Genomic DNA, 42,363 nt, shown 5'->3' with positions numbered 1-42,363 from the left:
GGGGGGTGGGGGGGGCGCGCGCGGGGCGGCCCGGGGGGGGGGGCCCGGGGGGCCCCGGGCGGGGGGCGCCCCCCGGGGGGGGGGGGGGCCGTGCGGGGCGGGGGCGGCCCCGGGCCCCCCCCCCGCCGTACTCGTCCTCCGGTCGCTTCCGTCAGCCCGCCGCCGCGGTCAGCGGACGCGGCGGGCACTGTTCCCAGGTGGGCAGCAGACCGGCCGCCGCCGCCTCGGCCAGGGTGGGCGCCGCGGCGTCCTTGTCCGAGCGGATCGGCGGCTCCTTCAGGTCCCACGGCAGGGCGAGGGCCGGGTCGAGCGCGTCGACGTCGATCATCGTCCCCGGCACGTACTCCTGCGAGCACAGGTAGCTCATGCAGGTGTCGTCGGTGAGGGCGAGGAAGGCGTGCCCGACCCCGTCCGGCAGGTACACCGCCGTCCCCGTCTCGGGACTTTGCAGGGTGACGTCGTAACAGCCGAACGTCGGCGAGCCCACCCGCAGGTCGACGGCTATGTCGAGGGCCTTGCCGCGCACGCACGTGACGAACTTGTCCTGGCCGGGCGGCACCGTGGTGCCGTGGATGCCCCGCAGGGTGTTGCGCCGGGACACCGAGTAGTTGACCTGGCGCACCGTGAACTCCCAGCCGCTCTGCGCGAGCAGGGAACTGGCCCGCACGGACTCGAAGAAGAGGCCGCGGCGGTCGCTCAGCGGCTCCGGCTCGAGCCGGTAGGCGCCCGGGACCGTCATTTCCGTTATCAGCACCGAAGGCTCCTCACACGCTCAGCCGGTGGCGGCCGCGGCGCCGGCCGCCGCGGCGATCCGCTGCCGCATGGACGCGGTGTCGTTGGTGCGCGGGAACTCCTCGCGCGGGACGTCGACGCCGAGGAAGGCGCACAGCGGCTCCCAGCCCTCGCGCACGTCGTAGACCAGGACGTTGTCGGCGCCCATGACGCGCACCACCTCCTCGTTGTGCCGGTGGTACACCTCGACGGCGTGGTCCTTGTCGGAGAACCGGCCGCCGAACAGCCCGTCCCAGACCATGGTGCCGGTGATGCGGAACAGCCGGGCCTGGGCGCTGCCGGGCTCCGGCGGGTTCGCCGCGCTGCGCAGGGCGAACTGGTACAGGGTGTCGTGGGTGCTGCGGTACCAGCTGTCGGCGTCGCGCACCGTGAGCAGCACCTTGGCATCCGGGAACGCCTCGCTGATCTGCCGGTAGTAGAGCGCGCAGGGGCCGTCCACGGCGGAGCGGTAGCCGTCGAAGGCGGCCGCCCAGTCGGGGCGCTCGCCGTCGCAGACGATCCGCTCCCACTGCCGCAGCCGTTCGGCGTCGCCGACGATGTCGAACATGTGGAAGGACGGGCCCAGGCCGAGCCGGTCCAGGGCCGCCTTCAGCGAGGTCGTACCGGTCCTGCCCAGACCGGCGTTGATGAGTTTCAGCACGGTGCCGTCTTCCCTTCTCAGCGCCAGGCCGCGTCTTCCTGGCGGGTGGCGACGTTCACCCGGTTCCAGAAATTGACCAGGCCGATGTGCATGACCAGCGCGCCGAGCTGCTCGTCGGTGTAGTACCGGGAGGACTTCTCCCAGACCTCGTCCGAGGCCATGTCCTGCGGGTCGGTCATCAGCGTGACGGCCTCCGCCATCTCCAGCGCGCAGCGCTCGGCCTCGTCGAAGCAGGTCTCGGTGCGCCAGTCGGCCACCCGCTTCAGCCGCTCGTCCGTCTTCTTCGCCTGCTGGGGGTCGTCCGAGAACGTGTAGACACGGCCGTTGATCTCGCTGACGCGCAGCCGGACGAGGTCGAGGGTGGTCTGCGGCACGCCCACCTTGCCGATGACCTCGGTCAGGTCGAGCAGGGGCTGCAGGGCGCCGGGAACGACCAGGGAGGGGTTGTCCATCCGTGGGGTCATCGGGTCTTCTCCTGTGCGGTATGCGGGAATGAGTCGGTTGCTCGCGGCGGCCTCAGACCGGGATGCCCTCGATGACCGAGATCGGCGCGCTGGTGGGAACGGCCCTGGTGAGCTCGAAGCCGGCCTTCGCGAACAGCTCGCGGTACTCGGCGAGCGTGCGCTCGCGGGCGCCGAGCATCAGCATCAGCCAGAGGTCGATGGTCTTGCCGAGGTGCTTGTCGTTGTTCTCCGGGATCACGTACTCGACGACGAGCAGCTTCCCGCCGGGCGCGATCGCCTCGCGCGCGTTGCGCAGCGCGGTGACGGCGTCGGCCTCGGAGAAGTCGTGGATGATGTGCTTGAAGACGTAGGCGTCGCCGCCCGAGGGCAGCTTGCCGAGATAGCCGCCGTGCTCGATGGTGAACCGGTCGGCCACTCCGGCCGCCTCGAAGAGCGCCGGGGAGTCGACGGTGGCGATCTCGGAGTCGTACAGCACCCCCTTGACGTCCGGCGCCTGCTTCAGAATGCCCGCCAGGAGGTTGCCGCGGCCGGCGATGACGTCCACGACCGTGCCGAACCCGGAGAAGTCGTAGGCGGCCAGGATCGGGTCGGTCTCCGAGGCGGACAGTTCGCCGAACGCCTGGAAGAACACCCGCGCGTAGTCGGGGTGGGCGTGGAAGAAGTCCAGCGCGCCCATGCCGCGCAGCTTGGGCAGGTTGGCCTCGCCCGTCTCCACGGTGTCGAAGAGGTGGCCCCACTCCTCCCACAGCGTGGGGTGGTTCATCAGCAGGGCGAAGCCGCGCATCGAGTCCGGGGCGTCCTCGCGCAGCGGCTCGGACAGCGCGCTGTTCTCGTACCGGCCGTCGGGGCGGACCGCGAACACGCCGTGGCCGGCGAGCGCCCGCAGGAGGCGGTGGGTCGCCTCCGCGTGGGAGCCGACGCGCGCCGCGATGTCCTCGGCGGACAGCGGGCCGTCGGCCAGCACGTCCGCGACGCCGAGCCGGGCCGCGACCGATATCGCCTGGGTGATCACCGCGCCCTGGACGAGATGGAGCAGCGCATACGAGTCTGACTGGTCACGAACCTCGGGCAGCACGGACATGCCTTTCCTTTCGGAGTGCATTCTTCGCGGATTCCAGACAATAGGTCGGCGATTCTCGAAACCGCAACTTCCGTATTCCCGCAATGACCTTCGCGTGTTCAACCGGGGAATTTGAGCGGTTGAACAGGGGCCGTCCAGCACCACTCCAGTGAAATTCCGGCCCCGCTTGCCAAATTGTTCCGGCCCGGCTACGTCGAGGAGGACCCGTTGGAGCACGACATTCCCACCCCGGTGGATTTCTGGTTCGACCCGACCTGCCCCTGGGCGTGGCTGACGTCCCGCTGGATCCTGGAGGTCGCCCGGCAGCGGCCCCTCGACGTGCGCTGGCACCTGATGAGCCTGACGGTGCTCAACGAGGGGCGCGCCGACCTGCCCGAGCGCTGGCACCGCGACCTCGCCGCCCGGCTGGAGCCGGTGCGGGTGTGCGCCGCCGCCGAACAGGCCCACGGCGCGCAGGTGCTGGGCGCTCTGTACACCGAGCTGGGCACCCGCTTCCACCTGGAGCGCGCGCCCCGGGAGCGTGCCACGTACGCGGCGGCGCTGACCGCCGCGGGCCTCGACCCCGCCCTCGCCGACGCGGCCGGCAGCGACGCGTACGACGGCGCGGTGCGCGCCTCGCACCACGACGGCATCGGCCGGGTCGGCGCGGACGTCGGCACCCCCGTCGTCGCGGTCGGGGACGTGGCGTTCTTCGGGCCCGTGGTGACGCCCTCCCCGCGCGGGGAGGCCGCGACGCGGCTGTGGGACGGGGTGCTCGCCGTCGCCGCGACCGAGGGGTTCTTCGAGCTCAAGCGCACCCGCACCCGGCAGCCGGTCTTCACCTGAGCGGCCTCAGCGGGCCGCCGCGGCCACGGGCGCCGTCCAGTTCTCGGTCAGCCAGCGCTCCAGCGTGACCAGGCCGGGCCGCGAGCGGCGCAGTTCCTCCAGGTCGGCGCGGTACCCGTCGCGCTCGAACCAGTCGAACATGTTGGCGAGGTCCGGGCGGGCGTTGCGCAGCGGCTCGATCGGCAGCTGCTGGTAGCGCGTCGGGACGCCGGAGGCCGCCTCGAAGGCCGCGGCCATCTGCGGGCCCGTCAGGGAGTCGCCGGCGATCTCGACCACGCGGCCCAGCCAGGCGTCCGCGTTCTCGAAGGCGTCCGCGGCGAACACGCCGATGTCGTCGGTCGCGATGAGCTGCACCGGGATCCGCGGGTCCAGCCACATGGCCAGCACCAGCCCGTCCCCCGCCGGGCGCGGGGCGATGTCGAGCAGGATGTCGTGGAACATGACCGGCCGCAGCACCGTCGTCGGCAGGTCCAGGGTGCTCAGGTACCGCTCCACCCGGTGCTTGCTCTCGAAGTGCGGCACGCGGGTGTCGCGGTCCGCGCCGCCGACCGAGCTGTAGACGAAGTGCCGCACCCCGGCGCGCACCGCGGCGTCCGCCACCGCACGGCCCTGCCGCTCCTCGGCCTCGACGCCGCCGGGCTGCCGGAACGTCTGGACGCTGAACACGCCGTGGACGCCCCGCATCGCCGCCGTCAGCGACGCCTCGTCGTCCATGTCGCCGCGGACCAGGACCGCGCCCGCCTCCCGCAGCGCCTCCGCCTCCGCCTTGGCCGGGTCGCGGACCAGGGCGTGCACGGTGTGCCCGCGCCGCAGCAGTTCGCGGGCCACCGCCCCGCCCTGCCGGCCGGTCCCGCCCAGCACCAGGATCGTTCCGTCAAGCGCCACTGTGTGTCTCCATGTCTCGTGACCGCCGGGGACTGCTCCGGCGGTGCGGTTCGGATGCGGCGGGCCGTGGGGCGGCCACCGCGCGTCGGGGCCGTCCGCTACCAGGGGACGGGCCCCTCGTCCGCCAGGCACACGCCCGACGGGCCGGACTCGTCCAGCAGGGCGAGCCGGACCACGACGGCGGCCCCTTCGGCGGGGGTGCGGGGGCCGCGGTGGTGGTTGATGTCCGTGGCCACCACTCCGGGCAGGGCCGCGTTGACCTTGACCGGGGTTCCCCGCAGCTCCTTGGCGTAGGCGACGGTGACCGCGTTCAGGGCGGTCTTCGACGACTGGTAGGCGATCATGTTGACGCCCGCCAGCGGGGAGTCCGGGTCCGAGTTCAGGGTCAGCGACCCCACGTGGCTGGACAGGTTGACGATCCGGCCGGCCGGGGAGCGGCGCAGCAGCGGCAGCATCGCGTGGGTCACGGTGACCACGCCGAGGACGTTGGTCTCGTAGACCTCCCGCAGGTCGGCCGCGGTCGCCGCGCTCGGCGCGCCGGTGAAGCCGCCCGCGGTGCCGGCGTTGTTCACCAGGATGTCGAGCCGGCCGTGCCGCCGTTCGATCTCGCGGGCCGCCTCGGCCACGCCCTCCGGGTCCGTCACGTCGAGCCGCAGCGCCGTCGCGGCGATGCCGTCGGCGGCCAGCGCGTCGGCGGCCTGCTTGCCGAGCGTCTCGTCGCGGGCGCCGACGACGACGACGATCCCCCGCTCGCCGAGCTGCCGGGCCGCGGCGAACCCGATGCCCTTGTTGGCGCCGGTGACGAGGGCGATCTTCTCGTCTGTCACGTCAGCTTCCTTTCAGCGGCCGGTAATCTGCGCATTCACTCCGGGAAGATCCGGAAACCCGGGGAAACCCGAGAAGGACCGGGAAGGCCCGGGAAGAAGAAAACCCGAAGGCGCCCGACGATATTGCTGCGGCGCGGACCGCGCACTCAAGTGTTCACCGCCGCCCGTTCGTCGCCGCTGTTCACCGCCGCTGTCCACCGCCGTGTTCAATTGCGCCGACTCCACGGTCGAACACCGCACCGCGCCCGCGGAATTCGGAATCGTTGCGGCCCGAGATCGCCCTGAGTAGCTTCACCATGGCCAACCATTGCCACAGCGCAGAGGGCCTCAAAGAATGAAGACAACTGACGTCATCGTGGTCGGTGCGGGGCCGGTCGGCCTGATGCTGGCCGGAGAACTGCGCCTGGGCGGGGCCGACGTGGCCGTCTACGACAGGCTGCCCGCCCCGACCGAGGAGTCCCGGGCACTCGGCTTCAACCGGCGCACCGCCGAGTCGCTGGACCAGCGAGGGCTGCTGCCGCGCCTGGGCGCGTTCCGATGGGGCCCGATGGGCCACTTCGGCGGGGTCCGCTTCGACCTCGGCCTGCTCGACGAGGACCACAGCGGAGTGCTCGGCCTGTCCCAGACCCGGACGGAACAGGCTCTGGGCGCCTGGCTGGACGAACTCGGCGTGCCGGTGCGCCGCGGTCACGAGGTGAGCGCGCTGCGCGAGACGGCCGACGGCGTCGTGGTGTCCCTGACCGGTCCCGACGGCCACCGCGACGAGGCGGCCCGGTACGTGGTGGGCTGCGACGGCGCGGACAGCACCGTGCGCGCGCTGGCCGGCATCCCCGCCACGGGCTGGGAGCCCACCCGCGGCATGTACACCGCGGAGATCACCGGCGTCACCCCCCGCCCCCGGCCGATCGGCGAACGGCTGCCCGGCGGCCGCATGGTGGTGTGCACCCCGCTGGGCGAGGGCCGCTGCCGGGTCGTCGTCCACGACCCGGACCTGCCCGCCCGCCCGGAGCCGGGCGCGCTGACGTTCGCCGAGGTCGCCGACGCGTGGCGGCGGCTGACGGGCGAGTCGATCCACGGCGCCCGGTGCCTGTGGCTGTGGGCCGCGGGCAACTCCTCGGCGCTGGCCCAGGAGTACCGGCGCGGCCGGGTGCTGCTGGCCGGCGACGCCGCCCACGAGATCCCCCCGCTGGCCGCCTGGGGGCTGAGCGCCGGACTTCAGGACGCGGTGAACCTCGGCTGGAAGCTGGCGGCGACGGTGCGGGGCGAGGCCCCCGAGGGCCTGCTGGACACCTACCACGCCGAACGCCACCCCGTCGGGCGGCAGTTGATCCGCAACGCCCGCGCGGCCGCCAAGCTCTACCTCGGCGACGAGGCCATGGACCCGGTGCGCGAGGTCGTGGGCGAGCTGCTGGCCCACAAGGACGCGGCCGAACAGGTCGCCGGGGTCGTGAGCGGCCTGGGCATCCGCTACGACCTGGCCAAGGGCGACCACCCCCTGCTCGGCCGGCGCATGCCGCCCGAAACGGCGCTCACCCTCGCCGACGGCGGCGGCGTCCGCGTCGCCGAACTCCTGCGCACCGGACGCGGCCTGCTGCTGACCACCCACGACGCCGACGCCTCCGTGGCCCGTGCCGCCGACGGGCACGCCGGCCGGGTCGACGTCGTCACCGGCGCCTGGGCCGGCGCGCCCCGCACCCCGCTCGACGCCGTCCTCGTGCGCCCCGACGGCTACGTCGCCTGGACCTCCCCCGGCACCGCCGACGACCTCGCCGAGGCGCTCGAGCGCTGGTTCGGCGCGGGCCGCGCCCCGCAGTCCGCCGGCCGGGGAACGCCGGCGGCTCCCTTTGTGAAGGAGTGAACGCATGGCCAGGGATGTGATCGTCGTCGGGGCCGGCCCCGTCGGACTGATGACGGCGGGCGAACTCAGGCTCCGCGGCGTGGACGTCGTCGTCTACGAGCGGCTGCCCGCCCCGACGCGCCAGTCGCGCGGCGCGAGCTTCACCAGGCGCACCGCCGAGTGCTTCGACCAGCGCGGCCTGCTCGGCCGGCTCGGCGCCACCGAACCCGCCGACAGCCACTTCGGCGGGCTGCCCATCGACCTCGGCATGCTGGACGAGGACCACTACGGGCACCGCGGGGTCTCCCAGTTCCGCACCGAGCGGATGCTGGAGGAGTGGGTGGGCGAACTCGGCGTGCCCGTCCTGCGCGGCCGGGAGGTGACCGCGCTGCGGCAGGACGACGACGAGGTCGTGGTGGACGTCGACGGCCCCGACGGGCCGGCCGAGGACCGCGCCGCGTACCTCGTCGGCTGCGACGGCGGCCGCAGCACCGTGCGCCGACTGGCCGGGATCGCCTTCCCCGGCACGGACGGCCGGCGCGGATTCCTCACGGCCGACGTCACCGGCATCGACACCCGCAGACGGCGCATCGGCGAGGACCTGCCCGGCGGCAGCATGGTGATGGCGATGGACCTGGAGAACGGCGTCACCCGGGTCGTCGTCCACGAGGCGGGCACACCGCCGCCGGCCGACCGCGACGCGATCGCCTTCGCCGACCTCGCCGACGCCTGGCAGCGGCTCACCGGCGAGTCCATCCACCACGGGCGGTGCCGCTGGATCAGCTGCTTCACCGACGCCTCGCGGGCCGCCGCCGAGTACCGGCGCGGCCGGGTGTTCCTGGCGGGCGACGCCGCGCACGTGCAGCCCCCGGCGATGGCCCAGGGGCTGAGCGTGGGCGTGCAGGACGCGGTGAACCTCGGCTGGAAGCTGGCGGCGACGGTGCGGGGCGAGGCCCCCGAGGGCCTGCTGGACACCTACCACGCCGAACGCCACCCCGTCGGAGAGCAGTTGGCGCGCAACGCCCGCGCGGCGATCGAACTGCGGCTGACCGGCGAGGACATGGACCCGGTGCGCGAGGTCGTCGCCGAACTGCTGGCCCACAAGGACGCCGCCGAGTACGCGGCGGGCATGCTGAGCAACCTGGGCATCCGCTACGACCTGGCCAAGGGCGACCACCCCCTGCTCGGCCGGCGCATGCCGCCCGAAACGGCGCTCACCCTCGCCGGCGGCGGCGGCGTCCGCGTCGCCGAACTCCTGCGCACCGGACGCGGCCTGCTGCTGACCACCCACGACGCCGACGCCTCCGTGGCCCGTGCCGCCGACGGGCACGCCGGCCGGGTCGACGTCGTCACCGGCGCCTGGGCGGGCGCGCCCCGCACCCCGCTCGACGCCGTCCTCGTGCGCCCCGACGGCTACGTCGCCTGGACCTCCCCCGGCACCGCCGACGACCTCGCCGAGGCGCTCGAGCGCTGGTTCGGCGGCGGCCACCGGCTCTCCAGCAGCCCTCGACCGACGGGCCAAGAGCCCCGGCCAGACTGCCAGGACCTGTCTTGACGCCGGGCGCCGGCGCCGAGACGGCCTCTCACGACACTAACCACGAAGGATCTGGTGGAATGGCTGGCACCGAACAGGATCAGGTGAGTGGAAAGCCCCATGTGGTCGTCATCGGGGGTGGCATCGCGGGACTGGCGGCGGCGTTCCAGCTCCGCGACGAGCCGGTGCGGGTGACGGTCCTGGAGGCGTCCTCCCGGCTCGGCGGGAAGCTGTCGGTCTCCGAGGTGGCGGGCGTCCCCGTCGACGAGGGGGCCGAGTCGCTGTACGCCAACCGGCGCCGGACGACCGGCCTCATCGCGGACGCGGGACTCGGCGAGAAGATCATGTCGGCCGGCGTCACCGCGTCGGCGATCTGGACCGGGGGAGCGGTACGGCACCAGCCGGCCCGTCAGTTCATGGGCGTCCCCTGCGACATGGACGACCTCGCCAGGTCCGGCGTGGTCTCCGCGGCGGGCGTCGAGCGGGCCCGGCAGGACCTGGTGCTCCCCTCCTTCGACCGCGAGGGCGACGTCTCGGTCGCGGACCACGTCGGCGGACGCTTCGGCCAGGAGGTCGTGGACCGCCTGGTCGAGCCGTTCCTCGCCGGCGTGTTCGCCGGCCGCGCGACGGACCTGTCCTTCGAGGCCACCCTCACGCCGCTGGCGAAGGCCGCCCGCTCGCACGTCTCGCTGGCGGACGCGGCGGCCTCGCTGACGCCCGTGCTCGCCGAGGGGGAGAAGCCGCCGCCCGTGCGGGTGGCGACCCTCGACGGCGGGTTCGGCTCGCTGCCCGCCGTGCTCGTGCGCCAGGTGCTCGCCGCGGCGCCCGACGCGACGGTGCGCACCGACGCCCCGGTGCGCGAACTGGCCCGCCGCGCCGACGGCTGGCGGGTGAACGTGGGCGCGGCCGACGCCCCGGAGCACATCGACGCCGACGCCGTCGTCATAGCCGTCCCGGCAGGACCCGCCGGCAGCCTGCTCGCCCAGATCCCGGGAACCGCCCCGGCCGTCTCGGCGTTCGCCGAGGTGCCCTACTCGAGCGTCGCGGTCGTCACCCTCGCCTACCCGCGCGCCGCGTTCCCGGGCGGCCTCTCGGGCCGCGGGTACGCCGCCTACCGGGTGCCCGCGAGCGAGGGCAAGGCCGTCAAGGAGGTCACGTTCACCACCGTGAAGTGGCCGCACCTGGCCGGCGAGGTGGAGATCGTGCGCTGCTCCATCGGCCGGTTCGGCGAGGAGGATCTGCTGCGGCGCGACGACGCCGACCTGGTGGCCCTGGCCACCGCGGAACTGGCCGAGGCCACGGGTGTGCGGGGAGCCCCGGTGGCCCGCCGCGTCAGCCGCTGGCAGGACGCCCTGCCGCAGTACACCGTCGGCCACTTCGACCGGGTGCGGCGCATCCGCGAGACGGTCGCCGCCCAGCCCGGCCTCGCCGTGTGCGGCGCCCTGTACGACGGCGTGGGCGTCGGCGTGTGCATGGCCTCCGCACGGCAGGCCACCGAGCAGGTCCTGGCCCATGTGCGGCAGAACGCCGCCGCCCGCCCGGCGGCGGTCGGGGCCTGAACCGGCCCCCGCGCGACACAGCAGCGGCCGTGCCCGACGCCGGGCACGGCCGCTGCTGTGTGCGCCGCCGCGGTCAGCGGTCCAGTACCGCGGCGAACGCCCGGGCCAGGACCTGCTCCGGGTCCCCGGCGCCGTCCGCGCTGCGCCAGGCGACGTGCTGGTCGGGACGGACCAGGAGCGCGCCGGCGTCGCCGATCTCCCGGACGGCCTCCCAGCCGCCGTCGACGTCCGCGTAGTCGCCGCCCTCGCCGATGCGGACCGTGGTGACACGCACCGAGAACTTCTCCGCCACCCGGGCGGCCGCCTCGCACCAGGGTGCGCCCTGCGGGCCGGTGATCAGCGTGAAGTCGGTCCTGCCGGTGAGGTCGAGCGTCGACAGACGCCGGTCGCCGGAGGTGATCCAGGCGTGCGGCAGGCGGTGCCCGGGGCGGGACGTCGGCCGGTGCTCGTTGCGCATGGGGACGCGGGCCGGCGGCTCACTGCCGTCCGCGACGAGCGCGCCGTCCTCGTAGTGGAAGCCCACCTCCATGTCGAGGGACTGGCAGCCCCCGCGGTGGGTGTGGAAGATCTCCAGGGCGCGCTGCCGCACGGTGTCGCCGAGCGGCGAGGGGTCGAAGTACGCCTCCAGCCGCTGCCTGCGGCGTCCCGCCGGGATGTTGTGGCCGGCGCCGACGGCGTCGATGACCGCCTGGTGGTGGACGGCGGCGGAGACCGCCCAGTCGACGTTCTCCCGTCCCACGGGCCGGCGCTCGGACTCGTAGGTGTCGATCAGGCCGGCGCTCGCGCGGCCGCTCAGCACCGCGGCCAGCTTCCAGGCGATGTTGTGCGCGTCCTGGATGCCGGTGTTCAGGCCGAGGCCGACGGCGGGGGGCTGGCGGTGCGCGGCGTCGCCGGCGATCAGCACACGGCCGACCCGGTAGCGGTCGGCGAGGTGCGCGTGCACGATCCAGTCCGTCACCTTGTGGACCGTCACCTCCAGGTCCGGGATGCGCAGCAGCTCCCGGATCCTCGGCACGACGCTCTCGTCGTCCCAGCGTCCGGGCGGGCCGGGGGCGAAGTGCAGCCCCCACTGCTCGCACTCCTTGCCCCAGCGCGGCCCCATCTCGATGAGGTTGCAGGACAGGTCGGGGTCCTCCGGGCTGAGGAAGTGCGTGATGAGCGTGCCCTCCTCCCACCACTCGGACAGATCCGCGGAGAAGTAGACGGTGGTGGTGTTGACCAGTCCGGGCGGGCCCTGCATCTCGATGCCGACCCCGGCCCCGACCATGCGGCCGCCGTCGGCGCCGATGAGGTACTGCGCCGTGACGGTGGTGGTCTCCCCGCTCTCCAGGTCGCGCACCTCGGCGACGACGTGGTCGCCCTCGTCGGAGAACGACAGCAGCTCGTGGTGGAACAGGATCCGCCCGGGATTGCGCTCCTCGGCGTGCCTGCGCAGGATCGGCTCCAGCCACATCTGCGGCAGCTTGGCGGGCAGCAGGGGCCCGGCCGCCGCGTACGTCTCGCGCAGTTCGCCGCCGCCGAAGGCGTCCATCTCGTGGATCAGGCGCCGCTCCAGCGGCCCGTCGCCGGCGAGCGTGGTCTGCCAGCGCACCTTGCCGAACTTCTCCAGCGGCGCCGCCTCGGCGAGCACGTCGTCGGCGACGCCGTGCTGCCGGAAGATCTCCATCGTGCGCTGGTTGAGGTAGTGGGCCTTCGGAACCCTCGACGTGTCCGCGTGCCGTTCCACCAGCAGATGATCGACGCCCTGGTCGGACAGGAAGACGGAGGCGGACAAGCCGCATCCGCCACCGCCCACGATCAGAACCGGAACCTCGATGGCTCCCATATTCGCCCCTTAAGGATCGACCGATGCCTTGCCAGTGGCAGCCTGGCAAAGCCGTCTTCAACTCCGGTCAAGCACGACTGGACCGCAGCCCCGCCGGCCGGTCGCACGGGTGACCGGCCGGCGGGCGGGACGGGCGTTCGGGGGCGCGGCGGCCCGGGCGCCACCGGTCAGCCGAGCCAGACCCCGTCGCGCATCAGGGTGCGCCCGGACAGCTCGTTCGCCTCCCGCCAGGCCTGCACGCGGCGGGGCCGGACGCGGAAGTACTGGTAGGGCTCGTCGAGCTTGCGCGGGTCGAACCCGGTCTTGGCCGCGAAGGCGTCGCCCAGCTCATCGCCCAGTTCGCTCGCGTCCACCGGCTCCGCGACGCCGTCGACGAGGACGACGTCGCGCGTCGGGCCGAGGCCGAGCCGCACCCGGCCGTCCGCCAGCAGGTTGCGGCCGGTGACCGAGTCGCGGGGCGTGGAGACGAGGATCGCGGTCCCGTCCCAGAGGTAGGACAGCGGGATCAGGTGGACGCCCTGCGAGGCGCCCGCGCCCGCCGTGGCCACCCACAGATCGACGTCGCTCTCCAGTCTCGCCCGAGTGTCCCGCAACCGTTCCTCAAGCCCGCGCGCGGGTGGCTTCGTCGTCATGCTTCCTCCGTCGTTGTCGTCGGGGCGGATCGTCGTCGGTGGACCGCGCCGGCCGGGGCCCGGACACGGCGGCCGCCACGGCCGCCACCGCCCGGACGGCCGCGCGCACTCCGATCATGTCGTGCTCCCGGTGGGTCGCGAAGCGCACGTGCGCGTTCGGCAGCGGCAGGACGAGCACCCCGTGCCCGGCCAGGCGCTCGGCGCACTCCGCGGCGGCGACCCCCGGCAGCCGCGCCATGACCATGTTGGTCGGCCGCGGCGGGCGCATCACCTCCACACCGGGCACCTCGGCGAGCAGTGCGGCGAGCGCGGCGGCCCGTTCGTGGTCGGCGGCCAGGTCGGGCAGCCGGTCGAGCGCCGCCAGGGCGGGAGCCGCGAGGACCCCCGCCTGGTGCAGCGAGCCGCCCAGCCACCCCCTCAGCTCACGGGCGCGGGCCACGTACGCGCGCGACCCGCACAGCAGGGCGCCGGCGGGGGCGCCGAGCCCCTTGGAGACGGAGAACGCGACGCTGTCCGCCGGCCCGGCCAGCCGCGCGGGCGGCACACCGAGCGCCACGGCCGCGTTCGCGAGCCGGGCGCCGTCCAGATGGAGGTGCGCGTCGTGCCGGTGGGCCGAGGCGGCCAGCGCGCCCACTGCGCCGGCGTCCAGCGCGTTGCCCGAGCACATCATGCTGGTGTTCTCGACGCAGACCACCGTGGGCCGGTCCGCCCGGACGGCGAGCAGCGCGGCCACGGCGTCGGGGTCGGGCAGCCCGTCCGGGCGCTGAGGCACCGTCAGCAGCTCGACGCCGCCGAACCGGCGCAGCCCGTCCGGCTCCAGGAACGCCATGTGGCTGTCCACGCCCGCGATCACCCGGGGGGCGGGGGAACCCGCCGGGCCGTACGCGGCGAGCGGGGCGAGCAGGTTGGCCATGGTGCCGGTGGGCGTGAACAGCGCGGCCTCGGTGCCGAGCAGCGCGGCGACGCGCTCCTCCAGGCGGGCGACCGTCGGGTCGTCGCCGTACACGTCGTCGCCGACCTCGGCCGCGGCCATCGCCCGGCGCATCCGCGCGTCCGGCACGGTCCGGGTGTCGCTGCGGAAATCGAGGTGCGGGGGCCCGGTGCGCGTCACGGCGCTACCGCCCCGGCCGGTGGGCCACCCAGACGGCACGCGCCCGGGTGTAGCCCTCCGCCGCGTGCAGGCCCAGCTCCCGGCCGTACCCGGACTGGCCCAGACCGCCGACGCTGACCGTCTCCTCGGTGTCGCCCCAGGTGTTGACCCACACCATGCCGGCGCGCAGGGCCCGCGCGAAGCGCTCGGCGCGATGGGCGTCACCGGTCCACACCGACGCCGACAGCCCGTACGCGGTGTCGTGCGCGAGGGCCAGGGCCTCGTCGTCGGCGGCGAACGACGCGACGGACAGCACCGGCGCGAAGATCTCCTCCCGCCAGGCGCGGCTGTCGAAGGGCGCCCGGTCGACGATCGCCGGGTGGACGTAGAACCCGCCGTCGAGGTCGTGCCGGACCGAGGAGCGGCCGGGCGGGAGGATCACCCGCGCACCCTGCGACGCCGCCCGCTCGACCACTTCGGCCGCGCGGTCGGCGGCGGCCGCGCTGATCAGCGGGCCGAGGTCGGTGCCGGGACCGGCCGGGCGGCCGACCACGAGGGCCCCCGCCAGGTCGGCGACGCGGGTGACGAACTCCTCGTGCACGGCCCGGTCCACGATCAGCCGTGAGCCAGCCACGCACACCTGGCCGGTGTTGCCGGTGAAGCCGGTGACGACGGCCCGCGCCGCCGCGTCGAGGTCGGCGTCGCGGAAGACGACGACGGGGCTCTTGCCGCCGAGTTCGAGACAGACGGGCTTGAGGCCGTCCGCGCAGCGCCGCGCGACGTCGCGCCCGGCCGCCGTCGAGCCGGTGAAGCTGACCATGCCGACGGCCGGCTGCTCGCACAGCAGCCGGCCCGTCGCGGCGCCGCCGTAGACGGCGCCGAGCACGCCGTCGGGGAGCACGTCGCCGGCGCGGGCCACCAGGCGGCGCACCGACAGCGGCGTCTCGGGCGCCGGTTTGACGACGACCGTGTTGCCGTGGGCGAGGGCGGCGGCGATCTTCCAGACGGCCAGCAGCAGCGGGTAGTTGTTCGGGGCTATGGCCGCGCACACGCCGACCGGCACACGGTCGGTGTAGGTGCGCATGCCGGGCCCCGCCGGATGGGTCTCGCCCACCGGGTACCGGGCCGCCGCCGCGAACCAGTCGACCACCTGGGCGGCGAAGTCGACCTCGCCCAGGGCGCGCGCGGTGGGCTTGCCCGCGCTCAGCCGCTCCAGCGCGGCGAGTTCCGCGCGGTCCTCGCGCAGCAGGTCCGCCAGCTCGCGCAGCAGGCCGCAGCGCCGGGCCGGCGAGGTGTCCGCCCAGACGTCGTGGAACGTGGCCGCGGCACGGGTGACGGCGGCGGCGACGCCGGCCGCGTCGGTGTCCGGCACACGGGTGACGGTGCGTCCGGTGGCGGGATCCAGCACCGGGCGGCCCGCGGGGTCCGTGGAGTTCGTCGGGTTCGTCGGGTTCGCGGGGTTCGCACGGACGTCGCGGTCCGTGGGGGCGGGCGCGGTCATCCCAGCACCGCCGCGTTGCCGGCCAGCCGCAGCGCGCCGTCGATCGCGCCGACCAGGCCGAGGAAGGCCTGCGGGCCGAGGTCCGCGCCCGCGCTGCCGAGCAGCCTGAGGTCGTAGCCGTCGGGATGCCGCCACCAGGCGTCGCAGGCCCCGAACCGGGCGCTGGAGTACCCCAGGTGGACCGGACGGCCGTCCAGCTCGCGGATCTCGGTGTCGGCTGGGTGCTTGTCGCGCTCGGGCGGGAACACGAGGCGGCCGCCGCCGGTGCGCTGCGCCGTCAGACGCAGCTCGCCGCCCGACGGCGAGGAGTAGACGACGTCCAGCTCGCGCACGGCCGCGCCGTCGCCGAACGTCGCGGCGCTCTCCGCGCGGAAGCCGCCGGCCGTCACCGGCACCCCCTGGGCGGTGAGGAAGTCCTCGACCCGGTCCGAGGGGACCCAGTCGCCCTCGTGCTCGCGCCCGCGCCGGTGGAAGTGGAAGACGCCGGTCGGCACCGACACCATCGCGGCCGGATAGCGGGCCCAGTAGCTCAGTTCGGCGAACGGCGTGGCCAGCACCCTCGGCACGGCGTCGGGGACGGCCGGACGCAGCCCCGCGAACAGCGCGACCAGCTCCTCGTCGGTGAACTCGCCCTCCAGCACCGACAGTTCGACCGTGGTGCGGGCCAGCCGGGCGCTCGCGGCCCGATGGCCCAGGTAGTCGGTGCCGAGCCAGACCACCCGGCCCGAGCCGATCTCGGCGGGACGGGCCCGGCTGCCCCACAGGCACGGGTGGTCGGCGGCCGGGAACGCCCAGTCGTACAGGAACTGCTTCAGGCGCAGCCGCCGCCCGCCGCCGGAGATCTCCGTGCGGTAGCCGGCCGGGTTGGCGTCGCTCCACGGCGTGCGGCCCTCGGCCTCGACCCGGCCGGGGGGCGCCTCGCGGCGCAGCGTCCCCACGCTGCCGTCGCAGCCCCGGGGAAGCCGCGACGGCCGCCACAGCACGAAGTTGCACCACTCCTGGGCGCGGCTCTCCTCGATCGCCGGGGGCACCCGGTCAAGATCGGCCGCGCGGTCCAGGAACTGCCAGCGCCACAGGGGTACGGGACGGTTCACCATGACTCCTCGGATCGGTGCGAAGCTCCGCGAGGTGGCCGAGCCAGGCGGAGGTGGAAGCAAGGAACATCCACTCCCCGACGCCCAGTTCGGCCCGCAGCGCGGCCGGCATCGGCGGCAGGCCGAAGGGGGAGCCGAGCCCGTCGGCGAGATCGGCCAGCCGGCGGACGTACCCGGGGTCGGTGGGGGTGGGGAAGCCCTGCTTGGGGCGGTGGCGCACCGAGTCGGGCAGCAGGTCGGCGAGCGCCTCCTTCAGCAGCCCTTTGTGGCTGCTGCCCGGCTCGCCGGAGTCCTTCAGATGCTCCGGGCAGCGGAACGCCAGCTCGGCGAGGGCGACGTCCTGGAAGACCGGCCGGTCCTCCAGGGTGAAGGTCGCCGACGTCGCGTCGACCATGTCGTTGACGTACACCAGGAAGCGCCGCAGCAGGTGGTGCCGGCCGCGCTTGAGCGGCGAGGCCGTCTTGATCGCCCGGTACTCGTCCATGGTGCGCTCCCACACCCGGTCGGTGACGGCCGTCATGTCGACGTCGAGTTCCCCCGCCATCCAGCTCACCAGCCGCGCCCAGACGGGCCGTTCGTCGGAGTACAGCTGGTGCGTCAGGTAGTGGCGCCCGTGGATGAAGGTGGGCGCGTACGGGTCGACGACGGGGAAGTAGCGGCCGGCCTGGTAACCCCACAGCTCGTCCGCGCCGTGGCCGGAGTAGACGACCACGTTGCGGTCGCGGGAGATGGCGCCGTACAGGTGGTGCATGGCCAGCTCGGCGCCGTGCAGCAGCGGCCGCATCAGCCGGGTGGGCAGGACCGGCACCAGCTCGGCGGCCCGGTGGCGGTCCAGGTCGCACACGGTCAGCGGCACCCCGAGCCGCTCGGCGACCTCGGCGGCGTGCACCGCGTCGTCGCCCGAGCCGCCGATGCCGTCCTGGTAGCGCAGGACGTACCCCTCCACGGGCACGCCCAGCGCGGTCAGGGCCGCCACCGCCGCCGTGCTGTCGACGCCCCCGCTGAGCACCGCCGCCCGCGGGACGTCGGACACGGCCCGCTCGGCGATCGCCCGGTCGAAGGCGGCCCGGATCTCCTCGGCGCTCACCGGCCCGTCCACCGGCGTGGGCCGCCAGTAGCGGTGGGTGCTGGTGCCGGGACGGTCCACCGACAGGTATTCGGCGGGTTGCAGGGCCCGCACCCCGCGCAGCCAGGTGTGGTCGTCGGCCGCGTCCATGCGGATCCAGGAGCGCAGGACGTACTCGTCCGGGTCCACCTCCGGGGTCACCAGGCCGGTGCGCAGGAGCACCTGCGGTTCGGAGGCGAACAGGAGCCCGCCGTGGGTGAAGGCGTAGAACAGCGGTTTGACGCCGAAGTGGTCGCGGGCGAGCACCACGCGGCCCGTCCAGGTGTCGTGCCAGGCCAGGGCGAACATGCCGGACAGCGGCCGCAGCGCCGCCGCCGGATCGTCCTCGCGGCACACCTGTTGCAGGACGAACTCGGTGTCGCAGTCGGTCCGGCGCGGCCACAGCGGCGCGGCGGGCGAACGGGAGCCGTACACCTCGCCGTTGTGCACCAGGACGATCCGCCCGGTGGGGTCGGTCATCGGCTGGTCGCCCGCCTCGGAGCGGTCGCGGACCGCCAGGCGCGTCGCGCACAGCATGACGGTGCCGCACGCCGACACGTACGGGGCGCAGGCCGCCTCGCCCCGGTGCGCCATCGCGCCCGTCATCGTCCGCCCGAGCGCGTCCATCCAGTCGGCGTCCCGGCGTCCCTCGAAGCTGACGAAGCCCGCTATGCCGCACACGCGCCGGCCTCCGTCCCGTCCCACACCCGCCACAGCCGGGCCAGGCCCTCGGCGAACACGTGCTCGATGCCGTGGTGTCCGCCCTCGTGCTCGAGGTAGGAGTGCGGGACGCCGTGCCCGTCGAGGGCTGCGTGCAGGGCGCGGACGCCCCAGTGCATGCCGTAGTCGTCGCGCTCGCCGACGCTGAGGTGCAGCAGCCCCAGCCCGGAGAGCCGGCCGGCGTGCGCGGGGAGCATCCGCACCGGGTCGTGGCGCAGCCACCGCCGCCACACCTCGTCGCGGAACAGGCCGCTCACCGGGTCGCACGGCAGGGCGTCGGAGGGCGTCGTCCCGGGTGCGTCGGCGTAGCACATGCCCATCGCGACGATGCTCATCGCCACCATGAACGGCACGTCGTGCGGGCCGCTGTCGCGCCGGGCCAGCAGCGCCTCGACGCCGCCCGCGGCCCGCACGGTGTCCAGCGCGGCGGGCACCAGCGGCAGGTAGCTGTGCTCGAACCCGGCGTCGGGCGAGAAGGCGAGCACCGCGCCGAACAGGTCGGACGTCATGCCGGCGACCAGCGCGCCGTAGCCGCCGCTGGACTTGCCCGCGACCGCCCGCCCGGCCGGCTCCGCTCGCGTCGCGAACCGCCGGTCCACCTCGGCGACGATCTCCGCGAGGTGCCCGGCGTAGCGGCCGCAGGCGGCGGAGTCGATGTACTGCGAACCGCCGTAGCGGGTCGTTCCGTCGACCACGACGAGCAGGGCGGGCGGCACCCGGCCGTCCGCCATCGCCGCGCCGAGCCGGTCGGCGACCGAGCCGCCGAAGGCGAGCGCCCGGTTGGCCAGGCTCGGATGGGCGCCGTAGCCCGGCAGCCAGTAGACCACCGGGTAGCGCCGCACGCCGTCGTAGCCCGGCGGCAGGTGCACCTCGACGCGACGGCGTTGCGGGTCGCCCAGCGGGTTGCCGCGCAGCGCGGCGCTGTCGTGTTCGAAGACGACGGGCTGGTTCATGGTGTGCTCTCCTCGCGCACCGCGCGCTCCATGTGGCGGGTGTAGAACGACGGGTGGTGGAAGACGGCGGAGAGCAGCACGCCGTCGCTGGCCCACAGCCCGAAGGAGCTGCCGAACAGCAGGTCGGCGCCGAGCAGGGCCTCCAGTGTGGCGGCCGCGATCTCGGTCCACCCCTCGCCGCCGGCGAGATGGCCGCGGGCCGGTCCCGGGCCGAGCCGTACGACGCGTGCGGCCACCGGGTCGAGCAGGAAGGACGTCTCGCGGCCGTCGTCCTCGTACAGCGAGACGACGTGACGGCCGGCGCCGTGGTCCAGCGCCCGGTACCAGTAGTCGGTCGCCACCAGCCGGTCCAGCAGCTCGCGCAGCATGTCCTCGGCGTCGCGGGTCTGGCGGCCGTACCGGTCGGCGCGGGCGTCGAACGCCGGCACCGGGGTGCTGGGGTCGAGGGTGACGGCGGCGTACACCGCGTCGAAGTCGTACGCGCCGGGCGCCACCGGCCCGTCGGACAGGGCGGCCTTGCCGTGTCCGGCCTCGATCACCTGGCCCGGGCCCCACAGCAGGCCGTCGCGGCCCAGCTCGTCCAGGCGGTGCAGCGCCTGCACGGGGGTGAGGGGGAAGATCGTGCGGTTGCACCAGTCGTAGTCGCGCTCGCCGTCGCCGCTGATGCGCCAGCCGAACGAGGAGGGCACGGTGACGGCCGCGGGGATCGCGTCGACGTAGCGGTCGAAGTTGGCGATCGCGCGGGCGCGCACCGCGTCCGGGTCGGTCAGCGGGCGCCGCTCGGTGAGCACGCCGGGCGGCGAGACGCTGTGCGCGGGGACGAACACGGCGTCCAGTTCCGGCGCGTCGGCGCGGCGGAAGGCCGCCACGGTGTCCTCGTGCAGCAGCGCGTCGCCGCACAGCATGACGGCCGCGTCGTCGGTCTGCACCAGCACGCTCATCTCGGGGAAGGAGACGGCCGAGGGGAACGTCCGCAGCGTCGCCCCGCCCAGGGTGACCGTGTCGCCCGGCGTCACCGGCTGAAGGTTGTCGAAGCCCAGGCGGCGCAGCGTCCAGGCGATCGCCTGGTGGCCGAGCCCGGACGCCGTCAGCTGCGGCGGCACGGGACCGGCGGGATAGACGCAGGTGACGGAGGAGCTCTGGCGCGGGCTGTCGTCGAAGTCGACGTCGGCGCCGTCGACCAGCCGCCGCAGCGAGGGGAAGTGGTGGTGGTCGAAGTGGTGGTGACTGAGCACCACGTAGTCGATCCCGTCGTCGAGCACCTCGCGGACCAGGCGGTCCGGCAGCGCGGGATGGTGCTCCCAGAAGCGGTCCAGGCGCTGGGTCAGCCACGGGTCGAAGAGGATGCGCTCCGTGCCGGTGTCGACGAGGACCGCCGCGTGGCCCAGGGAGGTCAGGCGCATCACCGGCTCGTCTCGTACACGCAGCGGAAGCCGACCTCGTTGTGCCGGTCGGTGATCAGGTCCTTGCCCCGGTAGAACGTGGTCAGGCAGGTCGGCGGGGAGGTCCAGGTGCCGCCGCGCAGCACGTGGAAGGCCTCCTTGCGGTTCATGAAGTCCAGCGGGTGCCGGCCCTTGAAGAAGGGGTCCATGTCGTCGCCGGTGTAGAAGTTCGTCCGCGTCAGCTCCCAGACGTTGCCCGACATCTGAAGGCAGCCATAGGGGCTCGCGCCCTGAGGGAGGGCGTCGGCGGGCAGTACCGGGTGGGCGGGATTGTCGCCCTGCGAGATGGTGACCAGCAGCGCCTCCAGGGAGTCGAGGTCGGCCACCTCCTCGCCGAACGAGCGCTCCACGTAGTTCACCCGGTCCGGGTCGAAGTGCTCGCCCCACGGGTAGCGGCGGCCGTCCACGCCGCGCGCCGCCTTCTCCCACTGGACCTCGCTGGGCAGCGCGCCGCCGGCCCACTTCGCGAAGGCGTAGGCGTCGTACCAGTCGATGCCGACGACGGGCATGCCGGGCGCGTTGAAGCGCGGGTCGTGCCAGTGCACCGGGCGGTGCGAGCGCTCCAGCGGCTGGTCGGGATGGTCGAACTCGCCGGAGTCGCCGACCTCGTCGAGGAACTCGCGGTAGCGGGCGTTGGTCACGGTGGTCCGGTCGATGAGGAACGCGGGCACGTCCACGGCGCGCAGCGTGCTGTCGTCCTGCGCCATGCGGAAGGCGTCGGGCTGCACGTCGGCGCCGATGATCGCCGGGCCGCCCGGCACGAGGACCACGTCGGCGGTGCGCCGGGGGCGCTTGCGCGCGGCCTCGATCCGCGCCCGCATGTCGGAGAAGTACTCGTCCTCCAGGCGGCGCAGTTCGGCCGGGTCGCGGGTGCCGAAGACGGCGATGAGGGCCCGCTTGGTGAGCGCCGCACCGCAGCCGACGGGCTTGCGCGTCCAGTCGGGGCGGGTGAAGTTGCTGGGCCAGCCGGAGATGCGGACGAGGTCGGGGACGGCGGCGGCGATCCGGTGCTCGGCGATGACCTTCAGCGCCGTGAAGGCGACCCAGTCGACCGTGTCGTGGGTCGCGGCCGCCACCGCGGTGTCGGCGGCCGGGTCGCCCGCGTGGTGCTGCGCCAGCAGCCGCACCGCGCCGGCCCGCACCGGCCATTCGGGATGGGTGACCGCGACAGACGCCAGCAGCGGTATCCCGTCGGCGGCCCGCCCCCGGTCCTCGGCCAGCGCGACGACGCGTTCCACCGAGGCCCAGTAGCGCTCGTCGGTGGAGTCGTCGGTCACCAGCAGCTCGGCGGGAATGTCGATGACTTCTGAAACGCGATTACCTACCATCTCAGCCTCTCTCGGACGACGCGCCGCCCGTACGGAGGCATTCCATACGGGCGGCGCGTTCGCTGGTCAGCGGATCACCACTTGCTGGTCTCCTGCTCAGCGTCACGGGTCTCGATGAAGTCACGGTCGCTCATTTGTCACTCCCTCCGCCGATTATCGAGTTGTCGCGGACCGAATGGTCCGCTCGGCCCGAAAGCATACGGAGAGCGCGGAACGCGCGGCAACGGCCTTGATACGCCGACGTTGAACATGAACATTTCCGTGATATGCGCGGTTCGTTTCACGGCGATCCGAGTCGCGGAGAGGGAGAGCGAGAGCGAGAGGGAGAGAACAATGGACGACACGCATTACGGTGACGTACGCAGAAACGGATTCACGCGGCTCCCCCGACTGGCGGCGGGCGAGGCGCTCACCCGGCTTCGCGACGCGGTGGAGGACCTGAGGGAACTCGCCCGCGACCGCACGGTCTCCAGCGGCGACTTCGTCCTGGAGGCACCCGGGATCGGCGGCTGGGCGGCGTGGCAGCAGGGCGCCGAAGCCCTCCCCGGGGTCCTGAGGTCGGCCGACCGCATCCATGAGCACGTCCCCGCCTTCGAGGCCGTGCAGCGGTCGCTGGACCTGGCCGGCGTGCCGGTCGCGGGGGCCGCCGGGAGCCCGGGCACGCTGGTCAACGCGTTCCTGTGGGCCAAGCCGCCCGTGGTGGGATCGGCCAAGCCCTGGCATCAGGACATCGCCTTCGCGCCGCCCTCGTTCGGCGCCGAGGACCACGGCATCGTGACGATCTGGATCGCGCTGGACGCGGCCACCGTGCGCAACGGCTGCCTGGAGTTCATCCCCGGCTCCCATCTGCTCGGGCTGTTCCCGCACACCGGGGACCGCGAACGCCGGCCCGGCGAAGCGCCGCGCGCGGGCGCGGTGGAGCCGCACGTGGCGGACGAGCACCTGCCGCGCACGGCCGATCCGGTGGCCGTGCCCCTCGAACCCGGTTCGGCCGTCATGTTCGACGGCATGGTGCTGCACCGCTCGGCGCCCAACACGACGGCGACCGAGCCCCGCACGGCCGTCAGCTTCGTCTACCGGGTGCCGCGTCCGGCGTGGACCCGGATGGAGCCGGCCGACATCGCCCGCGTGTGACGTTCGACCGCGGCGGCTCCGCAGTCGAACGCCCGCCCCGCGCACGGCGGCTGACGTGCCGTCCGGCCCGGGCGCCGGGCGGGGGCGTCGGGGCCGGGCACGGGGCGGGGTGTCAGGAGCGCGGCGCGCCGTCCAGGCCGTAGAAGGCGGCGCCGTCGAGGTGGCGGATCGTGTTCACGTCGCGCTGCACGACCTCCTCCAGGTCGTGCAGCAGCGTCACGATCAGCGGATAGGTGAGGTCGTCGACCGTGCGTTCGATCTCCTGACCCGGCTTCACCACCGTGATCAGGCTGTGGAAGCTCTCCAGCCGCTCGATCTCGTCGAGCCCCCGGTACTCGCTGAGCACCCCCTTCACCGGCGAGACCATGCCGACGATCGCGCTGTGCCGCCGCAGCCGGTACGGGGTCCCGGCGCGGGCGTGGAACCGCTCGGGGCGCAGATAGGCGTCCACGGTCCACTCCAGCTGCGACTCGCCGATGCACAGACCCGCGCAGGCGGGGATGCCCCCGCCGGCGATCCGGGCGCCCACCTCCACCAGGCACGGCCCCTGCGGGGTCATCCTGATCTCCAGATGCGCCGGGCCGTGACGGACGCCGAGGGCGTCGAGCACCTCGAACGCGTAGGCGCGCAGCGGCTCCACGACCCGGCTCTCCGCCTCGACCAGCGACAGCGCGTCGCACAGGTCGACCACCCCGTTCGCGCTCAGCCGGCCCGTGCGCCACACGTCGCACAGATGGTGACGGCCGTCCCGGCTGACGGTGTTCACCATGTACTCGGTGCCCGGCAGGTACTCCTGCGCCACCGCCCCCTTGTTGGGCTGGGAGAACACGTCGTCGGCGTCGGCGAGGGAACGGAAGGCCGCCACCGACTCCTGCGGGGTGTCGCAGAAGAAGACGCCCTGGCTGCCCGCGCTGCGCGGCGGCTTGACGACGACACGTCCGCCCAGTTCGCCGTGCCAGGCCGCGAGTTCGTCCGCGTCGGTGGCGCGCAGCTGCCGGGCGGCGCGAAGCCCCGCGGCCCGTACCGCCTCGACCATGAGATGCTTGTCGCGCCGCGCGGCGCTCAGAGCGGTGCCGTTGCCCGGCAGACCGAGCCGCTCCGCGAGCAGGTCCGCGAACTCCACCCCGCTCTCCCCGCCCGCGATCACCGCGATCGGCGTGAACGCCCCGACGGCCTCGGCCGTGGCCTCCAGATCGCCGTCGTGGACGATATCGGCGACGAAGTCCGCGGGGACGTACGGCGACCCGCGATAAACGTACGGAACGTCACGGGTGCTCTGTACACGGACCAGGGAACATCCCTGTTCCAAAAATGTCAGAACGAGTGAACGGACCGCCGCGTAGGCGTCGACCATCACAATGCACGGGCGGCCCTCGATGGCTGCTGTCATGTGTTCAAAGTAGGCAGAGCCGTCCCTCGCGGAAAGGCGTTCAACTCTGACACCCTCCTCCTTCGGAGGAGTACCTGATGACGTCTTTTCGCACCGGCCCGCGTTCGCCGCACTGCACTCCGGTACTGCTGTTCGTCAATACGTCCGGCAGTTTCCTGGTCCTGGTGAGCCTTTCCACGCTCGTCGGATCGGCCACCGGATCGGGACTGCTCGCCGCGGCCGTGCTCAGCGCGCCGTGGCTGCCCGCGCTGCTGATGGCCGCGCCGCTCAACCGACTGCTCGACCGCCATGCCCCGGAGCGGCTCGTCCGGCTGGCCGAGGCGGTCAGCCTGGCGCTGACCGCGGCCGCGCTCCTGACACCGCAGCGCGCCCTGCTCGCGGTCGCCGGCGTCCTGCTGCTGGTGCGCGGGTTCTTCGAGGCGGTCACCCGCGCGGCCACCGCGCTCGTGCTGCGCGACACGGTGCCCGCACAGCGCCTGGACCGGGCCAACACCGTCGCCGAGATCGGCAAGCTGACCGGCGTCAGCGTGGGCGCGGCGCTGGCCGGCCCCGCCTCGGCGGTGCTGTCGCTGCGCGGGCTGATCGCGGTGAACGCGGCGACGCTGGTCCTCAGCGCGCTGCTCGCCTGGGCGCTGCCGTCCGCACCCGCGAAGGCCCCGGACGGTGCCACGGACGGTGACGGGGCCCGGGCCACCGCCCGTCCCCGCGTCGACGACCCCGCCCTGCGCAGGCTGTTCGCCCGGTTCCTGCTCGTCTCGTTCTGGCAGGGCTTCCACACCGTGGCCGTCACCGTCGTCCCCGTCCAGGTGCTGGGCGGCGGCACCCGCCTCGTGGGCGTGTTCGTCGCCGTCTCCTCGGTGGCCCTGTTCGCCGGCTCGCTCGCCGCCCTGCCGGTCCAGCGCCACCTCGCACGCGTGCCCTCCGCCGTCTGGGCGGTCCTTCCCATGCCGCCGCTGCTGGCGGCGCTGCTGGCGGGACGCACCGTGCCGACGCTCGCGCTGTACGCGCTGTTCCTGGTCCTGTTCGAGGTGGCCTACCTCCACTACAACAACCGGCTCCTGGCCACGGCCTCCGCGGCCGAACTGCCGTCCGTGGTGACCCTGCGGGCCACCCTGCTCCCGTCGGGCGTGGCGGTCTCCATCCTGGCGCTGGGCGGTCTGTGCGACCTGGTGGGGCCGCTTTCCACCGCCTCGGTGGTGGCCGTGGTCACCGTCCTCGTCACCGCCTCGACCGGCACCGCCGGACACGCCTGGAGACGACGCGTGCGGGACGCCTGACCGGGCCGGCCGGGCGGCCGGGGGCCGCAGGACCGAGCAGCGCGCCGTTCACCCGTGATCCCCGTTCCCGATCCGAAGGAGTCCCGACGTGCGCGTCCTCATCGTGCCGTTCCCCTGGAAGACCCATGTGTTCAATCTGGTGCCGCTCGCCTGGTCGTTGCAGACGGCCGGTCACGAGGTGCGCGTGGCCGTCTGGCCGGATCTGCTCGACACCGTCACCTCGGCCGGGCTGACGGCCGTGGGCGTCGGTCCGGGCGAGACGGTGGACGTCCGCGTGCAGCGCGACCGGCGCCAGACGACGGACCGCGCCGCCGCCGCCCGCAGGTCCGCGCAGCCGGGGGTGGACCCGCTGTTCGACCTGCGGCCCGACCGCGAGCGGCTGAACTGGGAGCAGGCCTGCCACGTCTTCGACGACCTGGTGCTCCCGCAGGCGCGGCGGTCCAACGACTCGATGACGGAGGACCTGGTAGCCGTGGCCCGCGCCTGGCGGCCCGACCTGGTGCTGTGGGGCGCCAAGGCGTTCGCGGGCGCGGTCGCCGCCGAGGCCGTGGGCGCGGTGCACGCCCGGGTGCTGTACTCCGTCGACGTCTACACCCGTATGCGCGAGGACTTCCTGCACGCCCTGGACCGGCAGCCGGCGGACCGGCGCGCCGACCCGCTGCGGGACTGGCTGACGGGCTGGGCGGGCCGCTACGGCGTCGGCTTCTCCGAGGACCTGGTCAACGGCCAGTTCACCGTCGCCCCGCTCCCCGAGGCCTTCCGGCCCGACGAGCGGCCCACCACCCTGCCCGTGCAGTTCGTCCCCTACAACGGCCCGGCCGTCGTGCCCGAATGGCTCGCCGCACCGCCCGCCGCGCCGCGGGTGCTCATGACGTTCGGCGACTCGGCCGACGGGCCGCCCCGGCTCCCGCTGCCCGTCGAACGCGTCCAGGAGATCCTCGACTCGGTGGCGGACCTGGAGATGGAGCTGGTGCTGGCGCTGCCGCCGGACGCGCTGCGGGAGCTGCGCGAGGTGCCGGCCAACGCCCGCGTCGTGCGCTCGGTGCCGCTGGCCGAGGTGCTGCCGACCTGCGCGGCGGTGGTGCACCACGGCGGCACCTGGTCGTTCGGCTGCGCGCTGCGCCAGGGCGTGCCCCAGCTGCTGATCGGCCGGGCCTTCGACGCCCCGCTGAAGTTCCGGTGCCTTCAGGCCGCGGGCGCGGGGTTCGCCATGACGCCCGCGCAGGTGGACGGGCCCGGGGTGCGCGCCGCGCTCCTGCGGCTGCTGCACGACCCGCAGGTCCGGGCGAACGCCGGGCGGCTGCGCGAGCAGATGCTGGCCATGCCCACGCCCAACGAGCTGGTGCGGACCCTGGAGACGCTGGTCGCCGCCCGCCGGCCCGGCGCCGTGGGCGCCCTTCGCTGACCGGCACGACAGGGACGGGCCCCGCGTGAACCGTCACGCGGGGCCCGTCCCTGTCAGGTGTGCGGGTACTCCTCAGGACGCGGGCACCGGGTCGGCCGCCGCCTGGCAGACGGCGTCCTTGCCCTTCTTCGACGCCGGACGGGTGCCGTCCCGGAAGAAGTCGCCGACGTACTTGTTCAGGCAGGTGTTGTTGTTGGCCGACAGCGCCGCACCGACGTTGTGCCCGCCCTTCTCCAGCACCAGCCGGGAGTTGGGGAACAGCGCGTGCGTCTCGACGGCGCCGGCGACGCCGTGCGCGGTGTCGAACTGGGGCTGCACCAGCAGCACGTCCACCTGGGCGTTGCCGACCTTCATCGGCTTGCGGGCCGGCTCCGGCCAGAAGGCGCACGGCGCGTCGTACCAGGCGTTGGGCCAGGTCAGGATGCGCGCGCCGGCCTTGTACTGGCGGTCGCGGTCCTTGCTCCAGCGGTTCCAGTTCTGCGGCCACGGGCCGTCGAGGCAGTTCACCGCGTTGGTCATCGCGTGCCGGTTCTGGTGCGGGAAGCCCGGCGGCGTGTAGCCGGTCCGCAGCGACGTCGGGTCCTTGCGCACCACGAAGTCGGAGAGCACCTGCGCCCGCGAGAGCCAGGTCCAGCTGCGGTAGACGACCGGCTCGAACATGTCCGCCCACTCCGCGGGGCCGATCTTGCCGTCGAGGGGCGCCGCCGCCAGCTCGTCCTGCGCCTTGTAGTAGTTCGCCTCGACCGCCGCCTCGGTCGTGCCGAGGTGGTAGACGGCGTCGTACTTGGCGACCCAGGCGAAGAAGATCTCCGCGTTGCGCTCGGACAGCACGTTCTTGCGCAGGCTGTTGCGGTACCCGACGCCGCTGGGACGCACCACGCTGTCCAGCACCATCCGCTGAAGCCGGTCCGGGAACAGGGTGGCGTAGACCGAGCCCAGGTAGGTGCCCCAGTCGGTGCCGAAGTAGGTGATCTTCTCCTGGCCCAGCGCGATCCGCATCCGGTCCAGGTCGCGCGCCGCCTCCTCGGTGCCGAGGTGCGAGAGCACGTCGCCGTACTTCTCACCGCAGCTGTCGGCGTAGGCGTGGGCGCGCTTGACCCACTCCTGCTCGGCGGCGGGAGTGGCGGGCACCGGGTCCGGCTGCGCGTGCCCGGGGTCGAGGTAGCCGACGTCGCAGACGACGGACGGCTCGCTGGCGCCGACGCCGCGCGGGTCGAAGCCGATCCAGTCGTAGGCCGCGCCGACGTCCTTGGCCAGTCCGGTGGTGCCCAGGGCGTACCGGGTGGGCAGGTCACGGCCGATGCCGCCGGGCCACTGGCCGCGGTTGAGGATCACGACGCCCTTGTACTCGCTGTCGGGGGCGGTGTGCCTGGCCCGGGTCAGCGCCAGGCTGATCTTCCTGCCCTGCGGGGCGTCGTAGTCGAGCGGCACCTGCACCGTGCCGCACTCCAGGTTCTTGAGCATGTCGCCGAGAACCGGGTCGCCGCCCGGACACGGCACCCAGTCGACGGTGCCGGCGGCCGGTACGGCCGCATCGTTCGCCACCGCGACCGGGGCGACGGCCGAGCCCACCAGCGCGGCCGCGATCACCGGTATGACCAACGCAAGCTTTCTCACGTGATTCCCCTCCTATTTCAGCGCGCTCGCAGCGTGGCACCGGCCTGTCGGCTCACACTCAAGAACGCCTGGAAACCGCCTTGAGGCGGCACGCGGGGCGCTGCTACGGCTTCCCGGATCTCCCTAGCATGAGGCGACGAAATTCCGACCCCCCGGGAGTGAGAATGTCCGACGCGGCCATCCAGGGAATCAAGACCGTGCTGCACCCGGTGGCGGACATGGCGGCCGCCAGGAAGCTGTACGCCGCCCTGCTCGGCACCGAGCCGCAGACCGACTCGGAGTACTACGTCGGGTTCGACGTCGCGGGCCAGCACATCGGGCTGGTGCCGGCCGGGGCGCAGGGCGTCACCTCGCAGGTCGCCTACTGGCACGTGAGCGACCTCGACGCGAAGCTGGCCGAGGTCACCGCCGCGGGCGCCACGGTGAGCAGCCCCGCCAAGGAGGTCGGCGGCGGCCGCCGGGTGGCGACGGTCACCGACCTCGACGGCAACGTGCTGGGGCTGCTCCAGGACAGCTGACACCGCGTCCGACGGGCCCGCCGACCGCGGCGGGCCCGTCGAGTCCGTCTCGAGAGGGCTTCGAGGGCGGCCGTCCAGCCTCACCGGACAGGGTGGGCACAGGGCCGCCGTCGCGGCCGGCGGGACCCGCGGCGCACCCTTCCGTCCCCTCAAGGAAAAGGGAAAAGGACATGCTTCGAGCGTGGAATTCCGACTGCGACGTGATCTCATGAAAATCCTCGTCACCGGCGGCGCCGGATTCATCGGCTCGCACTACGTACGGACCATGCTCGACGGGGGGTATCCGGGTTTCGAGGACGCGCGCGTCACCGTCCTGGACGCGCTGACCTACGCGGGGAACCGTGACAACCTCCCCGCCTCCCACCCGCGGCTGTCCTTCGCACACGGGAACATCCTCGACCGGGAGCTGCTGAGCGGCCTGCTCGACGGCCAGGACGCGGTGGTGCACTTCGCGGCCGAGAGCCACGTCGACCGCTCCATCGCCAGCGGCGCGGCGTTCGTGCGCACCAACGTGGAGGGCACCCAGGCGGTGCTAGAGGCGAGCCTCGCGGCCGGCGTCGAACGGGTCGTGCACATCTCGACCGACGAGGTGTACGGCTCCATCGAGGAGGGCGAGTGGACCGAGGAGTCCCCGCTGCTGCCCAACTCGCCCTACGCCGCCTCCAAGGCCGCCTCCGACCTCATCGCCCTGGCCTACTTCCGCACCCACCGGCTGAACGTCTCGGTCACCCGGTGCTCCAACAACTACGGGCCCTACCAGCACCCGGAGAAGTTCATCCCGCTCGCCGTCACCCACCTGCTCGAAGGCCGCCCCATACCCGTCTACGGCGACGGCGGGCAGGTCCGCGAGTGGCTGCACGTGGACGACCACTGCCGCGCCGTGCAACGGGTCCTCACCGACGGCCGGGCGGGCGAGGCCTACAACATCGGCGCCGGCACGCCCGTGCCGAACCTGGAGCTGGCCCACCGGCTCGCCGAACTGTGCGGGGCCGGACCGGACATGATCCGGCACATCACCGACCGCAAGGGCCACGACCGGCGCTACGCCCTCGACCAGGGCCGCATCGAGCGCGAACTCGGCCACCGGCCGCTGACCGCGTTCGACACCGGGCTCGCCGAGACCGTCGCCTGGTACCGGGACAACCCCAGGTGGTGGAAGCCGCTCAAGGAGAACGGCGGCCGCCCGTGAGCGCCCCGGCCCGCCTCGTGCCGCGCACCAGGGCGGCGGTCGCCGAGCGCCTGGCGCTGTCGGCCGCGACGGCCGAGGGCGTGCACACCGCGACGTCCGAGGTGCCGGGCTGGCTGGACCGGCACCGGCGCTCCTGCGGGACGGTGGTGCGGCGCATCCCGTTCGCCGCCCTCGACAACTGGTCCTTCGCCCCGGACACCGGGAACCTGCGGCACGGCAGCGGACGGTTCTTCACCGTCGAGGGCCTGCACGTGACCCGGCCGCAGACGCAGTGGCAGCAGCCGATCATCGTGCAGCCGGAGATCGGCATCCTCGGCATCCTCGCCAAGGAGTTCGACGGGGTCCTGCACTTCCTGATGCAGGCCAAGATGGAGCCCGGCAACCCCAACCTGGTCCAGCTCTCGCCCACCGTGCAGGCCACCCGCAGCAACTACACGCAGGCGCACGGCGGAAGCGGGGTGAGATACCTGGAGCACTTCCTCGTCCCCCGGCGCGAGCAGGTGCTCACCGACGTCCTCCAGTCCGAGCACGGCGCCTGGTTCTTCCGCAAACGCAACCGCAACATGATCGTCGAGGTGGACGGCGACGTCCCCGTCCACGACTCCTTTTGCTGGCTCACCCTGGGCCAGATCCTGCGGCTGCTGCGCCTGGACAACGTCGTGAACATGGACGCGCGCACGGTGCTGGCGAGCGCGCCCGCGGTGCCGGCCGAGACGCGGGCGCTGTCGTCCGACGCCGACCTGCTCGCCTGGTTCACCGGGGAGCGGGCCCGGCACGACGTCCGCGCCCGGCTCATGCCGCTGCGCGAGATCGCCGGCTGGCAGCGAGGCGAGCACGCCCTCGGCCGGACCGACGGCAGGTTCTTCCGGGTCGTCGCGGTGTCCGTCGAGGGCGCCGGCCGCGAGGTCGCCGGCTGGACCCAGCCCATCATCGAACCGGTCGAGCGCGGTGTCGTCGGCTTCGCCTACCGGGTCTTCGACGGCGTCCCGCACGTCCTGGCCCACGCGCGCGTCGAGGGCGGCTTCCTCGACACCGTCGAGCTCGCGCCGACCGTGCAGTGCGTCCCGTCGAACTACGCGCCCCTGCCGGCCGGGGAGCGGCCGCTCTTCCTGGACGCGGTGCTGAACGCCCCGCCCGGCAGGGTCCGCTACTCGACGGTGCACTCCGAGGAGGGCGGCCGGTTCCTCGACGCCGAGAGCCGCTACCTGATCGTCGAGACCGACGAGGCGACGACGCCGGACCAGCCGCCGCCCGGATACCACTGGGTCACGCCCGGCCAGCTCAAATGGCTCGCCGCGCACAGCCGCTACGTCAACGTGCAGGCCAGGACGCTGCTCGCCGTCCTCGACGCGGCGCTCGGCGGCGACGGCGCGCCCTGAGCCGCGAGGACCGCGCCGAGGGGGCGCGCCGACGACGTCAGGCCCTGTCCGGGGAGTGCCACCGGACAGGGCCTGACGGGTTCGCGGGGGGTTACTGGGCCGCGGTGAGCCTGCTGGTCATCGGCGTCCACGTCTTGGGGTTGATGCGCCAGTCCACCGCCTCCTGCTTGGTGACGACGTTGACCCGGTTCCAGAGGTTGACCAGCCCGATGTGCAGGACCACGGCGGCCAGCTGCACCTCGGTCCAGTGCCTGGCGGCCTCCTCCCAGACCTCGTCCGAGACGGGGTCCTCACGGCCGTCGATCCGCGTGGCGGCCTCGGACAGCGCCAGCAGCGAGCGCTCGGCGTCGGTGAAGCAGGTCTGCTCCCGCCACGTCTCCACCAGCGGCAGACGGCGGTCCTCCTCCCCCGCGTCCTCGAACTCCTTGGGCTTGCGGGGCAGATGGACCGTGCGCCCGTTGATCTGGCTCACCCTCAGGTGGACGAGCACCAGCGTCTGCAGGGGAACGCCGACGCTGTTGACGGCCTTGACCAGCGCGCGCATCGGCGGAAGAACGTCGGGAACCACCAGGGAGGGGTTCGGCATCCGCGGCGACATAATTCTCCTTCGCATGGGGATCGAAAATCAGTTTGCCCTCGGGTCCGCCTTTTCTCAATGAATCGAAAATGCGGCGGACGTCTCTTTTCGCAGGCTTCCTGCGGCGTGTGCGAGGGCTTGGTGAAGTCGTTTGTCGGCCGTGTAACCGGATTCCCACTGCACGCCGATGGCAAAGGGGTGGTCCACGACTTCCACGGCCTCGACGGTGCCGTCCCCGGCCCGCCCGGTGACGGCGAGGCCGCTGCCGAGCCGGTCCACCGCCTGGTGGTGGTGGCAGGCCGTCTCCGGCTCGTCCTCGTCGAGGACGGCGGCGATCAGGCTGCCGGGCACCAGCTTCAGCGGCTGCCGGCCGAGGGTGAAGTCGGCCGTCCGCGGCCGGTGGCCGTCGTGGCCGGTGACGTCCGACAGATGCTGATGGAGGGTGCCGCCGTGCAGCACGTTGAGCAGCTGCATCCCGCGGCAGATCGCCAGCAGCGGCAGACCGGCCTCCAACGCCCGCTCCATCAGCGACAGTTCGGACCGGTCGGCGGCCGGATCCGGTGCCCGGGTCGCCGGGTGGGCCGGCGCGCCGTACAGCGCCGGGTCCAGGTCGGGGCCGCCCGGCACCAGCAGCCCGTCCAGCCGGCCGACGATCTCCTCGGCCCCCGGCGCCAACGGCAGCAGCAGGGGAGTGCAGCCCGCCTCGGCCAGGAACGCCACGTGCGACTGCAACGCCAGGGAGACGACCAGATCGCCGCCCTGGAGGGTGACCGGCGCCGTCCGCGCGCAGATCCCCACCACCGGCCGCCGCCGGTCGGACGCCGAACCGTTCGTGACTGAATTCATGACGACCCCCGTCGGTTTCCGGGTTCAACCGAGGAAAGTAAGCAGATGGAACACGCCCTTCCCCGGACAGGCGGAACCGCCAAAATATCGGTGGCGTGATGCGCGGGCCATCGTTCACGGCCCGCTCGAGGCCGCGACTACTGAACAGATAGCGATCCTGCTATCACAGGGGTCCGGGGGATTTTGCCCCAGCGAAAACTGTCGCAGCCATTCAACCGAGGTGACCATGATCGAGGCCAAGAACCTCACGAAACGCTACGGCGACAAGACCGCCGTGAACGACCTGTCGTTCACGGTCGAGCCCGGCCGGGTCACCGGCTTCCTGGGCCCCAACGGCGCGGGCAAGTCCACCACCATGCGACTGCTGCTGGGACTCGACCGGCCCGACGCCGGCGAGGCCACCGTCAACGGCGTCCCCTACCGCGAACTGGCGCGCCCCCTGCGCGTCGTCGGGGCCCTGCTGGAAGCGCGCGCCGTGCACACCGGCCGCAGCGCCCACGACCACCTGCTCTGCCTCGCCCAGACCCAGGGCATCGGCCGGCGCCGCGTCGAGGAGGTCATCGAACAGGTCGGGCTGGCGTCGGTGGCCCGCAAGAGGGCCGGCGGCTTCTCCCTCGGCATGGGACAGCGCCTCGGCATCGCCGCCGCACTGCTCGGCGACCCCGCCGCACTGGTCCTGGACGAGCCCGTCAACGGCCTCGACCCCGAGGGCATCCTCTGGATCCGCAACCTGATGAAGTCGCTCGCGGCCGAGGGCCGCGCGGTCTTCGTCTCCAGCCATCTGATGAACGAGATGGCCGTCACCGCCGATCACCTCATCGTCATCGGCCGCGGCCGGCTGGTCGCCGACTGCTCCACCAAGGAGTTCATCGAGCGCAGCACGGAACAGTCCGTGCTCGTCAGGACGCCCGACGGGGCGCAGCTCGCCGGACTGCTCGAACGCCACGGCGCCACCGTCACCCGCACCGACGAGGGCGACCTCGACGTCAGCGGCCTCGAGGCCCCGCGCATCGCCGAACTCGCCGCCGCCGACGGCCTGGTGCTGCACGAGCTGTCGACCCGGCGGGGCTCCCTGGAGGAGGCCTTCATGGAACTGACCAAGGACGCCGTCGAGTACGACGCCGGCGTGCCCACCGCCGGAGGTGTGAAGTGAGCGCCACGACCGCCCCCCTCACCGGGACCGGCCCGGCCGCCCGCGGCCGCGGACCGGGCTTCGGCAACCTGATGCTCTCCGAGTGGACGAAGATCCGCTCCGTGCGCTCCACCGTCTGGTCGCTCGCCATCCTGGTCGTCCTCACCCTGGTGTTCACCGCGCTGTTCCTCCAGATGGGCATCTCCAACTGGGACAAGACCGACCCCGCCCAGCAGGCCGAGATGCGCCTCGACCCGACGGGCACCATCCTGGGCAGCGGCATCCTGCTCAGCCAGCTCGCGGTGTGCGTGCTCGGCGTGATGGCGATCGCCTCCGAGTACTCCACCGGCATGATCCGCGCCAGCCTGCTCGCCGTGCCCCGCCGGGTGCCCGTGCTGGCGGCCAAGGCGACGGTGTTCGCGCTGCTGGTCCTCGCGGTCGGCGAACTGACCGCGTTCGGCTCGTTCTTCATCGGCGCGCCGATCATGGACGGCAAGGCGCCGGTCGCCCTCGGCGACCCCGGCGTCCTGCGCGCCGTCGTCGGCTGCGGCCTCTACCTCGCGCTGCTCGGCCTGTTCGCCCTGGCGGCCGGCGCGATCATCCGGCACACCGCCGCCAGCATCACCATCGTCATCGGCTTCGTCCTGGTGATCACCCCGATGGCGGCGCTGCTGCCCGGCAGCGTGGGCGAGCACATCCACGCCTGGCTCCCCACCCAGGCCGGCTTCATGATCACCCAGCAGGCGCCGCGCGCCGGCGACCTGCTGGGACCATGGGAGGGCCTGGGCGTGCTCGCGCTCTGGACGGCCGCCCTGCTGACCGTCGCGGCGGTGCAACTGCGGCGCCGCGACGCCTGACCCCCGCGGGCGTCCGTCCCCCCCTCGGCGGACGCCCGCGGTGCCGTGTGTCCAGAGAACGTCGACCTGCCCTCCACCGGGGCTGGAGACCCCCCTGCGACCCTCTTCGCCAGCGGCAGCAGAGAGGGAGTCAGCGGAATGTCTCAGAGGAACGCGCAAGCCGTCTCGATAACGAGTGCATTCAGTGTCGTCCGGATGGAGGGCGCCGGATCGTCGGCGCACAGCGAATTCGATCCGAGGAACTTCGACGAACTCCCGGCACGCGAAGTTCCCCTCTCCGCTCTCTCTCCCGGGGTTTCCCTGCGCCAGGGCGGAACGGACGCCGCTCATGTCCGGCTTCTCGTCGACGCCGCGGATTCCGCGGAACTGCCCCCCATTCTCGTCCAGGTGGACGGCTGCCGGGTCATCGACGGGCTGCACCGCCTGGAGGCCGCCCGCCTCATGGGCGACGAGAGCATCCGCGCCCGCTTCCTCGACTGCTCCAACTCCGAGGCTCTCGTCATCGCGATGAAGGCCAACGGCCTGCACGGCCTGCCGCTGTCGCGGGCCGACCGCGTCGCCGGAGCGCAGCGCGTCCTCGGCTCCCACCCCGACTGGTCCGACCGCGCCATCGCGGGCATCGCCGGACTGAGCGCCAAGACGATCGCCTCGCTGCGCGACCGCTCCGCGATCGCCACCCCCCAGGGCGGCAAGCGCATCGGCCAGGACGGCCGGCGGCGCCCGGTGGACGCGGGCGAGGGCAGACGACGCGCCGCCGAGTACATCGCCGCCCATCCGGACGCCCCGCTGCGCCAGGTCGCGCGGGCCACCGACGTGTCGCTGGGCACGGTGCACGACGTCAGCGCACGGCTGCGGCGCGGCGAGGGCCCCGAACGCAACGGGCGCCGCACCCACGGCGCGCGCCCGCAGCACGTGCGGCCCGTGCACGCCGTGCCCCCGCCCGACGACATGACGGCGCCGGCCGAGGGGGCCGGCGACGGCGTCCGCCGGGCGTCGCTGCGGGTCGCGGCCGGCGCCGAGGCCCCGCCGCCGCAGCGCCGCAACCACACCGAGGCCCCGCCCACCTGGGCGGCGGTGGCGGCCAAGATGGCCACCGACCCCGCCATCCGCTACACCGCGGACGGCCGGGAACTGCTGCGCTGGATGCAGGCCCACGCCACCGAGCCCGGCGAGGACTGGCGACGGCTCGTCGACGCCGTCCCGCCGCACTGGCTCGGCGTCGTCGCCCCCATCGCCGAGCACATCGGCAAGGAATGGTGCCTGCTCGCCGAACGCCTGAAATCCCGTCAGGACCTGTGCCGCAAACTGTCCCCTTCGGGCCCCTGACGACCCGGCCCGCCGACGGGTCCGACCGCTCGGTCCCTTGACGGGGCCGGTTCGGCGGGCACCGCCCGCAGCCGGGTCACGGTGGCCCGCTCCTGTGCCGGGGCGGTCGTGGCCGCGGCGGCCGCGGCACACCCCGGAGGCGGCACGAAGACCGCCGGGGGCTCCAGGCCGGGCAGGGCGAGCAGCGCCGGCGGATCCGACGGGAGGGCCGGCCGCAGCCGCACCGCCGCGCTGGTGACCTCCCCCGCGATGACGGTCACCGTCGTGGCGCGGTCGCCCGCGACGAGCGGGGTCCGCACGGCCCGCGGATCGTGACCGGCGCCGGCGGCCACCGCCACCGCGAGCAGATGCCAGCGCCCCTCGGGGACGTCCCGCAGGGTGTAGCAGGACGGACGGTCGCTCGGCACGTCGACGACGGCCGAGGCGACGGCCGGGTACTGGACGACGGCCGTGGCGAAGGCCCCCAGGAACACGCGGGCGTTGCCGTGGCCCCGCGGCAGCCTGACCGTGCCCGCGACCGAGCCGCGGGGCGCGTACGGGCCCGGCTCAGGGCCCGGCGGGACCTCCCCCTCGTCCCGGCACAGCCGGCGGAACCGGCCGGGGGACATTCCGACGAGGGCCGTGAAGGACCGCGTGAACGCGTCCGCGCCCGGGAATCCGACCGCCGCGGATATCTCCGCGATGGCCGAAGAGGTGCCGTCGATGAGTTTCTTCGCTTCGTGAATCCGCACCGCTTCGAGAAATCGCCGGGGACTCGTCCCGGTCTCCTCCTGGAAAACGCGGGAGAAATCGAAACGGCCGAGCGGAGTCCTCCGGGCGATGTCCGTGACGGTCAGCGGATCGCGGAATCGCTCGCGCATGTACGCGACCGCTTTCTCCACCGCTGTGTCCATAGCTCACCTCACCACGTGTCGAACCCCTCAACAGGGTGGCTCGGGAGTGTCGTGATCGGCTCGAACACCACTCGAGAACCACTACAGGCCTTGGAGAGGTGGAGACCGCCGGCCGGAAGCCCCGACAGGACCGTCCGCGGCCGGCGCGGGGGAGCCGGCTCCGGTCCCGGCCGGGCCGGCGCCGGCGCGGTGTCACCCGTCCGGCGGCAGACGCGAACCGGCGCGCGCAACCCGCGCGACCTCGGAAAACCCCGCCGCGACCGTGGCGACGGCGAGCGCCGGCGCGCCCCGGGCGGCCCGGCGCCCGCCGTCCGCCGCCCGCGACCGCCCGGCCTTCCGGCGCGTTCGCGGCGTCCCGGCCGGTCGCGAGGCCGGTCGTACCGGCGCGCCGCCCCGTCCGGCGGCGGCCGTCCGGGCGGCGCGTCCGGCCGCCGCACGGGCGTCGGATCCCCAACTCCCGTGGCGCGGGCGGGGCTAGAGTGACCGGCATGACCTCCCTCGCATCCGTCACCCTGGAGGTGGCCGATCACGCGGCCGCCGAGAGCTTCTACTCCGACGCCTTCGGGCTGGGCCCGCGGCTGCGTCTGCGGGCCTCCGACGCGCAGACGACCGGATTCCGCGGGTTCACGATGTCGATCACCGTCTCCCAGCCCGCCGACGTGGACAGCTTCATCGAGTCCGCCCTCAAGGCCGGCGCCACGACGCTGAAGCCCGCCGCGAAGTCCCTGTGGGGCTACGGCGGCGTCGTGCAGGCCCCGGACGGCACGATCTGGAAGATGGCGACCTCGTCGAAGAAGGACACCGGCCCCGCCACCCGCGCCGTCGACGACCTCGTCCTCCTGCTCGGCGTCGAGGACGTCAAGGCGAGCAAGCAGTTCTACGTCGAGCGCGGCCTGTCCGTCGCCAAGAGCTTCGGCGGCAAGTACGTCGAGTTCGCCTCCGACGACGCCGCCCCCGTCAAGCTAGCGCTCTACAAGCGGAAGGGCCTGGCCAAGGACGTCGGAGTGGCCGAGGAGGGCGGCGGGTCGCACCGCATCGTGCTCGGCAGCACGTCCGGCTCCTTCACCGACCCGGACGGCTTCGTCTGGGAGGCCGAGCAGGCGTCCGCCTGAGCCGTCCCGCACCGGGACGGCGGGAACACGAACGCGCCCACCGAGCGGTGCCGGTCGCACGGGCACCGATCGGTGGGCTGCGCAGTCCTGTCCAGGAGAGCGCGCGTCGCTCAGCCGAAGGAGATGCCGGCGCCGACCGCTCCGGTGGCGTCCTGGTACGCGACCAGCTGGCACTGCTGCGTGGCGCAGTCGACGGTCACGGACGTGCCGGCGCCGGTGCTCCAGTCGGTGGCCTTGAACTGCTTGTGCACCGTGTAGGACGCGGTGAAGGCGCCGTTGGCGCCGACGGTGGCCGTGGTCAGCGCGTCGGTGCAGGTGGTGTTCTCCCGGCACTGCGACACGGCGACCTGGGCGCCCGCCGGGAAGCCGGTGCCGGTGACGGTCACGGTCTGTCCGTCCGCCAGACCGCTGCCGGGCGAGACGGTCACCGCCGCGGCCGCGGAGGCCGGAGAGGCGGAGACGGCGAAGGCGGCCACGACGGCGGAACCCAGCAGGCCGGCCTTGGTCAGACGCGAGCGGATCTGCATGTTCTTCTCCCCGATGAGTGCGGAAACGGAACCGGAACGGCGCGTTCTGATGATCACGCCTCACCCAGAGTCGACCGCACCGCATGAGAACGGCTCGAAGCCCGCTCGAAGCCTGCTCGACCCCGCGAGGGAGCGTGCTCGATTCACGGGCGAACGTGCTCGATTCGCGGGGGAGGGTGCTCGATTCGCGGGGCGCGGCTCGATTCCGCGGGGCGCGTGCCCCGTCGCGGCACCGGCTCCCGCCTTCCGCCTCCTGCGGGTGGGGCCCTACGGGTTGCCGAGCATGAAGCCGACGCCGCGCACCGTCACGATCCAGCCGCTGTCGCCCAGCTTGCCGCGCAGGCTGCTGACGTGGGTGTCGACGGTACGGCGGGACCAGGAGTCGCCCCAGACCTGCTGGAGCAACTGCTTGCGCGGGATGACGGTGTCGGGATGCGAGGCCAGCAGGCACAGGAGGTCGAACTCCTTGCGGGTCAGGGCGACTTCCTCGCCGCCGACCAGGACCTCGCGGGAACCCACGTCGATGTGCAGGCGGCCGTGCCGGATCTCGCGCGCGGCGGCGGGCTGCCACTCGGCGCGCCGCATCACCGCCTCGATGCGGGCCATCAGCTCGCGCAGCCCGTACGGCTTGGCCACGTAGTCGTCCGCGCCCGCCTGGAGGCCGAGGACGCAGTCCAGCTCGGAGGCGCGGGCGGTGACGATGATGACCGGCACCCGGCTGACGGCGCGGATGGCGCGGCAGACCTCCAGCCCGTCCAGGTCGGGCAGTTCGAGATCCAGCAGGACGAGATCGGCGTCCTCGTGGGCGCGCAGCGCGGCCTCGCCGCGGCGCACGCCGAAGGCCTCGTGACCGTGCCGGCGCAACTGGGTGACCAGGGATTCGGCGCAGGAGTTGTCGGCGTCGACGACGAGGACGCGGCGGCCGGAGGGCATCGACACGGCCGCGCCGTGCCCGGCGGCGGCGGGCCCGCGGGGGACCGTGGGCCGGGGGGCGGCCGCGGCGGGGCCGGCGGGCGGGCGGGTGTCGAGCAGCGCCTGTGCCGATGTCACGGTCGTGCCTCCCCCGGGGGTGCGGTGCTGTGCGCGGGTCCGGGCCCCGCCCTGACCCCGAATCTAGGCAAGCGCGGTCGAGCCCCGGTACAGCCCCGACTGCCCCGCACGGGGCGTGGGCCAGGGGCCGGAGGCCCTCCCGCCTGGAGGGTCGCGACCGGATCGTCGTCGCCAAGTAGGGCGGCATCCCGGTGGTAGAGATCTTCGGTCCCGGACCGTCGTGAGAACGAGTGAGCGGGCCACCCAGCACTGGGTGGCCCGCTCACTGCATCGAAAGGAGATCCGCGGGGGGAGTCCTCACGGGGCAAGCCTCACAGGGCCGGCCCTCCGCCGGCAGGCCCCCTCGGGGCAGGGTTCCCAAGGGGGCGGGGGTTGTGGGCGGGGTGTCACGAGTGGGGTCTTACGGGTTGAGGACCCAGGCCGAGTCGTGGCGGGTGAAGCCGATGTGCGGGTAGTAGTCGACGGCCGCGGGCGCGGACAGCAGCACGAGCTTGGCGTCGGGCGCCTCGCCGCGCGTGGCGTCGATCAGCGCGCGGCCGATGCCGGAGCGCTGGCGGTCCCGCACGACGGCGATGTCGGACACGTAGGTGACGTAGGAGAAGTCCGAGACGGCGCGCACGATGCCCAGCAGCGTGCCCTCGTCGTCGCGGGCGACCAGCACGAGGTTGGCGTTCTCGACCATGGCCGCGAACCGGTCCCGGTCCCCGACCGGCCGCCGCTCGCCGAGCCCGGAGGCCCGGTAGACGCCGAGGACCTCGTCCAGGTCGAGCGCGGCGCCGTCGACGCGGTCAATCTTCCAGCTCATGCAGCTTCTCCAATCGGGTGCGGATCACGTCGTGGTGCGTGAGGAAGCGCTCGGGGCCGAGCCCGGCCAGGTCGATGCCCTGCTTGGCCAGGGAGGCGCCGAAGTGCTCGCCGGTGGCCAGGGTGTGGTTGGCGGCGGCCTGCACACTGCGGTAGGCGTGTTCGCGTTCCACGCCGTTGCCGAGGAGCTCGGCCAGGACCGAGGAGCTGTGGATGAGGCCGTCGGTCTGGTCGACGTGCGCCCGCATCCGGTCGGCGTCCACCGCCAGCGAGGCCACCAGATCGGCGGCCCTGGTCACCTGGAAGTGGCCGACGCTCAGGCTGTCCGGCAGGATCACCCGCTCCACGCTCTGGTGGGCGAGGTCGCGTTCGTGCCACAGCGCCACGTTCTCCATCGCGGTGTCCGCGTAACCGCGCAGCAGACGGGCCAGCCCGCACAGCCGCTCGCTCGTGGTGGGGTTGCGCTTGTGCGGCATGGCGCTGGACCCCTGGTAGGCGCCGGTGCGCGCCTCCTCGACCTCACGCACCTCGGTGCGCTGCAACAGCCGCAGCTCCAGGGCGATCTGCTCCACGCACGCGCCCAGGGCGGCCACGGCCTGAAGAAGCTGGGCGTGCCGGTCGCGGGCGACGACCTGGCTCGGCGCGGGCTCCACACCGAGGCCGAGCGCTCCGCACACGTACTCCTCCACGTACGGGTCGATCAGCGCGTACGTGCCGACGGAGCCGGAGACGGTGCCGACGGCGACGGCCTCGCGGGCGGCGGCGAGCCGGCGCAGCGAGCGGTCCACGGCGAAGGCGTGCCCGGCGAGCTTGTGCCCGAACGTGGTGGGCTCCGCGTGCATGCCGTGGGTGCGGCCCACCATCACGGTGTCCCAGTGCTCCAGGGCCCGCGAGGTCAGCACCCGGCGCAGCCGCCGGGCCGCGTCCGCGAGCAGGTCCGTGGCACGGGCCAGGGTGTGGCCGAGCGCGGTGTCGACGAGGTCGTAGCTGGTCATGCCGAGGTGCACCCACCGAGCCGAGGATTCGGGGATGTCCTCGCAGTAGGCGGCGAGGAAGGACAGCACCTCGTGGTCGCGCTCGCGCTCGATCTCGGCGACCCGCTCCGGGTCCGGGACCCGGGCGCGGCGCATGTCCTCGACCGCCTCGTGCGGGACGCGGCCGAGGGCGGCCTGCGCCTGCGAGGCGAGGATCTCCAC

38 protein-coding genes (1 of these 38 cut by a window edge) are annotated in these 42,363 nt (G+C 73.6%); 14 read left to right on the top strand and 24 right to left on the bottom strand.

Annotated elements, in window-relative coordinates; translation table 11 throughout:
* Positions 1 to 151: 151 nt before the first annotated feature.
* Genes ACGFSH_RS33160 through ACGFSH_RS33145 form a run of 4 tightly spaced genes read right to left on the bottom strand, consistent with a single transcriptional unit; the run spans position 152 to position 2,977 of the window.
* Positions 152 to 754, bottom strand: coding sequence for a dTDP-4-dehydrorhamnose 3,5-epimerase family protein (locus tag ACGFSH_RS33160; protein WP_393355073.1), 603 nt, complete (start codon positions 752 to 754; stop codon positions 152 to 154).
* A gap of 18 nt (positions 755 to 772) precedes the next feature.
* Positions 773 to 1,432 carry a sulfotransferase family protein gene (locus ACGFSH_RS33155; protein ID WP_393355071.1) on the bottom strand — a complete coding sequence of 220 codons (660 nt, stop codon included), beginning with the start codon at positions 1,430 to 1,432 and terminating at the stop codon, positions 773 to 775.
* A gap of 17 nt (positions 1,433 to 1,449) precedes the next feature.
* Entirely contained in the window at positions 1,450 to 1,896 is a 447-nt protein-coding gene (locus ACGFSH_RS33150) for a carboxymuconolactone decarboxylase family protein (protein WP_393355069.1), read from the bottom strand.
* Between the two features lie 52 nt (positions 1,897 to 1,948).
* Entirely contained in the window at positions 1,949 to 2,977 is a 1,029-nt protein-coding gene (locus ACGFSH_RS33145; RefSeq protein WP_393355067.1) for a methyltransferase, read from the bottom strand.
* A gap of 207 nt (positions 2,978 to 3,184) precedes the next feature.
* On the opposite strand from ACGFSH_RS33145, the gene ACGFSH_RS33140 reads away from it, so the two are divergent.
* Complete coding sequence (locus tag ACGFSH_RS33140; RefSeq protein ID WP_393355065.1) at positions 3,185 to 3,802, top strand: DsbA family protein; 618 nt, start codon at positions 3,185 to 3,187, stop codon at positions 3,800 to 3,802.
* Between the two features lie 6 nt (positions 3,803 to 3,808).
* Here ACGFSH_RS33140 and ACGFSH_RS33135 read toward each other — a convergent pair whose 3' ends face one another.
* Both ACGFSH_RS33135 and ACGFSH_RS33130 read right to left on the bottom strand, forming a co-directional pair.
* Positions 3,809 to 4,687, bottom strand: coding sequence for an NmrA/HSCARG family protein (locus tag ACGFSH_RS33135; RefSeq protein ID WP_393355063.1), 879 nt, complete (start codon positions 4,685 to 4,687; stop codon positions 3,809 to 3,811).
* A 98-nt stretch (positions 4,688 to 4,785) separates the two neighbouring features.
* Complete coding sequence (locus tag ACGFSH_RS33130) at positions 4,786 to 5,514, bottom strand: SDR family oxidoreductase (RefSeq protein ID WP_393355061.1); 729 nt, start codon at positions 5,512 to 5,514, stop codon at positions 4,786 to 4,788.
* Positions 5,515 to 5,848: 334 nt separating this feature from the next.
* Between ACGFSH_RS33130 and ACGFSH_RS33125 the strand changes: the two genes are divergently transcribed.
* The 3 genes from ACGFSH_RS33125 to hemG are packed head-to-tail and all read left to right on the top strand — an operon-like array spanning position 5,849 to position 10,444.
* Positions 5,849 to 7,372: an FAD-dependent monooxygenase gene (locus ACGFSH_RS33125; RefSeq protein ID WP_393355059.1), complete on the top strand. Its 1,524-nt coding sequence runs from the start codon at positions 5,849 to 5,851 to the stop codon at positions 7,370 to 7,372.
* Positions 7,373 to 7,376: 4 nt separating this feature from the next.
* Positions 7,377 to 8,906, top strand: a complete 1,530-nt coding sequence (locus tag ACGFSH_RS33120) for an FAD-dependent monooxygenase (protein ID WP_393355057.1) — start codon at positions 7,377 to 7,379, stop codon at positions 8,904 to 8,906.
* Between the two features lie 59 nt (positions 8,907 to 8,965).
* Positions 8,966 to 10,444 carry a protoporphyrinogen oxidase gene (gene hemG / locus ACGFSH_RS33115; protein WP_393355055.1) on the top strand — a complete coding sequence of 493 codons (1,479 nt, stop codon included), beginning with the start codon at positions 8,966 to 8,968 and terminating at the stop codon, positions 10,442 to 10,444.
* A 73-nt stretch (positions 10,445 to 10,517) separates the two neighbouring features.
* Here the strand turns inward: hemG and ACGFSH_RS33110 are convergent, their stop codons facing one another.
* The 9 genes from ACGFSH_RS33110 to ACGFSH_RS33070 form a co-directional block, all read right to left on the bottom strand.
* Entirely contained in the window at positions 10,518 to 12,269 is a 1,752-nt protein-coding gene (locus ACGFSH_RS33110) for an FAD-dependent monooxygenase (protein WP_393355053.1), read from the bottom strand.
* 167 nt (positions 12,270 to 12,436) lie between these two features.
* Positions 12,437 to 12,901: a pyridoxamine 5'-phosphate oxidase family protein gene (locus ACGFSH_RS33105; protein ID WP_393355051.1), complete on the bottom strand. Its 465-nt coding sequence runs from the start codon at positions 12,899 to 12,901 to the stop codon at positions 12,437 to 12,439.
* Positions 12,870 to 14,012 (bottom strand): threonine aldolase family protein, encoded by a 1,143-nt coding sequence (locus tag ACGFSH_RS33100; protein WP_393355049.1) that lies wholly within the window; start codon positions 14,010 to 14,012, stop codon positions 12,870 to 12,872. Before ACGFSH_RS33100 ends, ACGFSH_RS33105 begins: the two co-directional genes overlap by 32 nt.
* A 4-nt stretch (positions 14,013 to 14,016) precedes the next feature.
* Positions 14,017 to 15,492, bottom strand: coding sequence for an aldehyde dehydrogenase family protein (locus tag ACGFSH_RS33095; protein ID WP_393355047.1), 1,476 nt, complete (start codon positions 15,490 to 15,492; stop codon positions 14,017 to 14,019).
* Positions 15,489 to 16,586 (bottom strand): hypothetical protein, encoded by a 1,098-nt coding sequence (locus ACGFSH_RS33090; protein ID WP_393355045.1) that lies wholly within the window; start codon positions 16,584 to 16,586, stop codon positions 15,489 to 15,491. Before ACGFSH_RS33090 ends, ACGFSH_RS33095 begins: the two co-directional genes overlap by 4 nt.
* Entirely contained in the window at positions 16,528 to 18,372 is a 1,845-nt protein-coding gene (locus tag ACGFSH_RS33085; RefSeq protein ID WP_393355043.1) for an asparagine synthetase B family protein, read from the bottom strand. The genes ACGFSH_RS33090 and ACGFSH_RS33085 overlap by 59 nt, the downstream gene beginning before the upstream one ends.
* Positions 18,360 to 19,364, bottom strand: coding sequence for an alpha/beta hydrolase (locus tag ACGFSH_RS33080; RefSeq protein WP_393355041.1), 1,005 nt, complete (start codon positions 19,362 to 19,364; stop codon positions 18,360 to 18,362). The genes ACGFSH_RS33085 and ACGFSH_RS33080 overlap by 13 nt, the downstream gene beginning before the upstream one ends.
* Positions 19,361 to 20,767: an MBL fold metallo-hydrolase gene (locus ACGFSH_RS33075; protein ID WP_393355039.1), complete on the bottom strand. Its 1,407-nt coding sequence runs from the start codon at positions 20,765 to 20,767 to the stop codon at positions 19,361 to 19,363. Before ACGFSH_RS33075 ends, ACGFSH_RS33080 begins: the two co-directional genes overlap by 4 nt.
* Entirely contained in the window at positions 20,767 to 22,134 is a 1,368-nt protein-coding gene (locus tag ACGFSH_RS33070; RefSeq protein WP_393355037.1) for a formylglycine-generating enzyme family protein, read from the bottom strand. The genes ACGFSH_RS33075 and ACGFSH_RS33070 overlap by 1 nt, the downstream gene beginning before the upstream one ends.
* Positions 22,135 to 22,467: 333 nt before the next feature.
* Here ACGFSH_RS33070 and ACGFSH_RS33065 point away from each other — a divergent pair, with 333 nt between their 5' ends.
* Entirely contained in the window at positions 22,468 to 23,268 is an 801-nt protein-coding gene (locus ACGFSH_RS33065) for a phytanoyl-CoA dioxygenase family protein (protein ID WP_393355035.1), read from the top strand.
* Positions 23,269 to 23,380: 112 nt separating this feature from the next.
* On the opposite strand, the gene ACGFSH_RS33060 is transcribed toward ACGFSH_RS33065, so the two are convergent.
* Complete coding sequence (locus ACGFSH_RS33060; protein WP_393355033.1) at positions 23,381 to 24,658, bottom strand: ATP-grasp domain-containing protein; 1,278 nt, start codon at positions 24,656 to 24,658, stop codon at positions 23,381 to 23,383.
* Between the two features lie 77 nt (positions 24,659 to 24,735).
* Here ACGFSH_RS33060 and ACGFSH_RS33055 point away from each other — a divergent pair, with 77 nt between their 5' ends.
* Entirely contained in the window at positions 24,736 to 25,935 is a 1,200-nt protein-coding gene (locus ACGFSH_RS33055) for an MFS transporter (RefSeq protein ID WP_393355031.1), read from the top strand.
* 88 nt (positions 25,936 to 26,023) lie between these two features.
* Positions 26,024 to 27,340, top strand: coding sequence for a nucleotide disphospho-sugar-binding domain-containing protein (locus ACGFSH_RS33050; protein WP_393355029.1), 1,317 nt, complete (start codon positions 26,024 to 26,026; stop codon positions 27,338 to 27,340).
* A 72-nt stretch (positions 27,341 to 27,412) separates the two neighbouring features.
* On the opposite strand, the gene ACGFSH_RS33045 is transcribed toward ACGFSH_RS33050, so the two are convergent.
* Positions 27,413 to 28,957: an alpha/beta fold hydrolase gene (locus ACGFSH_RS33045; RefSeq protein ID WP_393355027.1), complete on the bottom strand. Its 1,545-nt coding sequence runs from the start codon at positions 28,955 to 28,957 to the stop codon at positions 27,413 to 27,415.
* Positions 28,958 to 29,121: 164 nt separating this feature from the next.
* Between ACGFSH_RS33045 and ACGFSH_RS33040 the strand changes: the two genes are divergently transcribed.
* From ACGFSH_RS33040 to ACGFSH_RS33030, 3 genes are all read left to right on the top strand, one after another.
* Positions 29,122 to 29,475, top strand: a complete 354-nt coding sequence (locus ACGFSH_RS33040; RefSeq protein WP_393355025.1) for a VOC family protein — start codon at positions 29,122 to 29,124, stop codon at positions 29,473 to 29,475.
* Positions 29,476 to 29,683: 208 nt separating this feature from the next.
* Positions 29,684 to 30,664 (top strand): dTDP-glucose 4,6-dehydratase, encoded by a 981-nt coding sequence (gene rfbB, locus ACGFSH_RS33035; RefSeq protein ID WP_393355023.1) that lies wholly within the window; start codon positions 29,684 to 29,686, stop codon positions 30,662 to 30,664.
* Positions 30,661 to 32,043: an NDP-hexose 2,3-dehydratase family protein gene (locus tag ACGFSH_RS33030; protein WP_393355021.1), complete on the top strand. Its 1,383-nt coding sequence runs from the start codon at positions 30,661 to 30,663 to the stop codon at positions 32,041 to 32,043. Before rfbB ends, ACGFSH_RS33030 begins: the two co-directional genes overlap by 4 nt.
* A gap of 91 nt (positions 32,044 to 32,134) precedes the next feature.
* On the opposite strand, the gene ACGFSH_RS33025 is transcribed toward ACGFSH_RS33030, so the two are convergent.
* Both ACGFSH_RS33025 and ACGFSH_RS33020 read right to left on the bottom strand, forming a co-directional pair.
* Positions 32,135 to 32,629: a carboxymuconolactone decarboxylase family protein gene (locus ACGFSH_RS33025; protein ID WP_393355019.1), complete on the bottom strand. Its 495-nt coding sequence runs from the start codon at positions 32,627 to 32,629 to the stop codon at positions 32,135 to 32,137.
* Between the two features lie 66 nt (positions 32,630 to 32,695).
* Positions 32,696 to 33,466 (bottom strand): gamma-glutamyl-gamma-aminobutyrate hydrolase family protein, encoded by a 771-nt coding sequence (locus ACGFSH_RS33020; RefSeq protein WP_393355017.1) that lies wholly within the window; start codon positions 33,464 to 33,466, stop codon positions 32,696 to 32,698.
* A gap of 226 nt (positions 33,467 to 33,692) precedes the next feature.
* On the opposite strand from ACGFSH_RS33020, the gene ACGFSH_RS33015 reads away from it, so the two are divergent.
* The 3 genes from ACGFSH_RS33015 (at position 33,693) to ACGFSH_RS33005 (ending at position 36,781) form a co-directional block, all read left to right on the top strand.
* Positions 33,693 to 34,619 carry an ABC transporter ATP-binding protein gene (locus ACGFSH_RS33015; RefSeq protein WP_393355082.1) on the top strand — a complete coding sequence of 309 codons (927 nt, stop codon included), beginning with the start codon at positions 33,693 to 33,695 and terminating at the stop codon, positions 34,617 to 34,619.
* Positions 34,616 to 35,455, top strand: coding sequence for an ABC transporter permease subunit (locus tag ACGFSH_RS33010; protein WP_393355015.1), 840 nt, complete (start codon positions 34,616 to 34,618; stop codon positions 35,453 to 35,455). The genes ACGFSH_RS33015 and ACGFSH_RS33010 overlap by 4 nt, the downstream gene beginning before the upstream one ends.
* 195 nt (positions 35,456 to 35,650) lie before the next feature.
* Entirely contained in the window at positions 35,651 to 36,781 is a 1,131-nt protein-coding gene (locus ACGFSH_RS33005; RefSeq protein ID WP_393355013.1) for a nuclease, read from the top strand.
* Here ACGFSH_RS33005 and ACGFSH_RS33000 read toward each other — a convergent pair.
* Positions 36,742 to 37,641 (bottom strand): helix-turn-helix transcriptional regulator, encoded by a 900-nt coding sequence (locus ACGFSH_RS33000; protein WP_393355080.1) that lies wholly within the window; start codon positions 37,639 to 37,641, stop codon positions 36,742 to 36,744. The two genes, ACGFSH_RS33005 and ACGFSH_RS33000, sit on opposite strands and share 40 nt — an antisense overlap.
* 521 nt (positions 37,642 to 38,162) lie before the next feature.
* On the opposite strand from ACGFSH_RS33000, the gene ACGFSH_RS32995 reads away from it, so the two are divergent.
* Positions 38,163 to 38,786, top strand: coding sequence for a glyoxalase (locus tag ACGFSH_RS32995; protein WP_393355011.1), 624 nt, complete (start codon positions 38,163 to 38,165; stop codon positions 38,784 to 38,786).
* Between the two features lie 110 nt (positions 38,787 to 38,896).
* On the opposite strand, the gene ACGFSH_RS32990 is transcribed toward ACGFSH_RS32995, so the two are convergent.
* The 4 genes from ACGFSH_RS32990 to purB all read right to left on the bottom strand — a co-directional run.
* Positions 38,897 to 39,313: an enediyne antibiotic chromoprotein gene (locus tag ACGFSH_RS32990; RefSeq protein ID WP_393355009.1), complete on the bottom strand. Its 417-nt coding sequence runs from the start codon at positions 39,311 to 39,313 to the stop codon at positions 38,897 to 38,899.
* 267 nt (positions 39,314 to 39,580) lie between these two features.
* Positions 39,581 to 40,246: a response regulator transcription factor gene (locus tag ACGFSH_RS32985; protein ID WP_329417911.1), complete on the bottom strand. Its 666-nt coding sequence runs from the start codon at positions 40,244 to 40,246 to the stop codon at positions 39,581 to 39,583.
* A 517-nt stretch (positions 40,247 to 40,763) separates the two neighbouring features.
* Positions 40,764 to 41,168, bottom strand: a complete 405-nt coding sequence (locus ACGFSH_RS32980; RefSeq protein ID WP_393355007.1) for a GNAT family N-acetyltransferase — start codon at positions 41,166 to 41,168, stop codon at positions 40,764 to 40,766.
* A protein-coding gene (purB, locus tag ACGFSH_RS32975) for an adenylosuccinate lyase (protein WP_393355005.1) crosses the window boundary here: on the bottom strand, positions 41,152 to 42,363 show its 3' portion. Its footprint extends 75 nt past the window's final position; only the last 1,212 of its 1,287 coding nucleotides appear in the window; its start codon lies off the right edge, out of view; it ends in the stop codon at positions 41,152 to 41,154. Before purB ends, ACGFSH_RS32980 begins: the two co-directional genes overlap by 17 nt.

Source organism: Streptomyces sp. NPDC048481, assembly GCF_043200075.1.
Lineage (GTDB): Bacteria > Actinomycetota > Actinomycetes > Streptomycetales > Streptomycetaceae > Streptomyces.
The sequence above is the reverse complement of the archived record's forward strand: the minus strand, read 5'-3'. Positions and strand labels throughout refer to the sequence as shown.

Bases quoted from the DNA above. Each gene is read 5' to 3' on its own strand.
- hemG (WP_393355055.1), top strand. From the start codon at position 8,966: ATGGCTGGCACCGAACAGGATCAGGTGAGTGGAAAGCCCCATGTGGTC.
- ACGFSH_RS33000 (WP_393355080.1), bottom strand. From the start codon at position 37,641: ATGCGCGAGCGATTCCGCGATCCGCTGACCGTCACGGACATCGCCCGG.
- ACGFSH_RS33040 (WP_393355025.1), top strand. From the start codon at position 29,122: ATGTCCGACGCGGCCATCCAGGGAATCAAGACCGTGCTGCACCCGGTG.
- ACGFSH_RS33105 (WP_393355051.1), bottom strand. From the start codon at position 12,901: ATGACGACGAAGCCACCCGCGCGCGGGCTTGAGGAACGGTTGCGGGAC.
- ACGFSH_RS32985 (WP_329417911.1), bottom strand. From the start codon at position 40,246: ATGCCCTCCGGCCGCCGCGTCCTCGTCGTCGACGCCGACAACTCCTGC.
- ACGFSH_RS33080 (WP_393355041.1), bottom strand. From the start codon at position 19,364: ATGAACCAGCCCGTCGTCTTCGAACACGACAGCGCCGCGCTGCGCGGC.
- ACGFSH_RS33125 (WP_393355059.1), top strand. From the start codon at position 5,849: ATGAAGACAACTGACGTCATCGTGGTCGGTGCGGGGCCGGTCGGCCTG.
- ACGFSH_RS33145 (WP_393355067.1), bottom strand. From the start codon at position 2,977: ATGTCCGTGCTGCCCGAGGTTCGTGACCAGTCAGACTCGTATGCGCTG.
- ACGFSH_RS33065 (WP_393355035.1), top strand. From the start codon at position 22,468: ATGGACGACACGCATTACGGTGACGTACGCAGAAACGGATTCACGCGG.
- ACGFSH_RS33120 (WP_393355057.1), top strand. From the start codon at position 7,377: ATGGCCAGGGATGTGATCGTCGTCGGGGCCGGCCCCGTCGGACTGATG.
- ACGFSH_RS33110 (WP_393355053.1), bottom strand. From the start codon at position 12,269: ATGGGAGCCATCGAGGTTCCGGTTCTGATCGTGGGCGGTGGCGGATGC.
- ACGFSH_RS33005 (WP_393355013.1), top strand. From the start codon at position 35,651: ATGGAGGGCGCCGGATCGTCGGCGCACAGCGAATTCGATCCGAGGAAC.
- rfbB (WP_393355023.1), top strand. From the start codon at position 29,684: ATGAAAATCCTCGTCACCGGCGGCGCCGGATTCATCGGCTCGCACTAC.
- ACGFSH_RS33055 (WP_393355031.1), top strand. From the start codon at position 24,736: ATGACGTCTTTTCGCACCGGCCCGCGTTCGCCGCACTGCACTCCGGTA.
- ACGFSH_RS32980 (WP_393355007.1), bottom strand. From the start codon at position 41,168: ATGAGCTGGAAGATTGACCGCGTCGACGGCGCCGCGCTCGACCTGGAC.
- ACGFSH_RS33150 (WP_393355069.1), bottom strand. From the start codon at position 1,896: ATGACCCCACGGATGGACAACCCCTCCCTGGTCGTTCCCGGCGCCCTG.
- ACGFSH_RS33060 (WP_393355033.1), bottom strand. From the start codon at position 24,658: ATGACAGCAGCCATCGAGGGCCGCCCGTGCATTGTGATGGTCGACGCC.
- ACGFSH_RS33015 (WP_393355082.1), top strand. From the start codon at position 33,693: ATGATCGAGGCCAAGAACCTCACGAAACGCTACGGCGACAAGACCGCC.
- ACGFSH_RS33025 (WP_393355019.1), bottom strand. From the start codon at position 32,629: ATGCCGAACCCCTCCCTGGTGGTTCCCGACGTTCTTCCGCCGATGCGC.
- ACGFSH_RS33075 (WP_393355039.1), bottom strand. From the start codon at position 20,767: ATGCGCCTGACCTCCCTGGGCCACGCGGCGGTCCTCGTCGACACCGGC.
- ACGFSH_RS33070 (WP_393355037.1), bottom strand. From the start codon at position 22,134: ATGGTAGGTAATCGCGTTTCAGAAGTCATCGACATTCCCGCCGAGCTG.
- ACGFSH_RS32995 (WP_393355011.1), top strand. From the start codon at position 38,163: ATGACCTCCCTCGCATCCGTCACCCTGGAGGTGGCCGATCACGCGGCC.
- ACGFSH_RS33095 (WP_393355047.1), bottom strand. From the start codon at position 15,492: ATGACCGCGCCCGCCCCCACGGACCGCGACGTCCGTGCGAACCCCGCG.
- ACGFSH_RS32990 (WP_393355009.1), bottom strand. From the start codon at position 39,313: ATGCAGATCCGCTCGCGTCTGACCAAGGCCGGCCTGCTGGGTTCCGCC.
- ACGFSH_RS33020 (WP_393355017.1), bottom strand. From the start codon at position 33,466: ATGAATTCAGTCACGAACGGTTCGGCGTCCGACCGGCGGCGGCCGGTG.